Here is a 56,319-nt window from a genome sequence, read left to right as displayed (position 1 = left end):
CTCGCCGAGGCGCAGGATGCCGCTGCGCGGCGTCGACGCGGCCACGACGGCCCGCTCGACCCGGCGCAGCAGCACGTGCACGCGCGCGGCGAGCTCGCGCATCGAGAACGGCTTGGTCATGTAGTCGTCGGCGCCCACGCCGAGCCCGACCAGCATGTCGGTCTCGTCGTCACGCGCGGTCAGCATCAGCACCGGCACCGGCCGCTGGGCCTGCACACGACGGCAGACCTCCAGACCGTCGAAACCGGGCAGCATGATGTCGAGGATCAGCAGATCGGGCTGCCAGGCCTCGGCGGTGTCGACGGCCGCGGGGCCGTCGCCCGCGGTTTGCACCAGAAATCCCTCGGCGCGCAGTCGGGCCGCGATGGCGTCGACGATCGTCGGGTCGTCTTCGACCACCAGGACCCGTCGCTGGGCGCCCTGAGTCGCCGTCGCCGTGCCGCTGTGGGAGGTATGTGTCTGCTCCATCGCCCGCCCCTGAGTGTGCTTTCCGGAATCAGTGGGGTGATTCCTTGGTCTGCGCATGCTTGCGATTGACGCTTGAATGATCCGCGTCAGGCAGCAGCGTACGGGGAGTCACCACGGCTTTGCTATCCAGGGCGGACGGCGAGGTGAACCACGTCGGGAACGCCCCGGGCAACGGGGATCTCTTCGGTACGCACCTGCGTGAAACCGGCATTCCACAAGGTTCCCTCGAATTCCGGTGACGGCTGGGCCGACCACACCGCGAGCACTCCGCCGGTCTTCAACGCCCTTGCGCAGCCTGCCAGTCCGGCCGGTGAATACAGCCCCTCGTTGCCCTCCGTGACCGTCCAGCCCGGTCCGTTGTCGATGTCGAGGCACAGCGCGTCGAACGTGTCGGATGTCTCATTGACGTAGTCGATCAAGTCGGCTCGGGCGATCTCCGTGCGCGGGTCCGCGAGAGCCGCGCGGGACACCCCGGACAGGGGGCCCTGCCGGTGCCAGTCGATGACGGCGGCCTCGCGCTCCACCACCGTGATCCGGCCCCAGCGGCCGTCCGCCGCGGCGTGTGCGAGCGAGAAGCCGACGCCCAGGCCGCCGATCAGCACGGCCGGCCCGGAGCGGGTGCCGAGGGCGGCGAGTGCCGCGTCGACGAGCAGCCGCTCCGAGCGGCCGTCGGAGGTGTCCATCAGGAAGCAGCCGTTGGCGATGATCTGGAGTAACTCGCCGTGGCGGCGCAGCACGACCTCGCCGTACGGCCCCTCACGACGGTCCAGGACTTCGGGGATGTCGTACGACGTGGCCATCCGCCCATCCTGTCAGCTCGCTCCGCCCGGACCGGGCGGAACGTGAGGTCGGTCAGGGCGGCTTCCGGGGTCGGCGAAGCAGGGAGGGAAGAGAAAAGGGAGAGAAAAGGAGGAGGAAGGGAGGGGGAAGGGAGGAGGAAAGGAGGGGGATGCGGCTGCCCGCGGGCGGGGACAGCCCCGGGCGGGGGAGCGTCCCGGACGCGGGAGTCGTCTGAGACTGAGAGGTTGCTGTGAATCGGCGCCCGCGTGGCGCCGGTCATAGACACCGGCCCTGTGGGGCGCGAAGGGTGGGGCGAAACGGAAGGAGCGCCTCACGTTGGAACGGACCGCGCCCGCCGACCCCGCGACGGCTCCGGACGTCCCATCGCGGGACGTCTTCGGACTGCTGGACGGGATGCCCCGGCAGCGCACCCCGGCCCCCGCGCCCGAGCCCGCGCCGCCCTTCGAGGCGGCACGTCCCCGCCCCCGGGTCCGCCCCCGGATCCGTCCCTGGCGGCTGTTCCCCACCCCCACCGGCACGCCGTTCACCTTCGCCTTCGCGGTCGTCCTGACCCTCACCTCACTGATCACGGCCTACGCCGACCCCGCCCTGGTGCATGCCCTGCACCAGGGCTCCAGCACCGATGTGGCGCACCTCCTGCGCACCCCCGTCCTCGTCCTGTCGGCCAGCGCGCTGTGGATCGCGGGCGGCGTGGCGTCGCCGTACGCGATCGGCTTCCTGCTCGTCCTCACGGCCCTGGAGCGCAGGACGGGCGGCCTGCGCACGGCCGGTGTCTTCCTGCTCGGGCACGTGCTGGCCACCCTCGCCACCGAGGTCCCGGTCGGGCTGGCCGTGCTGGTCGGACACCTTCCCGCGAGCTCCCTGCACCGCTCCGACTACGGCATCAGCTTCGGTGTCGCCACCAGCGTCGGCGCCCTGGCGGGCCTGCTCACCCCATGGCTGCGGTGGCCGTTGCTCGCGGTGTTCGGCGGGGTGGTCGCACAGGGACTCGTCGAGCTCCCCGATCCCCTGACGAACTGGGGGCACGCGATGTCCCTGGCCATCGGCGTCGCCACCTGGCCGGCGCTGCGGCGATGGCACCGGAGCCGCACCGCCGCCCTCGAACCTGCCTGAGCCCGGTCAGGGCGCGGTCAGGGCACGGCCTGAGTCCGGTCAGGACTTCAAGCCGGGGACCACACGTACGGGGTCGTCGTGGTCACCGCCCGGAAGCCCAGTCGTCGCAGGATGGGCGCGCTGTCGTCGGAGGCGTCCACGTGCAGGTAGCGGACACCGCGGGCGGCGGCGAGCCCGGCGCGGGCGGCCACCAGGGCGCGGTAGATGCCCTTGCCGCGCCACTCGGCGAGCGTGGAGCCGCCGGTCAGCGCGCCGAACTCGGTGCCGGGGCGGAAGGCCAGCCAGGCCGCGGAGACCACCTCGCCGCCCGCCTCGGCTACCAGGACCGCGATCTCGTCCGGCGCGCGCGAGACGCGACCGATGAGGTCGTCGGCGATCGCGCTCAGATCCGTTTCCCAGATGGCCGTCTCCAGGGCGGCCACCCGGTGCATGTCGGCGTCGGCGGTGACCTGTCGCAGGGCGACTCCGTCGGGCAGTACGGGCGTTTCCACCGCCAGTTCCGCCACGGTGGCGACGAGTACGGTCTCCTGCGCCTCCGGTACGAAGCCCGCCGCGCGCAGCCGGTCCGTGAGGTCGGCCGGGGTGTCGTGCCCACGGACCTTCCACTCCACGGCCTGCCCGCGCGCGGCGAAGTGGTCCCGCTGCCGGACGATCAGCTCGTCGACCGCCGGGCCGCGCAGGCCGCCCAGGTCGCGCGGCCCGCTGACGAAGCCGCGGAAGCCGAGGTCCATGCGGAGCAGCGGACCGTCGAACTCGTGCGCGACTCCGGGGGGCGGGGTGCGGCGCAACTGGGCGTCGTAGGCGTCGAGCAAGATCTGTGTATCCGTCATGCGGAGAAGGTTCGAGCCGGGACCCAGGCGAGCGCAACGCACTTTCCCGGCCGCGCGTTCGACGCGCGGCCAAGCGAATCGGTGCCGGAGTCGGAGCCGGTGCCAGGCGCCGACGCTGTTCAGGCGGAGGCGGAGGCGATGGCGGCGGGTGTCGTGGGGCGGGTGAACCTCGCGCTCGTGAGCGGTGCCACCACCCGCCAGCCCAGCGTCTCGTACAGCGCCCGCCCCGCCGGGGTACCGGCCAGCACGCCGGTCTCCGCCCCCTGCTCGGCCGCCGCCCGCTGGAGCGTCCGCATCACCGTGCCGCCGAGCCCGCGCCGCCGGTGTGCGGGCGACGTCTCGATCTGGTCGGCGACGGCGGTCCCGCCGACCGGGGTGATCTGGCCGCGCGCGGCCAGGGAGCCGTCGGGGGCCGTGACCATCGCGCGGATCACGCCGCCGCGCGACCAGACGCGCGGCCGGTAGCCGTCCGGGAGGTCCGCCAGGCCGCCCGCCCCCGGGACCGAAGCCGACGCGGGACCCGGCCGGGGGACCGTCAGCGGGACCGTCATCAGGTAGCCCGGCTCGGGGTCCACCCACCAGCCCGCGCCCAGCAGGCCCGCGACCACGGAGGGGTCGTGGAAGACCTTGAGCCACACCCCGTCCCCCGTCACCGCGTCGGCCACCTTGCGCACCGCCGCCCCGTCGACGGCGTCCCCGACCGCGCCGAAGACGTGCCGCGTGACCTGGCGTTCCAGGCCCACGTCGATCGTGCAGCCCCAGGGCTCGATCACCGGCGGGGCCGCCCCGCGCGAGACGACCCATCCGTCGACCCAGCTCCGGACGATTCCGTCCATGACATCCCCCTGTAACAGTCGTAGGCGGTGTGTAGGCATTACCGAGAGGACCATATGCCGGGCGGCACCCTTCTCGACAGTGGTCTCTACAGGCGGCCTCTAAAAGGTGGCCCAGACAGGCGGACGATTGCCGCAGGAAAGCGCGGAGGACGGGGGCGGTGGCCGTCGGTGAGGGTAGGGGCAGTGGGTCGGTGGCCTGATCCATCCGCCGGTCTTGATCGCTGCCGAGCCCGCTGATTACGTGGCGGGCATGACCGAACTCGGATCCGTCGCCTGGCCGCCTGCCCCGATCAGGACCGAGAGGCTCGTGCTCCGCGAGCCCGAGGCCCGGGACCGTGCGGCGTTCGTCGAGCTGCTGGCGTCGCCGGAGGTGCACGCCTACCTCGGCGGTCCCCGCCCGCGTGACGAACTCGAGCGCGAACTGCCCGCGGCGCCCGAGCGGTGGCCCGGGAGTTTCGTCGTCGATCTCGACGGATCGATGATCGGCCACATCCTGCTCAGGAGGGCGACGGAGCACCGCCGTCCGGCCGCCGCGGGGAAAGCCGACCTCGGCTACCTGTTCCTGCCGCGGGCGTGGGGATCCGGGTACGCCGCCGAGGCGTGCGCGGCGGCACTCGACTGGTTCGACGGCGTCCTTCCCGGCGAGCCGGTGGTGCTCACCACCCAGTCCGCCAACGTCGGCTCGATGCGCCTCGCGGCGAAGCTCGGGTTCACCGAGGTGGAGCGGTTCCAGGCCTGGGACGCCGAGCAGTGGCTCGGCGTGCGGTCCCCGGTCACGCCCTCCGCGTGAGCTGGTGCTCGACCGTGCGGATCGGTGACTCGACAGCACCGCCGGGAGACGGCCCGTCAGGCGGGCCCCGGCGCCAAGAGGCCCACGTCGAAGGGCACGACCGACGTGATCGCTCAGAGCGAACAGACGTCGGGGAACATTCGGAGGCTCACGTGCATTGAGTCGGCATAGCTCAACTTGAGTGCCGAAGGGGAGATCATGGCTTCGACGTCCACATCGCTCACTCTGCCTGTGCTGCCGCTCGACGACGAGGTCGTGCTGCCCGGGATGGTGGTACCGCTCGACCTGAACGACGCCGACGTACGGGCCGCCGTGGAGGCCGCCCAGGCCGCCTCGCGGTCCGAGCCCGGTAAGCCCAGGGTGCTGCTGGTGCCGAGGATCGACGGTACCTACCCGGGCACCGGTGTGCTCGGCACGGTCGAGCAGGTCGGCCGGCTGGCCGACGGCGACCCGGGCGCGCTGATCCGCGGCCGGGGCCGGGTGCGCATCGGCGCCGGCACGACCGGACCGGGTGCCGCGCTGTGGGTCGAGGGGACCCGGATCGACGAGAGCGTGCCCGAGCCGCTGCCCGGTCACGTCACCGAACTGGTCAAGGAGTACAAGGCCCTCGCCACCGCCTGGCTGCGCAAGCGCGGCGCCTGGCAGGTGGTGGACCGTGTGCAGGCCATCGACGAGGTCTCCACGCTCGCCGACAACTCCGGCTACTCGCCGTTCCTGACCACCGAACAGAAGGTGGAACTGCTGGAGACCACCGATCCGGTGGCCCGTCTGAAGCTCGCCACCCAGCAGCTGCGCGACCACCTCGCCGAGCAGGACGTCGCCGAGACGATCGCGAAGGACGTCCAGGAAGGCGTCGACAAGCAGCAGCGGGAGTTCCTGCTCCGGCGCCAGCTGGAAGCGGTGCGCAAGGAACTGCGCGACCTGAACGGCGAGAAGGACGGCGAGGAGTCCGACGACTACCGCTCCCGTGTCGAGGCCGCCGACCTCCCCGAGACGGTCCGTGAGGCCGCCCTCAAGGAGGTCGACAAGCTGGAGCGGTCCAGCGACCAGTCGCCCGAGGGCTCGTGGATCCGCACCTGGCTCGACACCGTGCTGGAACTGCCGTGGAACGAGCGGACCGAGGACGTGTACGACATCCAGGGCGCCAAGGCGGTCCTGGACGCCGAGCACGCGGGTCTGGAGGACGTGAAGGAGCGGATCACCGAGTACCTGGCGGTCCGCAAGCGCCGTACCGACCGCGGCCTGGGTGTCATCGGCGGCCGGCGCGGCGGTGCCGTACTCGCCCTGGTGGGCCCGCCTGGTGTCGGAAAGACCAGCCTGGGTGAATCGGTCGCCCATGCCATGGGACGCAAGTTCGTGCGGGTCGCCCTCGGCGGCGTCCGTGACGAGGCCGAGATCCGCGGCCACCGGCGTACGTACGTCGGCGCGCTGCCCGGCCGCGTGGTCCGCGCGATCAAGGAGGCCGGGTCCATGAACCCGGTGGTCCTGCTCGACGAGATCGACAAGGTGGGCTCCGACTACCGCGGCGACCCGGCCGCGGCGCTGCTCGAAGTCCTCGACCCGGCGCAGAACCACACCTTCCGCGACCACTACCTGGAGGTCGAGCTCGACCTGTCCGACGTGGTGTTCCTCGCCACCGCCAACGTGCTCGAGGCGATCCCGGAGGCCCTGCTCGACCGTATGGAGCTGGTCCGCCTGGACGGTTACACCGAGGACGAGAAGGTCGTCATCGCCCGTGACCACCTGCTGCCGCGCCAGCTGGAGCGGGCGGGGCTCGGCGACGACGAGGTGGTCCTGGACGAGAGCGCGCTGCGCAGGCTCGCCGGCGAGTACACGCGCGAGGCGGGTGTCCGCACCCTGGAGCGGTCCCTCGCGCGGCTGCTGCGCAAGGTGGCGGCCCAGCACGAACTGGGCGAGCGCGAGCTGCCGTTCACCATCACGGACGGTGACCTGCGCGCGCTGATCGGCCGGCCGCACCACGTGCCCGAGTCGGCCCAGGACCCGGCCGAGCGCCGTACGGCCGTCCCCGGTGTGGCCACCGGGCTCGCGGTCACCGGCGCGGGCGGCGACGTCCTGTTCGTCGAGGCGTCGCTGGCCGACCCGGAGACGGGCGCGGCGGGCCTGACCCTCACCGGTCAGCTGGGCGACGTGATGAAGGAGTCGGCGCAGATCGCGCTCAGCTTCCTGCGGTCGCACGGCGCCGAACTGGAACTGCCGGTCGCCGATCTGAAGGACCGGGGTGTGCACATCCACTTCCCGGCGGGCGCGGTCCCCAAGGACGGTCCGAGCGCCGGCATCACGATGACGACGGCCCTCGCGTCGCTGCTGTCGGGCCGGCTGGTCCGTACGGACGTGGCGATGACCGGCGAGGTCTCGCTGACCGGGCGGGTGCTGCCGATCGGCGGGGTGAAGCAGAAGCTGCTCGCCGCGCACCGGGCGGGGGTCACCACCGTGATCATCCCCAAGCGCAACGAGCCCGACCTGGACGACGTCCCGGCGGAGGTGCTGGACAAGCTCGACGTCCACGCCGTCACGGACGTCCGCCAGGTCCTGGAACTGGCGCTGGCACCGGCCACGAACAGCGCGGCGCCGGAGGTTCCGGTGGCGGCGTGACGGACGCCATCGGATGAGGAAGGCCCGGGCCCTCGTGAGGGAGGTCCGGGCCTTCGTCGTGCCGGGTGGTCGGGTGCGCGGGCAGGCGCGCGGGTGTTCGGCGCCGGTCGGTGCGCGCGGGGCGGGCGTGCGGCGCCGCCCGGTGCGCGCGGGGGTCAGCCGTTGGCGAGTGCCACCACCCGGTCGAGCGCCCCGTTGAACTTGTCGTGGTCGCCGACCGTGGGGCCGGACGACGTGTACTGCCACATCGTGTAGTACGACCAGCCGGCCGGCAGGGTCCCCGGGCCGGTCGCGTACCGCGCGATCCACAGCGGGTTGGCGGCCGCGAAGCCGCCGTAATTGCCGGTGCACTGGGTCCACCAGGAGGTGGCCGTGTAGATCACCGCGTCGCGGCCGGTGCGGGCCCTGTAGGTGTTCAGGAAGTCCGCGATCCAGCCGACCATCGCGCCGGCCGTCTTGCCGTAGCAGGCGGCGCCGTACGGGTTCCACTCGATGTCGAGGGCGCCCGGCAGCGTCCTGCCGTCCCTGGACCAGCCGCCGCCGTGGTCGACGAAGTAGTTGGCCTGGGCGGCGCCGCCGGTGGTGTCGGGGGTGGCGAAGTGGTAAGCGCCGCGGATCATGCCGACGTTGTAGGAGCCGTTGTACTGCTGGGCGAAGTACGGATTCGTGTAGTACGTGCCTTCCGTGCCTTTGGCGTACGCCCACTTGACCCCGCTGCTCCACAGGGTCGACCAGGCGACGTCGCCCTGGTGGCCGGAGACGTCGACACCCTCCGTCTGTGTGGCGTCACCCGTGGTGGGGGTTCCGCCCTGGCCGTCGTGGGCCACCACGCCCATGCCCATCTCGGCGGTGCCGCGGGCCGGGACGCCGGCCGCCCGGGCGGTGGCGGGGAAGGTGAGGGAGAAGGCGGCGAGCAGGAGCGCGACGGCGGCGGTGGCGGCGCGCGTGAGCATGGAGCCGGACCTGTGCACGGGCATGACGTGCCTCCGAGGCTTGGAGGTGGGGGGAAGGGGTCGGATCACCCACGCTTGTGGCGTGGGCATGCCATGCGTTGCCTGGTAAAGAAGCTACGCACGTGGACGAGGCCGTGGGAAGGGGGTCCGGGGGCTGCCGTTGGTCTGAGCCTGCGAAATACTGGCGGAGCTGCGGCGATGACGGATTGTGGCGAGAACTTTCAGGATCGGGCAACCGGATCAGGAGTGCTGACGTGCACGAGGGTGGAAACGGCGACGCACAGCGAGACGAGGTGCGGGCGCTGCGCGGTGGCGCGGACCAGGAATTCCTCTCCCTGGAGCGCGAGTTGACGGTGCTCCTGCGACGCGCGCGGGCCAGCCAGGGCGAGATGGCCCGTGAGGTCCACCCGGACCTGGAGTCCGCCGCGTACGGGTTGCTCGTGCGGCTGGAGGAGTGCGGCCGGCAGCGTGCCACCGAGCTCGCCGGCTACATCGGCGTCGGCAAGGCCACCATGTCCCGGCAGCTGCGCGCCCTGGAGGAACTCGGCCTGGTCACCCGCGAACCGGATCCCGCGGACGGCCGGGCCTGGCTGGTGGACCTCACGCCGGAAGGCCGCGGCCGGGTCGGCAAGGTGCGCGAGGCCCGCCGGGGGCGGTACGTGAACCAGCTCGCGCACTGGGACCGCGGCGAGGTCGCGGAACTGGCCCGGTTGCTGCAGCAGTTGAACCGGCAGACGGAGAAGTAGCAGCGAGCGGCGGTGCCGTCCTCGGGGCGGGCGCCGGATCCCGCCCCGCGGTTCTCCCCGCGCCTCACCATTCCACGTAGACGGCCGTCGCGTCGTCGTGCGTCTTGCTCCGCCCCAGGTACCGGCGTTCGGTATCGGCGAGTTCCAGCTCCCTGACCCGGTCCACCAGGGCCCGTGGCCCTTCCTTCCGTACGAGGGTGAAGCAGGCCGCCCAGTCGCCCTCCCGGAACTTCTCCACCCAGCGCGTCGCCCCGTCCGTGAGCGCGGCCAGGGCGTCGACCCCGGCGCGCGGCACGGTGCCGGTCACGGCACGGGCGGCCACCGCCGGATCGGCCGCCGCGGTGAAGAAGCCGCCCTCCTTGTTGCGGACGGTGGCGTCCACGACGGCGTCGGTGGCGAGGGAGGAGCGGGGCAGCCGGGCGATGCGGTCGTCCAGGACCGGGGTGACCGTGCCGTCCGGGGACCGGAGCAGCAGAGCCGAGTCGGAGAGCACCAGGTACTCCACGGTTTCCCGGGACCAGCGGGCGAGGACGACGGTTGCCTGTGGAGTGCGCGGGTGAGAAAGGTCACAGGTGTCCGCGTGGGCCTCCGCGGTGCGGGAGATGGCACGGCTGAGCGCCTCGGCCAGGGGGACATCCGGGCGGGAAACGGTCAGTTCGGTCAGGGCGCCGCCCAGGCGCGCGGTGTACCAGGGGACCGTATGAAGACAGCCGGTGGCGCCTTGCGGTGGCGTCACGCCGTCCAGGACGACGAGTGAACCACCCTGTCCGGAAGCGGGTAGTCCGACACTGGCGAAGTCCTCGTTGGGGTGGTCCCGGCGGCCGGGCTCCGACACAAGTTCGGTACGCATTCGGCCAGTCTGCACGACCCCTTCACAAGGTGCGCGAAAGGCTGCCATCCGTCGCCGCATCCCTGTACCGGCGCAGGTCAGACGCCTGGTTTGCGGGGAATGGGACGCTCCGGGAAGGTGTGGCGGCGAATACTGCCAAAGCCCGTCGCCCACGTCCAACCGGCCCGCCGGACAGGGCCGTGACCCGCGCCTCGGGAACTTGCCCACCAACTCCCCTCCGATGTTCACTCCTTCGGGTGGCGGGTCAGATGATGCGGGACCGCTGCCCACTGGCACTGGAAGGGTCGAGGGCCGGTGGGGGTGCCCCCTGCTCGGGCGAAGCCGAGAGCTCCGGGGAGGCCGTACGAGCCCATTGACGGAACGTCATCCGGGCCCATGGGTACACGAATCAGGAATGCGAGCACCGGTGCAGAAGACGCGGCCTCGGCGCACAGGAAAGAAGTCGGCCTCCGAAGGGGACGCGCAGAGCACCTCCGTCGGCAGGGGCCGTCCCACCCACGTACGCAACCGGCTCATCGTCGCCGTGGCCGTGGTGGCCGCGGCCGTCGCCGGCGCGGGAGCCCCTTCGTTGCTGACCGCCTCCGGGCAGGTCGGTGACTCCCAGAATCTGGTGACACTCGCCGGGCAGACCCAGGACGCGCTGGTGCTGGCCCACTCGCTCGCCGACGAGCGGGACGAGGTCACCTCCTACGTCGCGGCGGGCCGGCCCAAGTCCAAGGCGCCCGCGGAGCAGCGCAGCGCCCGGGTCGACCGGCTGGCGGAGGACCTGCGCGCCGACCCCGACGCGCCGGCCTCGCTGCGGGCCGACCTCGACGAGGTCGCGGCCGTGCGCAGAGCGGCGCTCACCGGCAAGAGCAGTGCTCTGGAAACACACCGGGCCTACTCCGCCGCCATCACCGAACTCCACCGGCTCGCGGAGCGGCTGGCCGAACAGATGCCGGTCCGCGCGGGCTCCGGCGCGTACGCCCTCGCCGAGCTCGACTCCGCCGTCCAGCAGGCCGCCGCCGCCCGTGGGCTGCTGCTGGCCGCGCTCAGCGTGCCGACGGAGACCGAGACGGTCCTCAGCCCCACCACCGGCCTGCCGGTCACGGTCCAGGTCTCCTCCGACGCCGACACCGAGCAGCGCGACGCCCTCACGGCCGCCGCCCAGCAGGCCCGGCTGCGCTCCGACGCGGCTCTCCTCGACTTCCGCGACTCCGCGCCCAAGTCGGCCATCTCCTCCTACGACTCCACGGTCACCGGCCCCGAGGTCGACACCGCGGACCGGTACCTCGCCCGGCTCACCGACCAGCCGGAGCTGTCCGACGGCGAACTCGCCACCAGCGCCAAGAAGCTCGACGCGGCCCTCACCGCCCGCGTCGAGCTGATGCGCGGCGCGGAGTCCTCGCTCTACGAGCACCGCGCCAAGGACCTCGCCACGCTGCGCGACGACGACGTCACCGCGCTGGAGATCCGTGTCGCCGCCCTGGGCGCGCTGCTGCTGCTCACTCTCGGCATCGCCACCGCCATGGCCCGCTCCCTCACCCGGCCGCTCTCCGTGCTGCGGCGCGGTTCGGCCCGGCTGGCGGACGCCGAGCACCCCGCCGCCGAGGAACCCGTCAAGTTCACCGGCCGCAACGACGAGTTCGCCCAGGTCGTCCGCTCGGTCAACGCCCTGCACGCGCACGCCGCCGCCCTCCACGAGCGCATCGCCACCCTGGAGGCCGACCGCAAGCACCTCGTCGGCCAGCGCCAGAAGATGGCCGACGCCCGCGAGGAGCTGCGCGCCGATCTCACCGATTCCGCCGCCCAGCTGGAGCGGCTGCGCACCAGCATCGGCGGCACCTTCGTCAACCTCGCGCTGCGCACCCTCGGCCTGGTCGAGCGGCAACTCGCGGTGATCGAGGGCCTGGAGGACCGCGAGCAGGACCCGGACCGCCTGGCCACCCTCTTCAAGCTGGACCACTTCGCCACGGTCATGCGCCGGCACAGCGAGAACCTCCTCGTGCTGGCCGGCACCGAGCACGTCCAGCAGCACGCCGGCCCCGTCCCGCTCGTCGACGTGGTCCGGGCGGCGGTCAGTGAGATCGAGCGCTACGACCGGGTGCGCATCGCCGCGCTGCCGCCGCACGCGCACATCGCCGGGTTCGCCGCCGACGACCTCTCGCACCTGCTGGCCGAACTCATGGAGAACGCCACCTCGTTCTCCCCGCCCGACGTGCCCGTCGAGGTCTCCGCCTGGCTCCTGGAGAACGGCGAGGTCATGCTCTCCGTCCAGGACGAGGGCATCGGCACGACGGACGAGCGGCTGACCCGGCTCAACGCCCGCCTCGCCGACTTCGACCCCGAGTCCCCTTACGACCAGGAGGGCGCGGAGGGTCTCGGGCTCGGCCTGTACGTGGTGGCCCGGCTGGCCCACCGGCACGGTGTGCGGGTGCAGTTGCGGGAGCAGAAGCAGGGCGGCATCGCGGCCGTCGTCGTCCTCCCGCGGAACCTGCTCGCGGCGGCCCCGCCGTCCGCCGTCCCGTCGGCCGAACCGGCGGCCGGCGGCCCGCAGGCCTACAGCCTGCCGGGCGCCGACGCGGAGGCCAACTCCAACGTCCTGCGGGGCCGTTCGGCCGGGGACGACCCGCTGGTCGCCCTCGCGGAGAAGGCGGTACGGGACTCCTCGGACACCGATCCGGACGTAGCGCGGCCGGACGTGCCGCACGCGGACGTACCCCGGCCGGACGTGACCGGCGTGGGCACACCGGAGACGGACGCACCGCAGACGGACGCACAGCAGCCCGACGTACGACAGGCACCGCTGTCCGTGCCGCCGCAGGGCGGGTCGGTCGTCCCTCCCGAGACGCCCGCCGAGACCACCATGGTGCTGACGCCGGTACCCGCGGCCGAGACGGCCCCGGCACCCGAGCGGTCCACACCCGAGGCGCCCGAGGTGCCCGAGACGCCGGTGGAGCCGTACGCGCCCGCCGCGCGGCCCCGCCCCGTCGCCGACCCCTACGTGATCGGCCCCGACGCCCACGAGCGCACCCCCGACGAGGTCGAGGACCCGGTCACCAGCAAGGGGCTGCCCAAGCGCACCCCGAAGATCTCCGCGCCCGCCCAGGCACCACGGCAGCGCACCGGCTCCGTCGATGCCGAGGCACTGCGCCGCCGACTCGGTGGTTTCCGCCGGGGGGCGGAGGCCGGACACCGTGACGTGGCGGAGGAGATCGCCGAGGAGACGGCCCAGAACCACGTTCCGGCCACCGGAACCGCACGACCCGCACAAGGCCAGGAAGCCACGGGGGGCACCGTCGAGGAGGCAAGCAGTTGACCGCGCCCAGTACCTTCGGCCTGAGCAGCGAAGCTCGTAACCTGCACTGGCTGCTGAGCAACCTCGTGGAGGAGGTGCCAGGCATCCAGTCGGTCGCGGTGGTCTCGTCGGACGGGCTGCTCCTGCTGTCCTCCGACCCCGGCCGCACCGCCGAGGCCCGCGCCGCCCACGACGACAAGCCCGCCGGCCCACGCGGTTCCTCCGCCGACCTCGCCACCATCGTCTCCGGCATCGGCAGCCTCACCGTCGGCGCCGCCAAGCTGATGACGTTCGGCGGGGTCAGGCACACCATGGTCGCCATGGAGGAGGGCAGCCTGTTCGTGATGTCGATCAGCGACGGCTCGCTGCTCGGCGTCCACGGCGCCGCGGACTGCGACATGAGCGTCGTGGCGTACCACATGGCGCTGTTCGTCGGCCGCGCCGGCCACGTCCTGACCCCGGAACTCCGCAACGAACTGCGGAAGTCCCTGGAGAGCGAGCCGACGGAGAGCGCCCGATGAGCACCGCGCCCGGAAACTCCAGGCCGCACCTTCCGGTGCGCGGCGGCGACCGCAAGCCCGCCCGCGTCCGCCCCTACTCCCTCACGGGCGGCCGTACGCGCTTCGGGCACGTCCTCCTCGTCGAGACGTTCGTGGCCGCCACCGCCGCGATCGAGGCGGCGGAGGAGCGCAAGGAACTGACGAATGGTTCCCTCAGCACCCGGGTCATGCCGGAGATGCGGGCCATCGTCGAACTGTGCCGCCGTATGCGCACGGTGGCCGAGATCGCCGCGCTGCTGAAGATGCCGCTCGGTGTGGTCCGCGTGCTGCTGAGCGACCTGGCGGACCAGGGAAAGATCCGTGTGTACGGAACCGGTACCGGCCACGGCGTGGGCCGTCCGGACCGCGCACTGCTGGAAAGGGTGCTGAGTGGACTCCGTCGTCTCTGACGCCGCCGCTGCGGGCGTCTCCCCGCCGGTCGAACCCGACGGGCCGTTGCAGCCGTGGCAGACGGACCGCACCCGCGCTCCGATCGCGACGAAGATCGTGGTCGCGGGCGGGTTCGGCGTGGGCAAGACCACGCTGGTCACGGCGGTCTCGGAGATCACGCCCCTCCAGACGGAGGCGCTGATGACCGAGGCGAGCGAGGAGACCGACGACCTCACCGCCACGCCCGGCAAGCTGACCACCACCGTGGCCATGGACTTCGGCCGCATCACGCTCGACGACGACCTGGTGCTCTACCTGTTCGGCACGCCGGGCCAGCAGCGGTTCTGGTTCATGTGGGACGACCTGGTGCGCGGGGCGATCGGCGCGGTCGTGCTGGCCGACACCCGCCGCCTGAAGGACTGCTTCCCGGCGCTGGACTACTTCGAGAGCTGCGGGCTGCCGTACGTCGTCGCGGTCAACCACTTCGACGAGAGCGAGCGGTTCGAGCCGGAGGACGTGAGGGAGGCGCTGACGATCCCCGCGCACATACCTGTAATGATCATGGATGCGCGCCGCCGGATCTCGGTGATCGAGACCCTCCTGTCCCTCGTGGGCCACGCGCTCGACGAAACCCCTGAGTAGTCGCGATCTAGGAGCCAACACCCGCATGCGGAAGATACTCGTCGTCGGAGCCGGCCAGTCCGGTCTCCAGCTCGCCCTCGGCCTCCAGTCGCACGGGTACGAGGTCACACTGATGTCGAACCGGACGGCGGACGAGATCCGCTCCGGCCGCGTCATGTCGACCCAGTGCATGTTCGACACGGCACTCCAGCACGAGCGCGATCTCCAGCTGAACTTCTGGGAGTCCCAGGCACCGAAGATCGAGGGGGTCGGCGTCTCGGTCGCGGCCCCCGGCTCCTTCGACCCGGGTCCCTCGCAGCGCGCGATCGACTGGGTGGGCAGGCTCGACGGGTACGCGCAGTCGGTCGACCAGCGGGTGAAGATGGCCGGCTGGATGGAGACGTTCGCCCAGCGCGGCGGCCAACTGGTCATCCACGGCGCGGCGGTCGGCGACCTCGACTACTTCTCCCGTACGTACGACCTGGTCCTCGTCTCGGCCGGCAAGGGCGAGCTGGTGTCGATGTTCGGCCGGGACGCCTCCCGTTCCCCGTACAGCGAGCCGCAGCGCGCCCTGGCCGTGGCGTACGTCCACGGCCTGGCTCCGCGCCCCGAGCACCCGGAGTTCGACGCGGTCCGCTGCAACCTGGTCCCGGGCGTCGGCGAGCTGTTCGTCATGCCGACGCTGACCACCTCCGGCCGCGCGGACATCCTGTTCTGGGAGGGCGTTCCCGGCGGCCCGCTCGACGCGTTCGGCGGGATCAAGGACCCGGCCGAGCACCTGGCCCTGACCCTGCGGCTCATGGAGACGTTCACGCCCTGGGAGCACGCGCGCACCAGCGGTGTCGAGCTCACGGACGCGGGCGGCACGCTCTCCGGCCGGTACGCCCCGACCGTCCGCAACCCCATCGGCCGTCTCCCCGGCGGCGGACTGGTGCTGGGCGTCGCCGACGTGGTCGTCGCCAACGACCCGATCACCGGCCAGGGATCCAACTCGGCGTCCAAGTGCGCGGCCGCGTACCTCGCGGCGATCCTCGAACACGAGGAGAAGCCGTTCGACGAGAGCTGGATGCGGTCCACCTTCGACCGCTACTGGAACACCGCCCAGCACGCCACCAAGTGGACCAACGCCATGCTGGCCCCGCCGCCGGAGCACGTCCTGAACCTCATCGGCGCGGCCGGCCAGCTCCCGCCGGTGGCGGACCGTTTCGCCAACGCCTTCAACGACCCCTCCGACCTGGAGGACTACTTCTACGAGCCGGAGAAGACAGCCGCCTACCTGGCCGAGGTCGGCGGCGCCTGACCGGCGTCCGGCCCGCGGTCCGCCTGTCGTCCCCCCTCGTCGGGGGTCGCCGGTCGGCCTGCTGACGGCCCGTTGACGGCCCCGGATGTACCGGGGCCGTCGCTCACCTCACCCTGCTACGTGTGCTCCCCGGCCGCCTCCGCCCGGAGTTTCTCCGCGCGTTCCCGCGGGTCGTAGCCGGGACCGACGCCCTCGACCAGGACGAGGTCCCCCTCGATGTGGTCGGCCCGCAGCCGCAGGATCCGCTGATACGCGGGGGACTCGTACCACGCGCGAGCCTCGGCCATGCCGGGGAACTCGATCAGCACCATGCTGCCCGGCCAGCTCCCCTCCACCACCACGGCCGGCGGGCCGTGCACCAGGAAGCGGCCATGGAAGGGATCGAGGGTCCCCTGGACACGTGTGAGGTACTCCAGGACGTCCGGGTGGTGGCGACGGTCCCGTAAGTGCGCGAACCCGTATGCGGGCACGTCCGGCTCCTTCGTTCGTTCCCGTAGGACAACGTGAATAGGGCGATGCGACTCGGACGACGCGAACCTAGCCAGCGCCGGCCGGACACCACAATTACCTCGGAGGTAAGCGCCCGGGCGTCGTGGCGGCCGGGTCTCGCCGGCCGTGGGGCCCGCGCCTACAGGACGGACGTCGGTGGCGGCGCCGCGGGCGCGTAGCCCTCGTCCGCGCCGTCCAGGGCGTGGACGGGCAGTCTCGGTGGCGTGTAGCGCGGCAGCGGTCGGCCGTCGGGGTCGGGGCGTACGGCGCCGAGGACCGGGTTGGCCGCGAGGGGGGAGACCTTCACCCTTGCGCCGGGCCGGGGCGCCTGGACCACCATCCCGTCGCCGAGGTACATCGCCACATGCGTGGCCTCGGGGAAGTACACGACGAGATCACCGGGGCGCAGTTCGGCGAGCGGGATGCGGGGGAGCCGCGCCCACTGCTCCTGGCTGGTGCGGGGGATGGCCTTGCCGGCGTCACCCCAGGCCTGGGAGGTCAGCCCCGAGCAGTCGTACGACAGCGGGCCCTCCGCGCCCCACTCGTACGGCTTCCCGAGCTGCCGCACGGCGTAGCGCACGGCCTCCTCGCCCTCCCGCGTCGGCTTCCGCTCACCGCTGAGCGTGCCGGATGTCATGAGGGTGTCCTGCGCCTTCGCGATCCCGTCACGTTCCAGCGCGGCCAGCGCGCTCAGCTGGTCGGCGTCGAGCGAGGCGAGCAGCCGCTCGACGGCCGCGAGGCGGCCGCGGACGTCGTCCCGTTCCTTCTTGCGCCGTTCGGTCAGGGCGAGTTGCCGGTCGAGGGCGGTACGGGCCCGGCCGGCCAGCTCGCGGCTTCTGCGCTCGCTCCCGGTCAGCCGGCCCACCGTCTCGGCCCGCTCCTGCGCGACCTGCCCGATCACATGCCCCTCGTCGAGCGCGTGCTGCGGATCGCGGGCGAGGAGGAGGCGGACGTAGGGCGAGATGTCGGTGCTGCCCTGGTACTGCTGGCGGGCCAGCCGGCCCGCCGCGCCCTGGCTCTCGCGCAGCGACCGCCGCGCCAGGCCCAGTTCCGTGTCGAGCCGGGCGGCCTCCGCGCGCTGCCGCTTCAGCTGCTCCTCGGTGGCGTTGTAGGTCTCGGTGGCCTGCTCGGCCAGCCGGTACAGCTGCTGAAGGTCCGTCAGCAGCTCCGCGAGGGGCCGCCCCCCGGCCTGCGCGGCGGGCTGCCCGCCGGACGGTGTGGTGGGTTGCGCGCCGGACGGCGCGGCGGGCTGCTCCCCGGCCTGGGTGGCGGGTTGCTCCGTGGGCTGCGCGACGGGCTGCTGTCCGGGCTCCGCGACGGGTAGCTCCCCGGCCGGGGCGGCGGGCTGCCTCGCGGGCTCGGGGGCGGGCTGCTCCCCGGACCGTGCGGGGGGCTGCTCCCCGGGCTCCGGGGCGGCCGCGGCCCCGGGTGCGAGGGCGAGCTGTGTGACCACCGCCGCCGTACAGACCAGACGCAGAAGCCTTCCTGACACGTCATCACCTCCGACGCGGGGCGGGCGGCCCGTCCGCTCACCTCCGCATCGCGAGCATCAGACGCGCCCGCGCGGTCCGCGCGCGGAGTGTGGGCGGACCGGCGCAAGGGGGTCACTCGTGCGTGTCCTCCGGCTTGCCGCCCGGCGTGGCGTCTGGATCGGTGCCGGGTCGGGAGCCCGGCGGCGACCGCCGGTTCAGTGCACCGGCTCGGGCCCCGGCTCGGGTTCCCGGTGAGGTCTTCCGGTCCGGCTCGCGGATCGCGCCTCCGACGCGGCCTCCGGTGGGCGCGGGTCGTCGACTCGGTTAGTGGGCCGGTGAGTTCGCGCACTGTCGGAGACGGGACGATGTCTTCGGGCACGGACGCTGGGCGGGCATGGACAGGCCCGGGCGGGCCTGGGTGGTCGGCGTCGAGGCTGCGCAGGCGGGCGACGAGCGGCAGGAGGCCGCGCGGAAGGCGCGGTGTGCGGCCGACGTTCTCACCGGGTCGGCGTTCCGGCCGCGTGAGGGGGCCGGCTGTCCCCGGTTCAACGCCCCGATCCAGCCCCCGGCCCTCCGACCCGGCCACCAGCTTCGGCCCCCGATCCGCCCCGCCCGATTAGCCTCCGGTCGGGTCAGCCGTCGGCCAGGTCATCGCCCAGCGGCGCGCCCGGTCAGGCCTCCGTCCAGGCGCGCGGTCCGCTGTCAGGCCCGGCTGTCCGTCCCGGCGTCCGGCCCAGTGCGTGGTTGTGGGTCCGGTTTGGACCAGGGCCACTTCAGGCGGCCGGACTTTTTTCCCTCGGGATCGAACTCGTACTTCCAGCCCTGCGTCACCCCGAGCCGCTTGCTCTGCCCCCGGGGCACCCGCCGGTAGATCAGCACGGTGGGGGGTCCGCCGGCCGCGTCCGGCACGGGGATGCGGTACGTCTTGGGCGGATGCCCGGTGGGCCCGAGCAGGACGGGCAGTACCCGTCCGTCCATGGGGCCACCCTCGAAGGGGGTGTCTTGGCTCTTCACGCCACCAGTGTCAGCCATCCGTCACGAGGACGGCGCGCACGAGCGCGTCGGTCTGCGGGTCCCGCCGGGCCGTGACCGCGAGGACGGCGACGAACTGCTCCACGAGCCAGTCCCGCAACTCGTCCGCAGGCGGCTCCTTCTCCTCGTCGAGCCAGATGAGTGAGGCCGCCTCCACCGCGGTGATCCACATCCGGACGGTCATCCGCAGCCGGGGCCCCGGGTCCGTGACGCCGAGGTGGCCGAGGATGTGCTCGGCGGCCGCACGGCGCACCCCGTCCACGATGGCGGTGGTGCGGGACGTCTCCACCACGCTCCCGCCCTGGAGCAGCGCGCTGAACCCGGCGTCGTGCTGGTCGACGAAGGTGAGATAGCGGTCCAGGGCGCGGGACAGCCGGGGCAGGAGCGGGCCCTGTCGGGGCTCGTCGAAGCAGAGCCGCAGCTCGTCGGCCGCGGACCCGAGGGCGGCCTCGTAGAGCTGCTGCTTGCCGCCGGGGAAGTACCGGTACACCAGCGGGCGGGAGACCCCGGCCGCCTCCGCCACGTCGTCCAGCGACACCTCCTCGGGCGCCCGGTGCGCGAAGAGCGACAGCGCGGACTCCAGCAGCTGGCCGCGACGCTCCTCGACGCTCAGGCGGCGGTAGGCGGGGGTGGGGGCGGAGGAGCTCATGACCGGCAGGGTAATCGCTCTCCGGCCGGCCCATCGGCTGTCGGGCGACGGCCGGCCGCCGACGACCGGCCGCCCGTCGCCCGCCGTCCGCTCGCCGGCTTCGGCCGCCCGTTGCCCGCCGTCCGCCCGCAGGCCGTCGGCCACCCGTCGCCTGTCCATCGCCCGCCCCGCCTGCCCGCTCGCCGCGCCCGCTCGTCGGCCGGCCCCCTACGCCAGCAGTCCCGAGGACTTCCACAGCCGGCGGCTCACGCCCCGCATCACCCCGATGTCGTCGAGGAAGTCCGTCAGCCGCTTCGCCCCCGTCTGCATGACCTCCCGCCGGTGCCCGCTGGCCTTCACCTGCGCCACCGCCTCGCGCCGGTCCAGCCCCACATTCGTGTAGACCTCGGGATTGACGAAGGCGATCGAGAACACCCGCGCGAACTCACCCGAGGTGACCCGGGTGAACTCCTGGGACCACTTCGGCGCGGTCACCATCTGCCGGCGCAGCTCCTCGCGGGCGTACCGCACGTGCCGCGCCTCCTCCACCACGTGGATCCGCGTCACGCCCCGGACCAGCGGCTGCACCCGCTCGTCCGGGAAGGTCAGCCGCTGCATCCAGTCGAGGACCTCCTCGCCGAGCAGGGTCGCCGTGAAGGAACCGGGCGTCGTGGAGATCGTCTTGAACACGCGCCCGAGCTGCTGGTGCGCCCGGCTCACCGGGTACCAGGGCGTGTCGCCCCGCTCGATCAGCCGCGCGAACATCTTCGAGTGCCGGCACTCGTCCTCGATCTCGGTCAGCGCGTACCGCACATGGGCGCTCGTCGCCGCCTTGTCGTAGATGTGCCGCACCAGCAGCTGCATGAGGATGATCTCGAACCAGATGCCGAGCGAGGCGAGCGCGGCGGCCTCGTGTCGGGAGAGCAGGATCCGCTGCTCCTCGCTCATCCGCTTCCACATCGGTGTGTCGTACAGGGACAGCAGCTCCGGCGGCCAGAACCACTTGCCGTCCTCGAAGGGTGCCTCCCAGTCCAGTTCCCGGTCCGGGTCGAAGGAGTGCTTGGCGGACGAGGCGAGCAGCCGCTCGGCCACCTGCTCGCGGTCCTTGAGCAGCCCGAGCGCGTCACGCAGTCCGTCCAGCGCGTCGGCTTCCGTCACGGTCGTCATGGCTGTTCCACCTCGTTGCCCGGGATCTCGTCCACGACACTTATGAGACTGCTTGTCAGCAAGGCAGTCAATCCCCTGCACACGACTTGTTGACTCGGCGTCTACGTGTGAGCCTGCGAGGTATGCCGACCTATGAGCTCTACGCCAAGGACCCGGGAGACCCTCTCTGGCAGGTGCCGGCCGGCGGCGCGGCCCGTTTCAGCTGGGAGTACGACGACGGCCGCGACCGCCTGCTCGCCCTCTACCAGAAGGGCAAGGACAAACAGTGGGACGGGCAGAAGCGGATCGACTGGGACTTGGAGGTGGATCCGTACGACCCGCTCGGTACCCCGGAAGAGGCGATGACCCTGTACGGCACCCCGTACTGGGCGAAGATGACCGACCGGGACAAGGGCGACCTGCGCCGGCACTTCGCGTCCTGGCAGTTCAGCCAGTTCCTGCACGGCGAGCAGGGCGCGATGGTCTGCGCCGCCCGGATCGTGGAGTCGGTCCCCGACCTGGACGCGAAGTTCTACTCCGCGACCCAGACGATGGACGAGGCCCGGCACGCCGAGATCTACGCCCGCTTCCTGCACGAGAAGCTCGGCATGGTCTACCCGATCAACGACAACCTGCGCTCACTGCTCGGGGACACGCTGCGCGACAGCCGCTGGGACATGCCCTACCTCGGCATGCAGGTCCTCATCGAGGGACTGGCGCTCGCCGCCTTCGGGATGATCCGCGACACGACGAACAAGCCCCTGCCCCGGCAGATCCTGGCGTACGTCATGCAGGACGAGGCGCGGCACGTGGCGTTCGGCCGCATGGCGCTCAGGGACTACTACCGGCAGCTGAGCGACGTCGAACTGCGCGAACGCGAGGAGTTCGTCATCGAGGGCTGCTATCTGATGCGCGACCGGCTGCGGGGCGTGGAGGTGCTGGAGAACTTCGGCATCCCGAAGGCCGAGGCGGAGGAACTGAGCGAGCGGTCCGAATTCCTGCGCCTCTTCCGCCAGTTGCTGTTCAGCCGCATCGTCCCCTGCGTCAAGGACATCGGCCTGTGGGGCAAGCGTCTGCAGCAGGCCTACCTCGACATGGGCGTCTTCGAGATGGGCGACTCCAGCCTGGACCTCCTCATGGCCCAGGACGAGGAGATCGCCGAGAAACTGGACGCGCGGCGGTTCGCCGTGGAGGAGAATGACCGGGTCGCCGAGGTACGGGAGGCGATCGACAGGGGGACGAGCGGGTGACCGTCGAGGAGAACGGCGCCGCCGCGCGCCGCAGCCTGGAGGGCCTCGCCCTCGGCGACGCGTTCGGCGAACGCTGGTTCCCGCTCTTCCGCGACCCGCGCCAGGCCTACGACGAGATCCGCGCCCGCCGCACCCCGCGGGAACCGGACTGGCACTGGACCGACGACACGGCGATGGCCCTCGGCCTGCTGCGCGTGCTCGACCAGTACGGCGAGGTCCGGCAGGCCGAGCTGGCCCTGTGCTTCGCGCTCGGCCACGCCGCCGATCCGGCCCGGGGCTACGGCCGCGGCATGCACCAGCTGCTGCCCCGCCTGCTGCACCAGCCCGACCGCTGGGCCGAGTTCACCCGGGAACTGTTCGACGGACAGGGCAGCCTCGGCAACGGCGCGGCGATGCGCGCGGCACCCCTGGGCGCCTGGTTCCGGGCCGACCTCGAACGCGTCGTCGAGCAGGCCACCCGCTCCGCCGAGGTGACCCACGCGCACCCCGAGGGCATCGCCGGCGCGGTCGCCGTGGCCGTCGCGGCCGCGCTGAGCGCACAGGGCCGGCTGACCCTCGGCGAGGTGGCCGAGCTGACCCCGGACAGCGCGGTCCGCGACGGGCTGCGCGGCGCCGCCGAGCTGCCCTTCGCGACCGAGCCCTGGAAGGCCGCCGACCTCCTCGGCAACGGGCAGCGCGTCCGGGCCGACGACACCGTGCCCTTCGCCGTCTGGTCCGCCGCCCGCCACCCCGACGACCTGGTCGCCGCCCTGTGGACCACGGCCGAGGGCTTCGGTGACGTCGACACGACCTGCGCCATCACCGGCGGCGTCGTGGCCGCCCGCACGGGCGTGGACCACGTACCGGCGGCGTGGCTGAGCCGTCGCGAACCGCTGCCCGGGGCGCCGAGACCCCTGCCCGCGACGGCCGGAACCCCGCCGGGGACACCCCAACCGCTGCCCGGGGCGCCCGGTCCGGGCTAGACCGGGCACTCCAGCCCGTCGGGGACCGCGTCCGCCGCGCCGGTGGACGGCGCAGCGTCTCCCGCCGGGAAGGTGGTCCGCAGGGTGAACGCGTACGCCGTCGGCCCGTACGCCCGCAGATGCCGTAGCCGGTCCTCCGCCTCCGCGACCGTCGGGCGGTGGCCCGCCGGCACCCACCACAGGGTCGCCATCGCCTCCCGGACCCGCTCGAACCACTCGCGTCGGCGGGCCAGCAGCTCCCGGTGCCGCCCCTGGTACATGAAGGCGGTCAGCGCGTCGGCGTCACGCCACACGGACATGTTGACGATCAGCCGGTCGTCCCCGAGGACGGCGACGTCCGTGGCGTTCCCCGAGTCGCCGACCAGCCGCCAGACGAAGCCGTCCGCCGTGTCGGCGACGGCGTTCACGGGATCGAGGGCGTCGACGAAGTCCTTCAACTCGGCGGAATCCAGCGGGAACGTGAGGCGGGCGATGTTGACCTGGGCGAGTTCGTACGCGGCGGTGCCTACGGCTTCAGTCATGAGCGGAACGTAGGACGGTCCTGGACGGCTCCGGTACCCCCGTCTCACTTGGCGAGCACCGCCTGCATCACGGCCCGGGCGATCGGCGCCGCGTCCCCGCCGCCGCTGATCTCCCCGCGGTTCGCCGACGCGTCCTCCACCACCACCGCGACCGCGACCTTCGGCTCCAGGTCCCGCTTGCCCTGCGCCCAGGACACGAACCAGGCGTACGGCGTGCCGGAGTTGCCGAGCCCGTGCTGCGCCGTGCCGGTCTTGCCGCCGACGACCGCGCCCCGGATCGCGGCGTTCTTGCCGGTGCCGTCCTTGACCACGTCGGTCATCAGCTCCCGCATCCGCACCGCGGTCGCCGGGCTCATCGCCTGCCGCGCCGGGCGCGAGCCCGCCGCCGCCACCGTGCCGCCGGCGCGGCTCGTGGTGCGCTCCACCAGGTACGGCGGCCGCACCTGACCCCCGTTGGCCACGGCCGCCGAGACCATCGCCATCTGCAACGGCGTGGCCCGCGTGTTGTACTGGCCGATCGACGACAGCGCGAGCTGCGCCCGGTCCACCGAGGTGTCGAAGGTGCTCGTCGCCGCCGAGAACGGGATCCTCAGTTCCCTGTCGTTGAAGCCGAAGGCCTCCGACGTCGCCACCATGTCGTCGTCGCCCACGTCCACCCCGAGCTTCGCGAACACCGTGTTGCACGACCACTTGAACGCCTCCCGCAGCGAGGCGCCCGCGCAGCCGTCACCCTCGTTCGTCAGCCACGTCGTCGTCCCGGGCAGGGTGTACGGGTCGGGGGAGTCGGTCGGCGCGTCGAGGTTCGTGATCACATTCGCGTCCAGCGCCGCCGCCGCGGTGACCACCTTGAACGTGGAGCCCGGCGGATACGTCTGCCGCACCGCCCGGTTGAGCATCGGCTTGTCCGGATCGCCGTTCAGCCGCGCCCAGGCCGCCTTCGTCGCGGGTCCGTTGCCCGACAGCTCCGCCGGGTCGTAGGAGGGCGCGGAGACCAGTGCCAGGATCCGCCCCGTCGACGGCTCGATCGCCGCCACCGCCCCCTTGCGTCCGGCCAGCCCCGTGTACGCTGCCCGCTGCGCCGCCGGGTCCAGGGTGGTGACGACCTTGCCGCCGGGAGGCAGCCCGCGGGTGAGGTCGCTCCACAGCGGGAACGGCGCGAGCAGCGGGTCGGTGCCCGCCAGCACCCCGTCCTCGGCGTGTTCCAGCAGGGACGTGCCGTACTGCTGGGAGGCGAAGCCGGTGACGGGCGCGTACAACGGGCCGTCGCTGTAGGTGCGTTCGTAACGGAGCTGCTCCTGGGTGTCCCGGGAGCCGGTGACCGGCCGCCCGTCGACCAGGATGTCGCCGCGCGGCTGGCCGTAACGCGCGATGGTGGCCCGCCGGTTGGCCGTGTTGCCGTCGTAGGGACCGGCCTGGAAGAGCTGCACGCGGACGGCGTTGACCAGCAGCGCCACCAGCAGCAGGGCGCAGAAGACGGCCGCGTGCCGGATGTACTTCGTCACGGCGCCACCTGACCGTCGTACTGGCTGCGGGCCGAGTCGCTCACCCGGATCAGCAGCGCCACGATCGCCCAGTTGGTGACCACCGACGAGCCGCCCTGCGCCAGGAACGGCATCGCCATGCCGGTCAGCGGGATCAGGCCGGTCACCCCGCCCGCGATCACGAACACCTGGAGCGCCACGATCGAGGCGAGACCGACGGCGAGCAGCCGGCCGAACGGTTCGCGCAGGGAGAGGCCCGCCCGGTAACCGCGCTCCACGAGAAGGCCGTAGAGGAGGAAGATCGCGGAGAGGCCCAGCAGGCCGAGTTCCTCGCCCGCCGTGGCCAGGATGAAGTCCGACTTGGCGGCGAAGCCGATGAGGATGGAGTGGCCGAGGCCCAGGCCGGTGCCGAGTATCCCGCCCGCCGCGAAGGCGAACAGGGACTGCGCCAGCTGGTTCGGGCCCAGTCCCGCGTCGATCGTCGCGAACGGGTCCAGCCAGTCCTCGACCCTGCTGTGCACATGCGGCTCCAGCCAGCCGACCGCGACCGCGCCGAACGAGGCGAGCACCAGGCCGACCGCGATCCACCCGGTGCGGCCGGTGGCCACGTAGAGCAGGACGACGAACAGGCCGAAGAAGAGGAGCGAGGTGCCCAGATCGCGTTCCAGGATCAGGACGCCGACGCTCAGCAGCCAGATGGCCAGGATCGGGCCGAGCACCCGCCCGGTGGGCAGCTGGATCCGCCGGAACCGCCACACCTGACGGCCCGCGTAGGCCAGCGCGTTGCGGTTGTCGGCCAGGTAGGCGGCGAAGAACACCGCCAGCAGCACCTTCGCGAACTCGCCCGGCTGGATGGAGAATCCGGCGATGCGGATCCAGATCCGGGCGCCGTTGACGGCCGGGAAGAAGATCGGGAGCGTGAGCAGGGCGAGCGCGGCGGCGACACAGACGTAGGCGTACCGCTGGAGCACCCGGTGATCGCGCAGGAACAGGGCGATGGCGATGAAGAGCGTCACCCCGAGGGTGGACCACACCAGTTGGGTCGTCGCCGCCTGGTCGCCGGGGGTCTCCAGGTCGAGGCGGTAGATCAGCACCAGCCCGAGCCCGTTGAGCAGCACGCCGATCGGCAGCAGCAGGGGGTCGGCGTTCGGGGCGCGCAGCCGCACCGCCCCGTGCGCGAGCAGGGCGAGCACCCCGAGCCCGGCGCCGTACCCGGCGGCGCCGGGCGGGACGGTGCCGTGCCGGGCCAGACCGACGGCGCAGTACCCGTACACGGACAGCAGTACGGCTACGACGATGAGGGCCAGTTCGATGCCACGGCGCCGGGGGAGGCCCACCGCGGGGGCGGCTGCCTTCGCTGCTACGGCGGTTCCGGTTCCGGCTGGGGTCATGTCCGGAACCTACCCACATACATAGGGATACCTGGCTTGTCTGGAATCAGCACCAGCGCGGCGCGGGTCCGATGTTGTCGATGTAGCGGGCCGCGCCCCACGCCCACGTGCCGTCCGTGAGGAGGTACCAGAGCGGATTGCCGTCCACCGTCTCGCCCCCGTACTTGCAGAAGATCGAGACGATCGCGCCCTCGGCGGCCCGCCCGATGACCTGGCCGCCGCGGTCCGGCCGGCTGCGCAGCAGCAGACCGCCGTGGGCGGTGACGACACCGGTGTAGCGGAGGGAATCGCCCTGGGCGCCGGGGTCGACCCACGGGTCGACGACCTCCGACCGGGAGACGCCGGCGTTCTGCCGGCTGAGACCCGGATCGTCACCCGCCGGGTCGCCGCCCGGGACGGCGGGCGTCATGGCGACGGCGGGCGTCACGGTGGCGAAGGCGGCGAGAAGGCCGCCGGCGGTCGCTATGGCGAGACGGGCGAGGGGGGAACGCACGGACATCGGAGGCACCTCCGGAAAAGAGCGAAGCTGACTAATCGCCACATTAGGAGCGGCGCGACACCGACGCCCGCCGTGCTGCGCCATCGGGGAGGGACGGGAAGGACGGAAGAGGCGGGAGGGCCATGAGCCGTACGAGGGGTGGTGCGGTCCGAGCGGTCTACGCGGGGCCCGCGCACCCGGGGCCGGCGTCCGTGCCCTGCGCCGAAGGGGACTGAGGAAGCGTCAGCCGGGCCACCGCCCCGCCGTCCGGCGCGTTGCTGAACTCCAGCCGGGCGCCCAGTACCTCCGACTGGCCCAGCGCGATGGTCAGGCCGAGCCCGTGGCCCCTGGCGCCGCCCTCCGTACGGAACCGCTGCGGGCCGTGTGCCACGAGGTAGTCCGGATAGCCGTCGCCGTGGTCCCGCACGGTGACCACCGGACCGTCCACGGTCAGCACCACCGGCGCCCGCCCGTGCCGGTCTCCGTTCGCGACGAGGTTGCCCAGCACCCGCTCCAGCCGTCGCCGGTCGGTCTCCACGCGCGCGTCCCGCACGACCCTGACCTCGGTGTCCGTACCGGAGCCGCGCACGACCCGTTCGGCCAGCGCGCCCAGCGCCTCGGTGTCCACCTCCTGCCGTTCCCGGCCGGTGTCCAGCCGGGAGATCTCCAGCAGATCCTCGGTGAGCGTGCGCAGCGCGGCGACCCGGTCGCGCACCAGCTCCGTCGGCCGGCCGGGCGGCAGCAGCTCGGCCGCCGCGTGCAGCCCCGTCAACGGAGTGCGCAACTCGTGCGCCACGTCCGCGGTGAACCGCTGTTCGCTCAGCAGCTTGCTCTGCAACGTCGACGCCATGGTGTCCAGCGCCACGGCCACCGCGGCCACCTCGTCCTGCGGCCGTGTCGGGTCCTTCGTCCGGGGATCGTCCACGCGCGCGTCCAGGTCGCCCGCGCTGATCCGCCGGGCCACCCGCGCCGTGGCGTGCAGCCGCCGGGCCACCCGTGTCACCGCGAACGCCCCCACCAGCACGGTCGCCCCGATCGCCAGCCCCGACGACCACAGGATCGCCCGGTCCAGGCCCGCGATGGTCCGCGCCTGCTGCGCGTAGTCGACCTCGACGGCCAGCGCCCGCCCGCCGTCGGCGGGCCCCGCCGCCCACATCGAGGGGCGGCCGGCGTGGTCGGCGACCATCGTGCCGCGTCTGCCGCCCACCGCCAGCGCCCGCAGCGACGCGGGCAGTCCCGCGGGGTCGACCCCGGCGCCCGGCATCAGCGTGTCCCCGGCCTCGTAGGCCTGGGTCGCGTCCGTCAGCCGGGCCAGCGCGAGGTCGCGCGCCTGGCCGACGGTCTGGTCGGTCACCTGGACGTGCACGAGGATGCTGAGCAGCGCGGCGAGCGCGCAGCACATCACGATGATGAACAGCGCCGCCTTCACCGCCAGGGTCCCGGCCCACCGCGGCAGCCGCAGCGCGCTCGCCAGGCTCATCGCGCGCTCGCCGAGGGGGAGGCGGAGGGCGAGGCCGCGGAGGGTGACGAGGACAGGGGCGAGGGCCGGGTCTTTCCGCCGCCGGTGCGGAGCATCTCGTCGTGCGTCAGCAGCATCGCGTTCTGCTCCGCGTCCCAGGTCCACTGGAGGCGGTACTCGTACCCCGCGACCTCCGAGGGGGAGCGGACGATCACGGACCGCCCGGCCAGCTCGACCCCGCTCAGGGCGTCCTCGTAGGACATGACCTGCACCAGGCGGTGCTTCTCCACGGTGTAGACGCGGACGGCGGTCAGCTCGCCGGGCAGCAGCCGGAAGCCCAGCGTCAGGTCGTCGTGCCCGTCGCCGGTCAGATCCCGGTAGTACGGCTCCAGGACGGGACACCCGGCCGAGCCGTCACCGCCGGCACCCGTGTCGCAGTCGGCGATCCGGCTCGCCGTCTGGCGGTAGCGCGCCTTGGCACCCTGGTAGTCGCTCGGATCGGCGGCGATCTCCGCCTGGACGATGGTCACCGGGTTCACCCGGCGGATGTCGTCGTCCGGTACGGACACCCCCTTCACGACCTTCGAATCCGCCTCGTCGAAATCGAACGCGGGCGACGACGCGGGGGGCAGATTCGGCCAGAGCCGCAGCGGACTGTTCGCCGTCGGGGTCGCTCCGGCGCCGCGCAGCCCGCCCACGTCGCCGCAGCCCGTGACCGTCACCGACAGGACGGCGGCGACGGCGGCGAGAGCGGTACGCGTGGGTCGACTGAGGGGCACAGGACTCCTGTGGTTCGGGACGGCGGGCCCCGTACACCTTGTTGATCCGAAAGTTCGTTTTTGCGCACTCGGTGGCGTGTTCGGAGCGTACCCGGACCGCCCCGCCCGCTACTCGGCGAGCTCCTCCAGCAGCCGGGCCGTCGACAGGCCGGCCCGCAGATATTCGACGAACAGCTCGTTGTGCAGCGCCCAAGGGGAGCGCCGGGACCGTATCAGCCGTATCGCCTCGTCGGCCGAGTGCCCCCGCCGCACCAGCGTCTGCGCGACGACGAGCCCCGAGCGGTTGTAGCCGTGGTAGCAGCGGGCCAGGACCCGGCGGCCCTCGTCCAGCGCCTCACTCGCGGCCTGCGCCAGCCGGATCACCCCCGCGAGCTGCGTCCCGTCCAGCGGACCGTCGGGAATCGGCCACACGTGGTGTTCGACCGACGCGTCAGGCCCGTGCCCCGGCAGCCGCAGCAGCGTCTGTACGAGATCGAACTCGTCCCGTACGACCGCGAACTCCAGCTGCCCGGAACGGCCCCGGAACTCGTGCCCGCCCATCCACAGCCCCGGCACGATCTCGCTCCACGGGCTCTGCGGTGCGGGTACGTCGGGTTGCTTGCTCCGGGTCCGCAACAGCGCCCTCCCCAACCGCCGGGCCAACTCCTTCCAAAGGTAGCCGGGTTCTTGCCCCTGGAGCACCCCGCCTGTTCCCATGGTCGAGGGGTGATGGTGCATGAGCGGACTGCGCGTCGTACCGACCTGGAGGCACGGCCGGGAGCGGCTGTACGTCTGCCTCCGGGACGGCCGGAACATCGCCTGGTACGACCGTGAGGCGGCCCGGGTCAATCTGCTCAGCGAGGACCGCAGAGAGGACGTGCTCGACGTCCTCGGACCCTTCCTGACCGGCCCGGTCGCGGTGGGGCCGCCCCCGGTCCCCACCCCCGCCGAGCTGGCCCGGCTCTCCCTCCACCCGGACGACGACCTCGCCCCGAACCGCCCCGGCGAGGCCCTCCTGGTGGCCCTCGACCGCGACCCGGGCCCGTCCCGTCGGCTGCGCCCCGACCCGCGCCGCCGTGCCCTGGAGGCGGAACAGACCGTCGGACAGGCCCTGGACCGCCTCGACGGCGCCGGCTGGCACACCCTGCACTCCGTCCCGCTGCCCGGCGGCGACCGGGTCCACCATCTGGTCATCGGCCCCGCTGGGCTGTTCGCGGTCCACGCGCTGTACGCCCGCAAGCAGCGGGTGCTCGTCGCCGACCCCATGGTCACGCTGGGCCGGCGCGATCCGGAGCCCCTGCTGCGCCGCGTCCGCGCCGACGCCGACCGCGCGTCCCACGCCCTGACCGCCGAGGTCCACCCGGTGCTGGCCCTGGTGGGACCGGCCGGCCTGCGCCGCACGGCCCCGCCCCGCGAGATCCGCGTCCTGACGGACACCGACCTGACGGAGCTGTCGCGCCAGGGCGGCGTACTCAAGCCGGCGGACGTGGAGGCCCTGCACGCGATGGCCCGGGACCGGCGGACTTGGGGGAGGGCGTGAGGGTGTGAGGACGGGGGCGTGAGGGGCTGAGGGGACCGGGCTGGACCGGACTGCGGTGAGCCGGACTGCGGTGAGCCGGACTGGACCGGATGGGAGTGACCGGTACGGGACAGGGGCGGACTGGACCGGAGCGCACCGGTACGGGGCCGGACCGGAGCGAACCGGACCGGGCCGGATCGGTCAGGGCAGTGGGCCGGCCCGGTCCGGATCGAGGACCGGGGCGAGCAGATCGCCGTAGTCCTGCACGCGAGGAGCGATGTCCCCCGCGAGGAACGCCAGCTGCGCGGGAGCCCCGCACTCCTCGACCTCACCCCAGGTCACGGGCGCCGACACCAGCGGCTCCGCCCGTGCCCGCAGCGTGTAGGGAGCCGCGGTCGTCTTGCGCGCCGCGTTCTGGCTCCAATCGACGAACACCTTCCCGGGCCGCAGGCTGCGCGTCATCCGGTGGACGACCAGCCGCGGTAGCGCCCGCTCCGCTTCGACGGCGAGCTCCTTGGCGTACTCCGACACCCGCTCGGACGACGCCCCGCGCACCGCCGCCAGCAGATGCAGCCCCTTCGACCCGGACGTCTTGGCGTACGCCTCGACGCCGTCGGCCGCCAGCCGCTCCCGCAGCCACAGCGCGACCTCGCAGCACTCGACGACGGTGGCCGGCGCTCCCGGATCGAGATCGAACACGATCCGGTCGGCGATCTCGGGCTCCCGTACGACCCACTGGGGCGTGTGGAACTCGGTGACGAGGTTGGCGGCCCACATCAGGGCGGCCAGATCCTGCACGAGCACCATCCGGGCGGGCCCCTCCGACCGGGGCACCTCGGCGGTGGTGACCCAGTCGGGCGTACCGGGCGGCACGTTCTTGGTGAAGAAGACCTGGCCTTCGGGCCCGTCGGGATACCGCAGGAAGGAGGCCGGCCGGTCCCGCAGATGGGGCAGGAGCACCTCGGCGGTGGTCGCGTAGTAGTGCAGTACCTCGCCCTTGGTGAAGCCGGACGCCGGATACAGCACCTTGTCGAGGTTGCTGAGCGCGACCCGTCGCCCCTCCACCTCCGTGATTGGCGTCATACGATGAGAATCCCACGAACAACGCCCTTTTCGTGACAAAAGTGTCCGAGAGCTGGAAAGGACGCGGCACGTGCGATCCATATGGAACGGCGCCATCTCGTTCGGCCTGGTCAGCATCCCCATCAAGCTCGTGAACGCCACCGAGAGCCACTCGATCTCCTTCCGCCAGATCCACACCGAGGACGGCGGCCGTATCCGCTACCGCAAGGTCTGCGAGCTGGACGAACGCGAGGTCACCTCGGCGGAGATCGGCAAGGGGTATGAGGACGCGGACGGCACGATCATCCCGATCACCGACGACGACCTGTCCCGCCTGCCGATCCCGACGGCGCGGACGATCGAGATCGTGGCCTTCGTCCCGGCGGACCGGATCGACCCGCTGCACATGGACAGCGCGTACTACCTCGCCGCGAGCGGCGTCCCGGCCGCCAAGCCGTACACCCTGCTGCGCGAGGCGTTGAAGCGCAGCCAGAAGGTGGCCATCGCCAAGTTCGCCCTGCGTGGCCGTGAGCGGCTGGGCATGCTGCGGGTCGTGGAGGACGCCATCGCGCTGCACGGCCTGCTCTGGCCCGACGAGGTGCGTGCCCCCGAAGGCGTCGCCCCCGACGCCGGGGTCACCGTCAGCGACAAGGAACTCGACCTCGCCGACGCCCTCATGGACACGCTGGGCGAGGTCGACATGGAGGATCTGCACGACGAGTACCGCGAGGCCCTCGAACAGGTCATCGCCGCGAAGGCGGCCGGCGAGGCTCCGCCGCAGAGCCCGGAACCGGCGGCGAGCGGCAAGGTCCTGGACCTGATGGCGGCACTGGAGAAGAGCGTGCGGGCGGCGCAGGCGTCGAGGGGCGGAGAGGCGGAGGAGGCAGCGGGGGCGAAAGAGGCGGCCGGGGCGGAGGTCAGGAACCTCGCGACCGCGCGCCGGCCGGCCCGGGCCGAGCCGAAGCAGACCGGGGGGAAGAAGTCGACGGCGAAGTCCTCGCAGGGCACGAAGAAGACGGCGAGCACGAAGTCCACGGCCACGAGGGCCACGGCCAAGAAGACGACGGCGAAGGAGCCGGCCAAGCCGACCGCGACCGCCAGGACAACGGCCGGCGCGACGGCCAAATCGACGGCCAAGACGGCCGCGGGGAAGACGGCCGCGAAGAAGACGGCGGCCCGCAAGCGCTCGGCGTGACGCCGACACACGGCGAGCTGAGCCGGGCCAGGTCATGCCAGTCGGGTCATGTCCCGCCCTGCTGAGCACTCCGGCCGACCGCACAGGGGCCACCGCGGCTCCCGCCGCCTCATGCCCTCAGCCCGGTGATCTGATCTCCCCTGGAGGTGGCATGTCGGACACGGTCCAGCACAGGTTCGTGAGGGTCAACGGCGTCAGGCTGCACATCGCCGAGCAGGGGGAGGGGCCCCTGGTCCTGCTGCTGCACGGATTCCCCGAGAGCTGGTACTCGTGGCGGCATCAGTTCGGCCCGCTGGCCGCGGCGGGATATCGCGTCGTCGCCCCCGACCAGCGCGGCTACGCCCGCAGCGAGCAGCCGGAAGCCGTCGAGGCGTACAGCGTGCTCCATCTCGCCGGCGACGTCATCGGCTTGGTCCACGCGCTCGGCGAGGAGAGCGTGGTCCTGGTCGGCCACGATTGGGGAGCTCCCGTCGCCTGGGTGACGGCGATGCTGCGCCCGGACGTCGTGCGCGCGGTGGCGGGCCTGAGCGTTCCGCCGGTACTGCCCGGAGGGATGACTCCGCCGTCGGTCACACGCGAGAGGTACGGCGACGGCTTCTACCAGGTCGGCTTCCAGGAACCCGGGGTCGCCGACGCGGTACTGGCCCGGGACCCGGTGACCACGTTCCGCCGGATGCTCTACGGCGCCTCGGGGGACAGCCCGTCCAGCGACCCGCCCGGCCCATGGGTGGTGCCCAGCGGGGGCACCCTCCTGGACCTGATGCCGGAGCCGACGCGACTGCCGGACTGGCTCACCCAGGACGACATCGACGTCTTCGCGCGTGACTACGCCCGCCACGGCGCCCGTGCCTTCACCGGCGGCCTCGCCTGGTACCGGAACATCGAGCGCGACTGGGAACTGCTCGCGGCCTTCCGCGGCCGCCGGATCGTGGTGCCCGCTCTGTACATCGGCGGAGACCGCGACATGGTCGTCGGCCTGCGCGGCCGCGAGGGCACGCTGAGCGCGGTGGAGGAGGCGGTACGGCACCCGTGGCGCGGCGTGATCCTGCGCGGCTGCGGCCACTGGACCCAGCAGGAACGCCCCGACGAGGTCAACCAGGAACTCCTGGACTTCCTGGCACACCTGCCCACCCCATGAGCCTGCGGCGAGGCAGTTTCCCACTAAACCGAACAAACATGCGAGGGTTGTCGCATCCGCGTACCGAAATAGGCAAAGGTGTTACGGTTATTTCATCCCATCCGTCAGGGCTGCTCGTAGGAGCCGGGTCCCCACCAGAACGGCCGGCACATGACCGACAGGACGACGCCGACGTATCCGGGCAGCGGGGACCCGGCACGGCAGCGCACGGACCACCACCCCACCCCACCCGGCCGGACACCGTCCGCCGCCGGCGGCCCCGTCTGCCGGAACCCGGTACACGCGGTATTTCGCCGCCCCGTCGGCCGACGCCGAGCGCGGCCAAAGGAGAGATCTCATGCCCATTCCCTCATCGATGCGCGCGCTCGTAGCCGAGAAGGTCGGCGAGCCGAACGACGTCCTGCGGCTGGAATCCCGGCCCGTTCCCACGCCGGGTGCCGGTCAGGCTCTGATCCGGGTGAAGGCGACTCCGGTTCACGCCAGCGATCTGCACGTGCTGCGTGGCCGCTACGGATTCTCCGCCGAGTTCCCCACGGTCGGGGGGCACATGGAGTGCGTGGGCCACATCGAGGCCCTCGGTCCGGACACCAAGGGGCTGAGGATCGGTGAGCGCGTGGTGAACGTGGCGATCCCGGCGGTACCCGGGCCGCCCGTCGCCGGCACATGGCAGGAATACCTGGTCGCCGACACCCGCAGGCTCCTGCCGGTCCCCGACCGCCTGAGCGACTCCGACGCCTGCCAACTCGGCGTCAACCCGCTGACCGCCCTGCTCCTGGTGACCCGCGAACTCGACGTACAGCCGGGCCAATGGCTGCTGCAGACGGCCGCGGGCTCCACCGTCGGCCGGCTCGTCATTCAACTGGCCAGGCACCTGGGCATCCGCACGATCAATGTGGTGCGGCGGCGCGACGCCGTCGAGGAGATCAAGGCGCTCGGCGGCGACGAGGTCATCTGCACCGAGGACGAGGACCTGTCGCAGCGGGTGGCTGAGATCGCGGGACCGGACGGCGTGTACAAGGCCATCGACTGTGTCGCGGGCCAGGTGGGCGCCCAGGTGTCCCAGGCACTGGCCCCGGGAGGAGAACTCGTGGTCTACGGCGCGCTCTCGACCCACCGGCAGACCGAACCGGCGGCCCTGACGATCCCGTTGCAGGCACGCTCGGTCATCTACGAGACCAAAGCGGTCCGTGGCTTCTGGCTGAACCGCTGGTTCGGCACCGCCTCACCCGAGGATGTGCTGGACGCGCTGGCCGAGGTGCGCACGCTCGTCACCGATGGAGTACTGACCATCCCCGAGGGCCGACCGTTCCCCCTCGAAAGCTTCGCCGAAGCCACCGCCCTCGCCGAAACAGCCGCCCGCGGCGCCAAGCCCCTCTTCGTCTTCAACGCCGACAACTAGCCCACGACATCCGCCCCCGAACCGAACCACCTCACCGGGCGGGCCGGTCAAGGGCGATCGTCCACAGCCACTGATCCTTACCCTGACCCGGTCCGACTCCGCGCGCGGTCCGTGACAGGGAAGAACACCGAGAGACACCAGGGCGAGAGCCGGCGAGGCCGACTACGGCTGTCCTCTGCCGGCACAAGCTCGACCCGCCCGCGTGAGTGTCACAGCCGTCTATGACGACCGGGCAGCCCGGACACCACCCCTCTGAGCTGACCGGGCTGTTTGTGTAGATGAGGACCATAACCGGACAGTTGGACCCCGACGACACCCCTGTTCGGAGTGGCGGTGCGGATCCGGTGAAGTGCCGTCGATTCGGTCGAGCAGAGCCTGAGCCTCGACTGTGCGGTGATGGTCGGGACCGAATGAGGCCAGGCAGGCATCGTGAGCGGCTGTGGCCTGAAGGCCGGCTTCGGTGCCGCGGTGTAGTCCCAGGAGGGCGGTGGCTACGGCCAGTTCGATGGCGCCGGTCTCTGAGCGGCTCTCTTCCGCGGTCAGGCTGCGGCGCAGTTCACGGGCGCGTTCCGCCTCGGCAAGGGCTTCCTCGTGGCGGGCTTGGCCGTTGACGCTGCGGGCCAGGCCGAGTCGCAATGTCAGACTCAGCCGGTCCGGTTCAGGATGGGCGGCCAGGGTCTCGCGGGCGCCTGCCTCGGCCTCGGGGTGGCGCTCCTGCGCGTTGAGAGCGAAGACAGCCCGTTACTGGCGGCCCTTGCTACGCTTCCCCATCCCGCCCGTCTTGGTGGCCATCCTGCGGGCGCACCCGGACGCGTTCGGCACGGCCAAGGAAGCCTGCGTCCTCGGCAACGAGCGCGGGGGAGTGGTCGGCTCATCCACCTACTGGCGGGTGTGGGAAGAAGCGCGGCAGTGCGCTCCCGCCTGAGTGTGTCGACTCGCCGCTGGCCGGCGGCCCCTACGACCTGCGACACGCCTGCATCACGCGATGGCTGAACGCCGGGGTACCGATCGCTGAGGTAGCCCGGCGGGTCGGCAACGCGCCCGAGGTGATCCACCGGCGCTATCACGGATGTATCGACGGTCACGAGGAAGCGGCCAACGCGAAGATCGCAAAGGCGCTGGAAGAGGACGGAGACAATTCATAGCGGTCCGTGTCATCGCGCTGCGAGGGCGGTCCGGGAGACTCAAACCGCCCTCTAACGCAGCCGATCGGGTCAAGGGTCACATGGCCTGTGTTCCTGCCAAGACGGCTACGGCCTAGCCTCGCGCTTTCACGAGGTGGGGTGTCCGGGTCTTGATCAAATAAGCGGAGAGTGCTCCTGACCTGCAACGATGGGACTTGTCTAGGGTCCTGTTGGCTGCACGGAAAGAAGCACTCTCCAGGTGAAGAAGCGTATCGGGTCGTACCCGCGTGTCCGCATCGAGGGCGGCGGCCGGGCGGTGGTCTCGCAGGCCGGTGGCGTGCTGCTGGTCGAGACCGTCCGCAAGGCCGGCTTGGACACCGCGATATCAGCGGCGCTGACACCGTGGCGGAAGCCGCGGGCGTTGCACGATCCGGGGAAGATCCTGCTGGACGTCGCGCTGGCGGTGGCGCTGGGCGGGGACTGCCTCGCGGATGTCGCCATGCTGCGGGCCGAGCCGGCCGTGTTCGGGCCGGTGGCCTCCGACCCGACGGTCTCCCGCCTGATCGACACCCTCGCCTCTTTTGGCGACCGAGCTCTTCAGACCATCCGTTCCGCGCGGGCCGAAGTCCGCCGACACGTCTGGCGGTTGGCCGGCCGGGAAGCGCCTGACGCGGGCGGGACGGTGACCGTCGACCTCGACGGGGTGCTGGTGATCGCGCACTCCGACAAGGAGGACGCCGCACCCACGTGGAAGCGAACCTACGGCCACCACCCGCTGATGGGGTTCGTCGACCACGGCCAGGGCGGCACCGGTGAACCGGTCGCGGCCCTGCTCAGACCGGGCAACGCGGGATCGAACACGGCGGCTGACCACATCACCGCCACCCAACTGGCCTTGGCCCAATTGCCGAAGAAGTACCGGCGCGGGCGCCGGACCCTGATCCGCACCGACTCCGCGGGCGGCACCCACGACTTCGTCGCCTGGCTCGCTCAGCGGGGGCGGTGGCTGTCCTACTCGGTCGGCATGGTGATCACCGAGCAGGTTCACCAGCATGTGCTGAGGGTTCCGGCATCGGCCTGGACGGCGGCCGTCGAGGCGGTCGGTGAGATCCGCGACGGCGCCTGGGTCGCCGAGCTCACCGGTGACGTCCTGGACGGCTGGCCCAAGGGCATGCGGCTGATCGTCAGGAAAGAACGACCGCACCCCGGGGCCCAGTTGCGGCTCACGGATGCGGACGGCATGCGACTGACCTGTTTCGCCACCAACACCCTGGGCCGGCCGATCGCCGAACTCGAGCTCCGTCACCGGCTGCGGGCCCGGGCCGAGGACCGCATCCGTGCCGCCCGGGCCACCGGCCTGCGCAACCTGCCCCTGCACCGCACGGCCCAGAACCGGATCTGGCTGGAGATCGTGCAGATCGCTCTCGACCTGCTGGCCTGGATGCCCATGCTCGCCCTGACCGGCAAGGCTCGCCTCTGGGAGCCCCGCCGCCTGCGGCTCCGCTTGTTCACCGCGGCCGGACAACTCCTGACCACCGGCCGTCGGCGAATCCTCCGCCTGGCCCGGGCCTGGCCCTGGACCGCCCTCATCACCGCAGCCCTCGACCGCCTCAACCAACTGCCCGAACCAGGCTGACCAGCGGATTCCCCGTCCCTACGACAGCACATCAACACCCGGAGCAGTGGAACCCGACGCCACCCCGAGGCGACACTCGGGCCCTCAGCCTGCACAGCCTCAGCCCACGACACAAAAACGGTCCACCGACTCCGTCGGCGGACCGTCACGAAACTTCGAGGCTAATGCCAGAGCACCGCTTTAGGAGTTCGGTCCGAGCCCGTTCCGGATGGCCGATGACTGGCATATCGGCCGCACAGGGACGCTGGTGTACGTCTCCGTCCAGCATCGTTGATGTCAGCTGTAGATGTCAGCCGTCCATCAGATCCGGGTGAGGACACGGTTCCAGCTCGGCCGTCGGACTGTCAGCCCCACTTCCACCAGACATGCCAGTTGGAGCATCCCCAGACCACACGGCAGGTGCGGCAGTCGTCGTGTGTCAATTCAATGGCCGACTGTCCCAGGATGTGGTGAGGTCACTCTGTGGCCTCGAAGACCAAGCGTCATGAAGCGCGAAAGAAGAGACAGCGCCGGGCAGTTCCAGGGACGCCGGCGTTCGACCCGCATGCTGAGGTGATGGTCGACACCTGGGCCTCGCTGGTGAAGCTGATGGTGCGGATGGGGGCGACCGACGATCCTGAGGCGGCGGCCGACGCTGCACTCGATAGCGCGGTCGCCGAGTTCGTCACGAAGGTGCAACGGTTCGACCCAATCCGTCTCATCGAAGTTGCTCGTCTGGCGTCCCTGCCGATGGCCCCTACCGGATCGGTGGCTCCGATTACCCCGGACGCATCCGCGTCAAGGCTTGAGCTGCTTGCTTTGTTGGCTCTCGCAGCTCAACAGGAAGTAGCAACCGGCGTCGCCTCTGAGCGGGCAACGGTCGGAGATCAAGAGATGAGTCAGTTCGTATCGGAAGCGCTGAGCGAGCTCGACAGGCTTCTTCACTTGGCGCAGTTGCGCTCCTTCGCGTCTGCGGATCCGACCGACAAGCTCTCCCTCGTGTCCTTGCTCATTCAGGGTGGCGAGGTATGGATGCGAAACTCGTCCTACCCGGAGATGGTCGAAGCAACTAACGGCGCGCTCCTCGACGGAGACCCGAACGTCCGAAATGCTCTCCTTGCTGAGCTCGGCTTCGACGCAACCGATGCCCTTGCGGTTCTCAACGCGTGTCACGGTCTTCAGGAAATCGCCATGAATCACCGCATAGATGCAATGCGGAGCACGATGCTGCAGGCGATGGCGGCCACGGAAGCTGGACGGACTGACAACGCCCTGATGGAACGCGCACGGTCCAGCCTCATGACGATGTTCGAACCCGAAGCCAGCGATGTCACAGTCTCGGTCGCAGACATCGCCTCGCACACCGGTATCCCGGAGGGCCGGGTCAGAGCTGTCATCGAACGGTTCCGTCTGGACCTCGCGGAAGCCACACCCGTCCAGGTCGTCGATGCGTTCAGCACCGGCAAGAACCCACTGCGTGCCCGGCCGCTCATCGTTTGCGCCAACGACCGCGTTGTCCTGCCCCACCCTGCGTTGCACGTGTCCGCAGTCCGGGAAAACCTTGAGGAGCACCTTAAGGCGTCGAAAACATGGAGTAAGTACGCGAAACACCGCGGCGATCTCCTTGAGATGCGTACCCGGACTGCACTGGGTCGCGTGCTCCCGGGCGCCCATTACCGGGACGCATTCGAGTACTACGTTCCCGCTAACGAGACCGAGGCGACGGAAGCTGACCCATCGAGGTACACCAAACGCGTCGAGGGCGATCACCTCGTGCTCCTCGACGACGTCGCGATCATCGTCGAGGACAAGGCCGTCGCACTGAGTGTTCTGTCTCGCGGCGGCAAAAAGACGCGGATCCGCACCGACCTGACCGGCATCATCACGAAGGCCGCAGAGCAGGCAGGGCGGATGCGGGACGTGATCGAGCGCGACGGAGGTCTCCGCATCGAAGGCGAAGGATGGGTTGACCTCAGCCATATTCGGGAAATTCACACCGTCGCGGTCAGCCTCGACGACCTTTCGACCGTCCTGACGGCCACCGCGGAGTTGGTGCGAGCTGGCATACTCAGCGTGGACAACATCCCATGGACGGTGTCACTGCACGACCTTGAGTTGATCACCGAGCTCGTCGCACGACCGGCCGAGTTCCTTCTCTACCTTCGGCGACGCCGTACTCCCGATGTCACCGTCATGTTCAGTGCGGCAGACGAACTGGACTTGTTTTTGTACTTCTTCGAGGCGGGCTTGTGGGTCGAACCAGATCCGGCACAAGTACGTGTCGCATTCCCGTTCCTGCCCGAACCATCCACGTCTGAACAGCGCCGCTACCGCGCACAGAGGCCAGTCATTCTGACCAGTCGCACCGACGCACTCGACCAGTGGTTTCACACCATTCGGCATTCCGACGCTAATGTCCCGCCCGCACCCAAACCTACGATGACTACTTCTCCGGTCGCACCCCTCATTGACGAACTACAGAAACGTAATGTCACCGGTTGGCTCAGCATCGGTGCGACCCTGCTTTCCGCGGACTCAGACGTCCAGCACCGATTCGCACACTTCGGCGAGCAATTTCTCAGCAATCCCATTTCGCGAGGGCAGGGTCGAAGTCTCACCATCCCGATCACGGCCTCTCTCGATCCCGCCGAAGGATGGCTCTTCGTCTGGATCACTCGCACGACCGCTGAGGCCACTGCGAGTGTCAAAAAGAGAGCTCGTGACTACCTGCGCGCGAAAAAACACCAGCTGGGCCTACCACGCGGCGTCGTCTTCTTGTACGACGAGGCGACCCAAGGTCTCCTCGATGTCCTATATGACGGACACATCGGGCCGATCGACAAAGCTCTGACAGCCGTCCTACACTCCCTGCGGCCTGCGACAGCCCTTCAGCGCACAATCCATCCGAACGCTAAGCGTCCTCCACGCATCACGAAAGGCACACCAAGGCCAAAGCGAGCGCGCTAGAAGAGCGCTCCGCCTGCCAATTAGGGTAGAGCCAAACAACCCCCAGGTTGATGACCAGAGGGTTTGCCGTGGAGTAGGTAACGGGAATCGAACTCGTGAACTCAGCTTGGAAAGCTGTGAACTTTTGAGGCTGGTTAGAGTGCTGACCTGGGCGCGAACAGCCCAAGCGCTGCTGTGCCAGCCTCGGCTGCTTTCACCGTGGTTGCCCGTTGTTCCCCGCTCGATCTGGTGCCGTTGTGGTGCGGGGAGGGCACAGCTACAGCGACTACCGTTGCGGCTCTGTCGGCCGCGGCCGTCGCCACGGAGTCCGACGCAAGCGCCTTCGAAAGGACCCAGTTGGCGCGGGGTCATAACTGGCGTCGTCCCACAGCTGGCGCAGGTGCCTGAACTCGTAGTCGCGCCCAGCCGCTGAGTCCTCACAAGTTTCGGCCCAAATGCGGTCGAACGGCGGCCGGCGCATCTGTGCAGAGATGGCGCCGCTCCAGTCCCGCCATGTGTCGTCGGAAACCCACCCCTGAGCCCGCAAGTCAGCTTCGTCCTCACTGAGACGGAAGTACAGACGGATCGCCATTTCCTCCTGCTCGGTGAGTGCGGGTGTGCCTATGCCGCGAAGCGTGCGGGGCGACAGCTTGTCAAGCAACGACCAGTAGCGAGCAACGTAGAAGTCCTCGACCTGGCGCACGCGCTGCGTCCGCACCTGCCAGATCGCGAGCCCCGAGGCAACCGACGCCGTGACGAGGGTGATCGTAAGTGAGAGCCACTCCATGATCAGACATTGTGAGGGACGCAAAACGAATAGGCCATGATGTGACCCCTCGGGGACTGGAGACCAGTGACGAACAACCGTCAGGGACTTCTGGTCGCTGCCTCAAGCGTGGACCCACGTTTGCGAAAATGGCCATCCTCAGGCCAACGAGTTCGGGCATACTCATCTGTTCGCCTGCTGGCGGGCCCTGCTGGACCAGGCCGGTCCTCGCCTTGAGAGGCCGCTGATGCCCACTACCCACGAGCCGCTGCACCGTGCTGCCGAAGACTTGGTCATGGCGGTGCTTGCCGAGCTGGCCGAGACGGCATCCGCGCCGCAGTTCGGCCTGCAACGCGACTACCGCAACTGGCGGCGCTGCCAGCAGGAAATCTTCTTGGCGGAAGAACGCGAACAGTGGTGGTGGCCGAACGAGTTCTCCTCACGGGAGTGGTGGCATCGCTTCCCGGCCTACGACGTCCTGCGCGAGGTCATTCGGGATCACGAGGTGCTTCGGAGCCGGGTAGACACCTTGGTCGGTTACCCGTCCAGCCTCGTGCTCCGGAGGCTAGACGATGTCGTGGTTCGGTATCTGCTCACTCCTGTGGTGGAGGCGGCCCGTGCCTATCGCTTCGACAGCGCCGCCTTCGAGGCTGCCTATGCAACTATGGAAGCCGGGCTGTTCGCTAAGACTGTGCGCCTGGTCGAGTACGTCCCCCTTCTCGGGTTCGACATGTCCCAGGCTGTGTCGGGTGCCCCGTTGCCTGATGGCCTTACCATACGGCCGATGACCGACGGGGAAGTGTCCGAAGCGCTGCGGGTGATGGGTATTCCCATCGCCCAGCTCAGCGGCACTAACTCACTGAACCTTTCCCGATTTCATCAGAATGCCCTCGTACTTGAACGCGATCTACCGGTACACAGCGGTCACAACCAGCACCCGGAGGCAGGGGCATCTTCGCCATTCGGGGCTGCGGTCGACCGCATGCTCATCGCCCTGCGCATCGTGTGCGGCGGCTCAGTCACCTACGGTCGCCCGATGTGCATGCAGAGTCGCGAAGATTTTGATGCTCAGCCGCATGCCTCATCCCGCCTCACCGAGGTCCACCATCCGGTTGAGGACCGACCAACTCTCCTTGTCGACGCTGCGGCCTTGGGAAGCCTGGGTGAGGTGTATGACCTGCTGGGTAAGCCGGGCGTCCAGAGCAAGAAGTTTCTACTCAATGCCCTGCGCCGCCTGATCATGGCGGGTGGCCGAGCCGTGCCTGAGGACAGGCTTATCGACTTGTGCATCACCGCGGAGTCCTTGTTCATCCAACACCGCGGCCTTTCGCGGAGTCGGGAGAAGCGTGAGCACCTCGTGGCTGGCGCGAAGGCTCTCCTGAGTGGTGACCCTCATCTGGCTGCAGAGGATCAGTATGTTGAGCAGCTGATCGAAGGTGCTTATAGACGCCGCAACGTCGAGATGCACGGTGACGTAGCGCAGACTGGAACCTCTCGCCTCCTCGATGGCACCACGACCAGTAATCTCCACGCCCTGGTCGGCGATTTCGAGCGTCTTCTACGCCGCGCAGCCCACCTTTTCCTTATCCAGACCGCCGGTGGCGACGGTGGCCGGACAGCGTCGTCACCTGACCCACGCTAATTCCCCGATACTGCTGGCCGAACACCCGCTTTAGGAGTTCGATCTAGGCTCGCCCCTGGTGTCTTCGCCGGCTGGTCAGACGGCCGTCCAAGCCTGTTGTTGTATTTCGCCGTGCGGTCTCGTTGATGTCAGCCTTAGATGTCAACGGAATATCAGTGCAGCAGCCAGTCTTCCGACGGTTCCTCCGGTCGGTCCGCTCACCGCCACAGATTGCGACAGATCTTTCGACCCTGATCGTCTCGCCTGGACAGCACGAGGCCACCAGCTACGAGGCAAGGAAGTGCTCATGGAGGCCGTCCACCTCACTGGCGCGACGTACGAGGCTCTCAAGGAGCGGCCTGAAATATTGAGATGCCTCCCTGTCGAGAACGAGGGAATCGAGATTTTTCAGCATCACCGTCATTGTGAGCTGAACGAGGCCAAGGGGCGCCTGGGGTCGAACCTCGTAGCTACTCAAGTTCGGCAAAAATTCGCCATCTTCGAAAGTCAGGTGGTTTCGGTACAAGTCGTTCCAGTCGCCATGTGTCTCAACAGAGCCCATGCGATAACCGAGGTAAACGTTGGGGCCTAGCAGTTTGATGCGTTCCTCGGCCGAGGGGTAGCCAACCTTCGCGCGACCCGGCAGTTCCGATACGTCGTCGATGCCGGCCGCCATTGCTGTGGCAGCGATCGAGCGTTTCATCCGCTCTTCGATGGGCCATACCTCATCATTTCGAGCCTTAACGTTCTTCTGGATATCCTGAAGAAGTTCGCGCTCAGCGATCAGGCTGTTCATTACGTATTGGTCGAAGCGGATGCCCGAGCCGTCGTCGCCAATCAGGTAGGCGAGCGTCGCAAGAGTCTCGATAGTGTCCCGATTTACACTCAATTGCTGAAATGTTTCCTTGCTGTGCAGCTCACGAAGCATCAGGCGCAACAGTTTGCATACACGGACCAGGAGTCCGCGTAGAATCGCGTCATTCCGTTTCAGCGGTGACGGTGGCTTCAGGCCAGCCAAAATAGTTAGCCAATGCGTCGCCTCACGGAGGAGATAAAAAGCAGCTTCCATGTAAGGTGCTTCGCTGGTTGTCTTTTCTAGTTCCTCAAAGTTTGGCTCGTAGGCAACCGGGAGCTGATCGTCGTTCATTTGTTCGTGAGTCATGGTGTGATTTCACCTATCCAGATGAGCGTTATTTTCGTGCATGGAATCAACAACCCTAGTCAGCCGCCTCTGGCGCAAGGACGTCAACCACTCAGTCAATGATCCTCCGCGCCGAACGGCCGTCTCTGGCAAGGTCAGCCCAGCCGTTGGCGATGCCGCTGCACTGAATTAGGTTCTGCGGTCCAATGTTCAGCTCTGCCGAGAACATCTCGACCATCACGCGATCGGCGTCGAGAATTCAGAAGCCGTCAGCGGGCGAGATGACGTAAGGGCGATGGTGTCGATCCTCAGCCACGTTCATCAATACTCGAATCATCTGACAGAGAGATCGTGGCTGCATCAAGCACACGCTTCAAACTGCTTATGGCAGCTGTCAGGGTATCTCGACTCAGTATCGGTGTCAGGTACTGTACTGGGATTCGGTGAAACCGATGCAGTGGGTTCATGCACCTGTCTACAACATAGTTGTCGAGCGCCGACCACTCGCCATGTACGGACGCGCTCAGAGGCTGGAATACCCGACTGTAGAGATCCTGCATTCCAACGTCTTCTGCCATTGACCGTGTGTTGACAGATCCCCCGGCGAAAGACGGATGAACGCTAACCTCCATCATCATTTCCGCTCCTTGGCCGCCTATGCGACCATCCAGGAATGACGCCAGAGCTGACAGCTTTTCATTTCCTTCCCCGTCTTTTTCACTCATCGCCTCTTCTATGTGGGCTCGCATTAGTTTTTGCTTGCCCTGTCCGTATGCGATAAACTTTTCGTAGAGCTCGGATTCATTCTTATGATCGAGCCAGGTGATGAGTATTTCCGTTTCAACTAGCGATCGAAGAATGGCGGAGCCGTGTTCTCCGCCCCACAGTAGCGGGCTTCGAGTCATCGCATATACGCCCCTAATTGCTCTAATCCCCAACGCGCACACCACTTCGTGTTGTGCAGGTCGATACAGGCTCACTCCATTTGAGAAGGCGATTTCCATGAACTCATTCCAAAGTTCATTAACCTGATCGAGTGCCGCGTCCTGTGCTGACGTAACATCGTCTTGCTCCATAGTGGCTGGAGGGCTATCGCCAGTCATGCACGGCGTGAGTTCCCAGTTCGCATTCCAGAAGCTGGCTGCCCAGCCGCTCTCGGCGCGAGGCGCGTCTTCATCGACCTCCGCGAGCCCCTTGGTGGCGCCGTACATAGAGGTAAGAATTGCCTCGGCCATTGGTCGGCTTGCCGGATCGCTCGGGTATGAGGAAAGAATCGAAATTTGGCTCTCTTGGAGGTGCAGTCTCCCGCTGAGCAAGAGCCAGCCTAGGGGCGCTGTCACCGCAAGTGCCTTTCCGTGCCGGCCAAGGCACAGCAATAGGGCGCGGACAAGCGTGTCCAGCATCTCGTCCAAGTCGCTGGCACTCGGGGCGCCAATCTCGGCAAAGGCCCATCGACCTGGCATGTCTGGGTACCACGCGGCAATCGTGTGCAGGGCCTTTGGCACCATTCGCGCTCTGTCGTGACGTGAAATCAGGTTCAGGAAATCGTTTCGCGCGGGAGCTGGCATCCTCTCCAGGGAAGACAGCCTTCCGTCTAGTTCGGATGAATATTCTGCATCGCATGTCTGCTCAAGCCACTCTTGCTGTAGTGAAGAAAAGAGGCGCGCGCCGTCGTCACCCTCTTGTTCGATAAGCAGAGCTATCCACAAAAGGTCGGGGAAATCATCTCGCACCCAATCGGTCAAGATGGCCCCGTGTTGGATCATAGGTGGAATTAGATTCTTTCCCACCCACTTGTGATCAGCCAGCCTCTTTGGCAGCGGCCTGCGACTCTTCTTCGCCACTTTCCCCCCCTGTTTCTGAAGTGCGGTAGTTCCACTCTGTAGTATCGGCAAGAGTTCGCCGTTCCGCACTCCTATTTAAAAAGTTCCCTGCGCCAGGATCTTGAAGAACCTGCTCAGCTCATCACCCGCTGCAGCTCCCGTCCCGTCCGCCGTCGACCCACACACCGTGAAGCGGGCGTGGTTCAGGGCGTCAAGGTGGAGCGCGCCACTGCACGAACGACCTTGACGCCCTGGGCCGCGCCCGCTTGGCTTTGCCTGGGTCGACGGGGGGCGGGACGGGAGCACCCTCGCGCACCCCTACGGGGCTGCAGTCGGCGACGGAGCCCCCGCCTCCCGGTGCCGGCCGATCCCCCGCCGGAGGCAACGCCTTGACCTCAACTGACTCGCCTCAGGTTCTCGGCTCATTCGCCTGTGCGCGGCACGGGCGCTGGCCGGGCTGGAGCGGGACGTAGGCAGGAGCGCAGGCCCGGCCGGAGGCCGTGCCGCGCGCGGGGAGCGGAGCGAGCCGCCTTGAACCAGTAGAGAAGGTTGTAACTCACTCGGTGGCGTGAGGTTGCTCGGCCTCGGGAGACGCTTGATGCGCTTGCGCTGCTGAAGGCAGGGTGCCGTGGTGGGCGGCTCGGAACTCGTCCAGCAGGTCGAAGAACAGGTCCATCGCGGGCACGTCGGCTGCTTCCGCGGCCCGCTCGATCTCAACTGCCCAGCCCAGGGCGCTGGGATACGCCATGCCCAACCGCTTCCACAGCCATTGGGCGAAGGGACCGGTGTGCACGAAGTCGAACTCTTCGTCCACCCCGTGGATCTCCAGGGCGACGTGGTACCCGGTCAGGATGGAGTCCAGATGTTGCAGCGAGCTGCGACGGACCCACATGCCGGGGCGCAGCCGTACCTCCTCCAGGACGTCATAGACATTGACCAGCTCGCTCAGCGGCCTGGGCGGTCTCCTGGATCTTCCTGTCGCTGCCATGCCGGTCTGTCCTGCGCGCGTGGTTTGGGCGAGTGTTCGTTGTGGGTCGGGTAGATCAGCGGCGGAAGGAGGCACTTGGTCGTTCCTCATGCAATTCGCCACAGAGGTGCTGCGTATCGCTCCGGGTTGTTGCTGATCAGCAGTCGGCGCAGATCGCCACGTTGTGACCCGCTGAGGTTCAGTACCTCAGTTAGCCGGCGGAACGTCGTATGGCTGACCCCGCGACCCAGGGCCTCGTACTCGAACTCGTCGAGCTGGGAGAGTACCGTGTCGGGATCCAGCGTGACCGCCGGCTGGTCCTTGAGCCATGCCGCTTTGTTGCGTTCGTAGTCGATCTCCGAGTAGCCGCAGATCTCTCGGCTGAGTGCCTCGGCCTCGTCCAGGGTGTTCGTTGACAGGATGGCGCGGGCCAGATCGTTTCGGCTCAGCGCGTCGTCCAGGTCGAGTTCGTGGACCGTGGGGCCCTCGTCCGTGAGCGGGATGGGGAGTCCGGCGTCCCGGACTTCGCAGGTGCCTCGGACTCCTCGCGACGTGGCGGCGAGCATCCCGGTTGCCTCGGAGGGGTGCCATTCCAGGACCGAGCTGATCGACTCCGTGTCCTGTGCGGTGAACCTGTGGACGAGGGGACCGAGCAAGCTGCGCAGGTCGTCGAGTGGGAGTTCGCCGTCCAGGCCTGGGCCGGCGACCAGCAGTCGCACGGGGGTGGACAGCTGGGAGCATGCCGCCAGTGTCAGGGCGTCTCCGAGCGGGCTTTTGAGGGTCGGCTCATCGCCTCGCGCGAGGATGTCGCCGCCGACGTCGAGAAGATCGATCGAGCTTGGGCGGAAGTGGTCCACCAGTTCGTCCAGTTGGCGTGCAATGCCCGCGGCGCCGTGGTGAGGGTCGATCAAGGCGAACGTGTGCGGGAGCTCTGCCGCCAGTCGGGGGAGCGTGGATCCCGCCGGCGGGATCGGGCGGGCTGCGGCCGGTACCGACCAGACCGCGGGTGTCACGGGTTCGAGGCCCGAGAAGTTGTCGGGCCCTCGGGGGCCCGGAACTGGGTCGATCAGTAGGCGATCCCACGCATACGTGAGGATCACCGCCCGGCCTTCCTCACCGCCGTACAGAGCGGCGTCAAGCATTGCGGCGGCGACAGCGTCGCCCCCTCCTCCTGCTGCGACGATCAACCGCGTCATGCCCCAACACTACGGGTTCGGTAATTGACCAGTCACCCTATAGTGGCCAGAGGCCATAGCCACTTGAGGAGGAGGGGACATGCCTCAGATCGAGGAAGCGCAGCCGAAGTATCTCCAGATCGCCCACTACATCCGCGATCAAATCCTTCGAGGTGACCTGCGGCCAGGGGACGAGGTCCCGTCGGAACGGCAGTTGGCTTCCACCTGGAAGGTTTCCAGGCCGACAGCCGCACGGTCCTTGGAGGCTTTGAGTCATCAAGGGCTCGTCGAGAAGCGGCAGGGGTCCGGAACGTATGTACGCAGCCTGGAAGTCAACCGGCGAGCCAGGGAGTTGTACGGCAGGGCCCGGCAGACGGGGAAGATCTACACCTCCGGCGAGTACGCGATCATCACCTCGACCGGTTGGCTGGACGCTCCGGATCACGTCGCTGAGGCGCTGGGCTTGACGAAGGATCGGCGAGCCGTGCACCGCCGGCGCGTGACCAACGATCAGAGCGGACCCATCACCTTGTCCACTTCGTGGTTCGCGCCCGACGTGGGAGAACGGGCGCCCAAGCTCCTTGAGCCCGAGCGGATCCAGGAGGGGACGCTGATGTACGTCGAGAGCATGACGGGACGGCAGGGGAGTTACGCCGAGGACCGGATGTGCGCTCGACCGGCGACGGAAGAGGAGTCGCAGGACCTCCAACTGGACTCGGGGTCCGCGGTCTTGATCGTGAACCATGTGGTGTTCGACCTCCAGGACCGGCCGTTGGAGTTCGCCGAGGCCACCTACCCGCCGCATCGGTGGGCGTTCGAGCAGGGGTACCCCCTCACCTGACAGTCGACGGTTGGTCGTTTCGGCGAACCGCTTGCGTCTCACAGGTGGCCAATGCCACTATCCAGTAAGTGGCTAAGGCCACTTACTGAAGGGGGCGCGGTGTGACGAGTCGGCGGCCGGACCAAGGCGCGCACTTACCTTGCCGGGGATGTCGCGGGCGCGGTTGGAAGCGAGTCGGCTCCCGTACGGCCCTGGCGCTCACCACCGTCAATGACCGTGTCCGTCCCACATCGAAACGGCGCTGCCTCGATTGCGACGGCAGCGGCAGGGAGTGAACGCGGATGAGTTACCTGATCGACCGCCATCCCTCTGCGGACTCGCCGCGGCTCGGTGCGATGACCTTGCACCCCGTCGCGGAGTCCGTGCCCCGGGCCCGGCGCTGGTTCCGGAAGTTCATCGCCCCGTACAACCCGGCCTGCTCGGTGGACGACTGCGTACTGATGGTCTCCGAGCTGGTGACCAACGCCATCGTCCACGGGTACTCGGACGATCCGTGGATCGTTCAGATCGAGTGGTTCCGCGAGGGGGCCTCACTCCGGGTCGATGTGCACAACCCGGGGTATCCGGCGAACGTGCGGCTGCGGCGCCCTGGGGCCGATGAGGCGCATGGACGCGGCTTGCTGCTCGTCGATTCCATTGCGGAGTCCTGGCGGTCGGGTCCCAGTCGCTTCGGTGGCACGGTCGTCTCCTTCGTGATGGCCGATGCCTGGCCCGACAGCTGAGGTGGCCGCCGCGCAGCAGTACTGCGCAACAGGATTTCTCGCTAGTCTGGTTGACCAGTTGACTTGGCCAATCTCGACAGGCGGCGTTCATGGCGTATGAAGTGGCGGCACCCAAGTACGTCCGCCTCGCCCAGACGATCCAGAGCCGCATCGAGGACGGCACGTACGCCCCGGGCACTCGGGTGCCCAGTGAGAACCAGTTGGTTCAGGCGTTCGGGATGTCGCGGCCGACCGTCGTCCGGGCTCTGGAACTGCTGAAGCGTGATGGCTGGCTGGAGTCCCGGCAGGGCTTCGGCACGATCGTGCGGGGTCGGCCGGCTGTCGTCGAGCAGAAGAGTCGGCGCGGGCGGGAAACGCTGGAGCGTGACGAGTCGCAGACTCCGGGGCGGCTGGTCGCGGTTGACCGGGTGTCCGTTCCGGCACGCGTCGCCTCGGTGCTCGGGCTGCCCAAGCGCGCCGAAGTCCTGATGCGCCGGTTCCTGGTCGAGGACGAGGGGGAGGCGGTCGAACTCGTCTCGTCGTACTTCCCCGCCGGCCTGGTCGACGGCACCGACCTCGGGAGCTCCGAGCCGTTGGGCGCCGGGATCCGGGAACACTTGGAGGGGCGGAAGAAAGTCCGCTACGACCATGTGACGGAGAGGGTCTCCGCCCGGCTGGCGGATGCCGGCGAAGCGGAGCTCCTCGGCCTGCCCGACGGCGTGCCCGTCCTCAGCGTTATGGTGGCCGCCTTCGATGCCGCGGGCCAGGCGCTACAGGTTTCCGACGTGCTGCTCCCCGCCGATCGGCAGGAGCTCGAAGACACGTACCGCTTGAACTAGCCCCAAGATGACGGCCGTTGGGGCGGAATCGCACTTGACAAGTCAACCTGGCAACTCTATCTTCGAACTTGCTAAGTCAACCTGTCAGGTGATGGGTTGATCATCCTCAGAAGGAGACTCTCTGTGCGTGTGATCCGTATCGATGCCTCGTCCGCCACGATCCTGCTCACCGAAGCGCCGGCGCCGAAGGTGCGTGACCGGCAGACCGGTGAGATCGCCAAGGACGCCGTGAGCGGCGAGACCCTGATGACCCTGGGAGTCGTCTACATCGACGACGGCGAGTCGGCCCTGATTCAGGTCACGGTCCCTGAAAGCGGCGTCACGGAAGGGCTGACTGTCGGAGCTCCGGTCGCGCTGCCGGGCCTGGTGGCCCGCCCTTGGCAGAGCGTGTTCAACGGCCAGCAGCGCCACGGCATCGCCTACCGGGCGACCGCCGTCATGCCGGGGGCCTTCTCGATGGCTGAGGCGGGCTGATCGCGTGACCGATCTGGTGACGGTGGCCGAGCTGGGCGGGGCCTTCGCCGCGATAGGCGGCACGGCCTACCTCAAGCATGCTCACCCCGCCGCGTACTGGTCCACGGTCGGGCTGCCGGTCTCGGTGGCCCGGCTGCTGGGCTCCTACTCCTCGACCATGGACGCATGTGGTCTGACCGTCGAGCCTCCCCGCTGGCGGGCCCTGGCCGTCAGGGGGACCACGCGACGTGAGGTCCGGCCGGTACCGCCCCGCCGGGGCATCATCCGACCCACCTCGACCGGTCTGCGTATGCGGCTCAGGCTCGCCCCGGGCCAGGAACCCGCGGACCTGGCGGCCTCGGCCGAGCGCCTCCGGCACGCTTGGGGCGTCCACGCCGTGTACGTACGGGACATCAAGCCCGGAGTCGTCGAACTGCGGCTGGTCGGCTTCGACGTCTTGCGGAAGGTACGGATGCCGCGCCGGGCCGGGGCCGATCTCTTACGGGTGCCAGTGGCGCTGCGGGAGGACACGACTGCGTTCGTCCGTGACTACCGGGCCGTACCGCACGAACTCGTCCTCGGCGCCACGCTGTCGGGCAAGTCCATGTACCTGCGCAACCTGATCGCCGGCCTGGCCGCGCAGCCCGTCGTCCTGGTCGGTATCGACTGCAAGCGGGGTGTCGAACTCTCTCCGTTCGCCGCCCGGCTCTCCGCTCTGGCGACCGACCCTGAGCAGGCGGCCGAACTGCTGCCGGTGCTCGTGAAGGAAATGGAGGACCGGTACGACCTGATCAAGGCCCGACAGGGCACCGCCCCGGGCACCCCCGACGAACTGATCACCTCCGACATCTGGGGTCTGCCGGAAGACGAACGCCCGTCCCCGGTCGTGCTGTTCGTCGACGAGGTCGCGGAGCTCTTCCTCGTCGCGACACGCAAGGAAGAGGAACGACGGGACGAGATGGTCACCCACCTCATCCGACTCGCCCAGCTCGGCCGCGCGGCCGGCATCTACCTGGAGGTCTGCGGGCAGCGCTTCGGCGCCGAGCTGGGCAAGGGCGCCACCATGCTCCGCGCCCAGCTCACCGGCCGCGTTTCCCACCGCGTCAACGACGAAGCCTCCGCGAAGATGGCACTCGGCGACATCGCGCCGGAGGCCGTGTCCGCCGCTTGCTCCATTCCCGCCGAGCGCCCCGGGCTCGCCGTCGCCGGTGACACCTCCGGCGGCTGGTCCCGCATCCGTACCCCGTACATCTCGCTGGCCGACGCCGCCGCCACCTGCCGCGGCACGGCTCACCTTGCCCCCGACGTACCGGCGCTCTCTCCCTTCAAGCCCTACGTCCCTCCGGCACCGACCGCGAAGCCTGCCGAGCCACTGAGCCACCCCCGGCCGGTCGTCGAGTAGGCCCAACCCGCCCCCGATTCGACGCACCCAAGCGTCAGGTCCCTACCCCGCCATGCCCGAAAGGAGGAGAGCACCCACCATGTGCCCCGACTGCGAGGACTTCGCCCGAACCGTCGTCCTGCTGGGACAACTCGCCCTGTACGCCGACAGGTCGGACGCCGACGCGACGTTCGTGGATGCCGTGGGCGTGTCTCTGGCCGCGTCCCTCCCGGAGCCGCCGCCCGGCATCTTCCCGCCCGGCTACGACCCCGACGACGGCCCGGCCTACCCCGGTGAAACGCCCCGATGACCCGGCCCGTCTTCCGCGCGGACGCGGTTCTGGTCCAAGCCGTCATCGCCGGGGCCCTGTCCTTCGCCCACCTGCACGACCTCGCCGCCGCTGCCGGACAGAGCGGATGGAAGGCCTGGGCCTATCCGGTCTCGGTCGACCTGCTTCTCGTCGCCGCCTGGCACCGACTCCGCACCGGAGGACCGAAAGCCGCGGCGTGGGTCTGGTTCCTCGTCGCTCTGACGGCCTCGCTCGGAGCCAACGTTTCGACCGCCGGCCTCCTCGACCTGGACCACGTTCCCGCCTGGCTGCGGATCCTTGTCGCCGGATGGCCCGCGGTCGCCTTCCTCGGCGGAACCCTGCTGGCCCACCGAGGCCACGTCGCGGCGCCGGAACCGGAACCGGAACCGGAACCAGGACGGGAAAGCACACCCGCCCGGATGGACGAGAACGAACCGATCGCCCCGGCTCCCGAGCCGTCCACCGCCCATTCCCCTCTCAATGCCGCCGTGCCGCCCGCCCTCGTCGCGCTGGCCCACAAGGTCGCCGACGAACACCGCACCCGGACGGGCACGGCCATCGACACCTCGACCCTGCGCGCCCGCCTCGGCGTCCCGCTGCCGCTCGCCGAAGCCATCGCCGCCCAACTCGCCTGACCCGGAGGACATCCCACCGTGCGCCCGTCCACGCTCCGCGCGCTGAACCGCGCTGCCGAGCTCACCCGACAGAACCGGCTCACCGAAGCCATGTTGATCGCCGAGCCGGTCATCCTCGCCGCCGACTTCTACGAGGGCGAGGAGATCAAGGCCTGGCTGGTCAGCCACGTCGCCGACTTCACGGGAGAGAACAGGAAGGTAACCGACTGATGCCCGCGAACCCGCGCTTCCGCCGAGTCGTCCGCATCGGCCCCGTCCAGGTGGCCACGTACTACGACTCCCGTGGCCGAGAGAAGCACGCCGCCGCCTGTACCGCACCGCGCTGCGGCTTCTCCACCGACTACGACAGCCGCGCCGCCGCCGAACTCGCCGCGCGCACCCACCGCTGCGCCGCCCGCTGAGGGAGCTCCCATGACCGTCTCGCTGCCGCTCGTCCTCGTTCTGGGGCTCATCGCCTGGGCCGCGATCAAGTTCTTGGGCGTCCGCGTCTGGATCGTCGTCGTGATCGCCCTGTTCGGCTTCCTGCTCTCCAGGACCTTCCTCGCCCCGGTCATCGACTCCGGCACCCGCTCCGGTGTCGACGTCGTCAACGGCACCCACGACTGAGAAGGAGACCCGCCGTGTTCCGCCCCAAGCTGCCCGACGTCCCGACGCTGCCCGGCTCGAACGCGCTGAGCCCTCACCACACCCACACCTCGGCACTCTCCGCCGGCCGCCCCTCCCTGAGCCCGTACGTGGGCGCGGTCGCCGCGGTGGTCGTCGTCGGGGTCGTCCTGACCGCGCTCCTCGCGGTCGTCGCCGTCACGGCCGTGTCCGTGGCCATCGCCGCCGTGGTCCTGCGCTCCCTGGTCACCGGCGCGAACAAACGCTGACCGGCCACCGGGGCGGCAACAAGCCGCCAAGCATCCCGCCGCCCCGGGGCCGTCCCTCCGAACCGCCGAAACAGCCGAAAGGAAATCTCATCATCACCCGGCAGACTCCGCCCCCGCTGGCGGAACTCTCCACGCTGTCCTCCATAGGCACCCTGCCCGAACTGGCCCGCCAGCTTTCCACCTTGGGCGGCTGCACTCGCCCAGTCCGCCTCGACGGTCACCGCACCGAGTACGCGGTCGACACCACGACCGGCGAGATCGGCCCTGCTCTACACCACCTCGACTCGACCGCCCTTCCGGCCGGCAACCTCCTCGTCCGCTGCAACAACCGACGCGAGACCCGCTGCCCGGCCTGCGCCGAGACCTACCGTCGCGACACCTTCCACCTGATCACCGCGGGGCTCCGCGGCGGCAAGGGCACCTCGGACCAGGTCGCGACACACCCACGCGTCTTCGCCACCTTCACCGCACCCGGCTTCGGCCCCGTCCACAACCGCCCCACAGGCGGGCGGGCCTGCCGCTGCGGCACCCACCACGACGACCAGGACCCGGCCCTGGGGACGCCGCTCACTCCCGACTCCTACGACTACGAAGCGGCCGTTCTCTGGAACGCACATGCGGGAGCCCTCTGGCGTCGCTTCTCGATCTACCTCCGCCGGGAGGTCGCCAAGCGCGCCGGTCTCACCCAACGGGCCCTCCGCCATCACGCCCGTGTCTCCTTCGCGAAGGTGGCCGAGTACCAGAAGCGCGGTGCGGTCCACTTCCATGCAGTCATCCGCCTGGACGGCCCCGAGGGCGGTGACACCACGCCTCCGGCCTGGGCGACTGCCGAGCTTCTGACCGACGCCATCCGGTCCGCAGCGACCGCCGCCCGCGTCGACGGACCGGAAGTCGACGGCCGTCAGCACTCCTTCGTCTTCGGCCGGCAACTCGACGTGCGCCCGATCCGCTCCGCCGACTTCGACGGCGGCCAGGAGCTCACCGAGCGGGCCGTCGCGTCGTACATCGCGAAGTACGCCACCAAGGGCGCCGAGACCACGACCGGCACCCTCGACCGCCCGCTCAGGTTCCTCGCCGAGCTGGCCCAAGCCACGCTCACCGAACATGCCCGCCGCCTGATCCGTACCGCGTGGACGCTCGGTGCCCGCAAGGACCTGGAACACCTCCGCTTACGCGCCTGGGCTCACATGCTCGGCTTCCGCGGCCACTTCTCCACCAAGTCCCGCCGCTACTCCACCACCCTCGGAGCCCTCCGCACGGCCCGCGCGGACTGGCGCCGTGCCCGAGCGGCGTCCGCACAGCCCGAACGCGAGCCCGAGACGACGTACGTCCTCGCGCACTGGGCCTACGCCGGTACCGGCCTCTCGGCCGCCGAAGCCTGGTTGTCCGCGTCGCTCGAACCCGCCCTCGGTACGGAAGGAGAACCGACGTGAACCCGCAGCGCGATGAGCTGATGACCGTGCGCCAGGTGTTGGATGAGCTGGGTGGGGTGTCCCGCCGGACGTTCTACCGTTGGCGCGAGTTGGGGTTCGGGCCGGCGGCATTCAAACTGCCCAACGGAGAGCTCCGTGTGTGGCGAAGTGATTTCACGACGTGGCTGCG

55 protein-coding genes and 1 pseudogene (2 of these 56 cut by a window edge) are annotated in these 56,319 nt (G+C 69.8%); 32 read left to right on the top strand and 24 right to left on the bottom strand.

Features of this window, described 5'->3' with window-relative positions; translation table 11 throughout:
- Positions 1 to 468, bottom strand: partial view of a response regulator transcription factor gene (locus ACWCQK_RS21360; RefSeq protein ID WP_451157066.1) — the 5' portion only. The gene continues 273 nt to the left of window position 1, outside the view; the window shows 468 of its 741 coding nt (coding positions 1-468); its start codon is at positions 466 to 468; the stop codon falls past the left edge of the window.
- 122 nt (positions 469 to 590) lie between these two features.
- A complete protein-coding gene (locus tag ACWCQK_RS21355) occupies positions 591 to 1,268 on the bottom strand; it encodes a spermidine synthase (RefSeq protein WP_451157064.1) in 678 nt (225 codons plus the stop codon).
- 316 nt (positions 1,269 to 1,584) lie between these two features.
- Between ACWCQK_RS21355 and ACWCQK_RS21350 the strand changes: the two genes are divergently transcribed.
- Positions 1,585 to 2,382, top strand: a complete 798-nt coding sequence (locus ACWCQK_RS21350; protein WP_451157062.1) for a rhomboid-like protein — start codon at positions 1,585 to 1,587, stop codon at positions 2,380 to 2,382.
- A 47-nt stretch (positions 2,383 to 2,429) separates the two neighbouring features.
- Here the strand turns inward: ACWCQK_RS21350 and ACWCQK_RS21345 are convergent, their stop codons facing one another.
- Together ACWCQK_RS21345 and ACWCQK_RS21340 are read right to left on the bottom strand one after the other, a co-directional pair.
- Positions 2,430 to 3,212, bottom strand: a complete 783-nt coding sequence (locus ACWCQK_RS21345; protein ID WP_451157060.1) for a GNAT family N-acetyltransferase — start codon at positions 3,210 to 3,212, stop codon at positions 2,430 to 2,432.
- 119 nt (positions 3,213 to 3,331) lie between these two features.
- A complete protein-coding gene (locus ACWCQK_RS21340; RefSeq protein ID WP_451157058.1) occupies positions 3,332 to 4,048 on the bottom strand; it encodes a GNAT family N-acetyltransferase in 717 nt (238 codons plus the stop codon).
- Positions 4,049 to 4,298: 250 nt separating this feature from the next.
- On the opposite strand from ACWCQK_RS21340, the gene ACWCQK_RS21335 reads away from it, so the two are divergent.
- The gene (locus tag ACWCQK_RS21335) at positions 4,299 to 4,838 is read left to right on the top strand and encodes a GNAT family N-acetyltransferase (protein WP_451157056.1); all 540 of its coding nucleotides are present in this window, start codon (positions 4,299 to 4,301) and stop codon (positions 4,836 to 4,838) included.
- Between the two features lie 198 nt (positions 4,839 to 5,036).
- Positions 5,037 to 7,451 (top strand): endopeptidase La, encoded by a 2,415-nt coding sequence (gene lon / locus ACWCQK_RS21330; RefSeq protein WP_451157054.1) that lies wholly within the window; start codon positions 5,037 to 5,039, stop codon positions 7,449 to 7,451.
- Positions 7,452 to 7,606: 155 nt separating this feature from the next.
- Here the strand turns inward: lon and ACWCQK_RS21325 are convergent, their stop codons facing one another.
- Positions 7,607 to 8,428 (bottom strand): lysozyme, encoded by an 822-nt coding sequence (locus ACWCQK_RS21325; RefSeq protein ID WP_451157052.1) that lies wholly within the window; start codon positions 8,426 to 8,428, stop codon positions 7,607 to 7,609.
- Positions 8,429 to 8,658: 230 nt separating this feature from the next.
- Here ACWCQK_RS21325 and ACWCQK_RS21320 point away from each other — a divergent pair, with 230 nt between their 5' ends.
- Positions 8,659 to 9,150, top strand: coding sequence for a MarR family winged helix-turn-helix transcriptional regulator (locus tag ACWCQK_RS21320; protein WP_451157050.1), 492 nt, complete (start codon positions 8,659 to 8,661; stop codon positions 9,148 to 9,150).
- A gap of 64 nt (positions 9,151 to 9,214) precedes the next feature.
- On the opposite strand, the gene ACWCQK_RS21315 is transcribed toward ACWCQK_RS21320, so the two are convergent.
- Positions 9,215 to 10,000 (bottom strand): protein phosphatase 2C domain-containing protein, encoded by a 786-nt coding sequence (locus tag ACWCQK_RS21315; RefSeq protein WP_451157048.1) that lies wholly within the window; start codon positions 9,998 to 10,000, stop codon positions 9,215 to 9,217.
- A 406-nt stretch (positions 10,001 to 10,406) separates the two neighbouring features.
- On the opposite strand from ACWCQK_RS21315, the gene ACWCQK_RS21310 reads away from it, so the two are divergent.
- The 5 genes from ACWCQK_RS21310 to ACWCQK_RS21290 are packed head-to-tail and all read left to right on the top strand — an operon-like array spanning position 10,407 to position 16,127.
- Positions 10,407 to 13,298 carry a nitrate- and nitrite sensing domain-containing protein gene (locus ACWCQK_RS21310; RefSeq protein ID WP_451157046.1) on the top strand — a complete coding sequence of 964 codons (2,892 nt, stop codon included), beginning with the start codon at positions 10,407 to 10,409 and terminating at the stop codon, positions 13,296 to 13,298.
- A complete protein-coding gene (locus ACWCQK_RS21305) occupies positions 13,295 to 13,798 on the top strand; it encodes a roadblock/LC7 domain-containing protein (protein ID WP_451157044.1) in 504 nt (167 codons plus the stop codon). The genes ACWCQK_RS21310 and ACWCQK_RS21305 overlap by 4 nt, the downstream gene beginning before the upstream one ends.
- On the top strand, positions 13,795 to 14,226 hold the full coding sequence (locus ACWCQK_RS21300) for a DUF742 domain-containing protein (RefSeq protein WP_451157042.1): 432 nt from the start codon (positions 13,795 to 13,797) through the stop codon (positions 14,224 to 14,226). Before ACWCQK_RS21305 ends, ACWCQK_RS21300 begins: the two co-directional genes overlap by 4 nt.
- Complete coding sequence (locus ACWCQK_RS21295) at positions 14,207 to 14,848, top strand: GTP-binding protein (protein ID WP_451157040.1); 642 nt, start codon at positions 14,207 to 14,209, stop codon at positions 14,846 to 14,848. Before ACWCQK_RS21300 ends, ACWCQK_RS21295 begins: the two co-directional genes overlap by 20 nt.
- Positions 14,849 to 14,873: 25 nt before the next feature.
- A complete protein-coding gene (locus tag ACWCQK_RS21290) occupies positions 14,874 to 16,127 on the top strand; it encodes a styrene monooxygenase/indole monooxygenase family protein (protein ID WP_451157038.1) in 1,254 nt (417 codons plus the stop codon).
- Between the two features lie 116 nt (positions 16,128 to 16,243).
- Here ACWCQK_RS21290 and ACWCQK_RS21285 read toward each other — a convergent pair whose 3' ends face one another.
- From ACWCQK_RS21285 to ACWCQK_RS21265, 5 genes are all read right to left on the bottom strand, one after another.
- Entirely contained in the window at positions 16,244 to 16,597 is a 354-nt protein-coding gene (locus tag ACWCQK_RS21285; RefSeq protein WP_451157036.1) for a DUF1330 domain-containing protein, read from the bottom strand.
- Between the two features lie 158 nt (positions 16,598 to 16,755).
- Positions 16,756 to 18,108 carry an NlpC/P60 family protein gene (locus ACWCQK_RS21280; protein WP_451157034.1) on the bottom strand — a complete coding sequence of 451 codons (1,353 nt, stop codon included), beginning with the start codon at positions 18,106 to 18,108 and terminating at the stop codon, positions 16,756 to 16,758.
- A 682-nt stretch (positions 18,109 to 18,790) separates the two neighbouring features.
- Positions 18,791 to 19,120, bottom strand: a complete 330-nt coding sequence (locus ACWCQK_RS21275; protein WP_451157032.1) for a hypothetical protein — start codon at positions 19,118 to 19,120, stop codon at positions 18,791 to 18,793.
- Positions 19,113 to 19,769 (bottom strand): TetR/AcrR family transcriptional regulator, encoded by a 657-nt coding sequence (locus ACWCQK_RS21270; RefSeq protein ID WP_451157030.1) that lies wholly within the window; start codon positions 19,767 to 19,769, stop codon positions 19,113 to 19,115. Before ACWCQK_RS21270 ends, ACWCQK_RS21275 begins: the two co-directional genes overlap by 8 nt.
- A 207-nt stretch (positions 19,770 to 19,976) precedes the next feature.
- Positions 19,977 to 20,915: an AurF N-oxygenase family protein gene (locus ACWCQK_RS21265; RefSeq protein ID WP_451157028.1), complete on the bottom strand. Its 939-nt coding sequence runs from the start codon at positions 20,913 to 20,915 to the stop codon at positions 19,977 to 19,979.
- A gap of 122 nt (positions 20,916 to 21,037) precedes the next feature.
- On the opposite strand from ACWCQK_RS21265, the gene ACWCQK_RS21260 reads away from it, so the two are divergent.
- Positions 21,038 to 22,144, top strand: a complete 1,107-nt coding sequence (locus ACWCQK_RS21260) for a ferritin-like domain-containing protein (protein ID WP_451157026.1) — start codon at positions 21,038 to 21,040, stop codon at positions 22,142 to 22,144.
- Positions 22,141 to 23,106: an ADP-ribosylglycohydrolase family protein gene (locus ACWCQK_RS21255; protein WP_451157024.1), complete on the top strand. Its 966-nt coding sequence runs from the start codon at positions 22,141 to 22,143 to the stop codon at positions 23,104 to 23,106. The genes ACWCQK_RS21260 and ACWCQK_RS21255 overlap by 4 nt, the downstream gene beginning before the upstream one ends.
- On the opposite strand, the gene ACWCQK_RS21250 is transcribed toward ACWCQK_RS21255, so the two are convergent.
- The 7 genes from ACWCQK_RS21250 to ACWCQK_RS21220 form a co-directional block, all read right to left on the bottom strand.
- Entirely contained in the window at positions 23,103 to 23,627 is a 525-nt protein-coding gene (locus ACWCQK_RS21250) for a DUF3291 domain-containing protein (protein ID WP_451157022.1), read from the bottom strand. The two genes, ACWCQK_RS21255 and ACWCQK_RS21250, sit on opposite strands and share 4 nt — an antisense overlap.
- A 44-nt stretch (positions 23,628 to 23,671) precedes the next feature.
- Positions 23,672 to 25,129: a penicillin-binding transpeptidase domain-containing protein gene (locus tag ACWCQK_RS21245; protein WP_451157020.1), complete on the bottom strand. Its 1,458-nt coding sequence runs from the start codon at positions 25,127 to 25,129 to the stop codon at positions 23,672 to 23,674.
- Positions 25,126 to 26,499, bottom strand: coding sequence for an FtsW/RodA/SpoVE family cell cycle protein (locus tag ACWCQK_RS21240; protein WP_451157018.1), 1,374 nt, complete (start codon positions 26,497 to 26,499; stop codon positions 25,126 to 25,128). The genes ACWCQK_RS21245 and ACWCQK_RS21240 overlap by 4 nt, the downstream gene beginning before the upstream one ends.
- Before the next feature lie 46 nt (positions 26,500 to 26,545).
- Positions 26,546 to 26,998 carry an SH3 domain-containing protein gene (locus tag ACWCQK_RS21235; RefSeq protein WP_451157016.1) on the bottom strand — a complete coding sequence of 151 codons (453 nt, stop codon included), beginning with the start codon at positions 26,996 to 26,998 and terminating at the stop codon, positions 26,546 to 26,548.
- 157 nt (positions 26,999 to 27,155) lie between these two features.
- On the bottom strand, positions 27,156 to 28,457 hold the full coding sequence (locus tag ACWCQK_RS21230) for an ATP-binding protein (RefSeq protein WP_451157014.1): 1,302 nt from the start codon (positions 28,455 to 28,457) through the stop codon (positions 27,156 to 27,158).
- Positions 28,454 to 29,215 carry a hypothetical protein gene (locus tag ACWCQK_RS21225; RefSeq protein ID WP_451157012.1) on the bottom strand — a complete coding sequence of 254 codons (762 nt, stop codon included), beginning with the start codon at positions 29,213 to 29,215 and terminating at the stop codon, positions 28,454 to 28,456. The genes ACWCQK_RS21230 and ACWCQK_RS21225 overlap by 4 nt, the downstream gene beginning before the upstream one ends.
- Before the next feature lie 108 nt (positions 29,216 to 29,323).
- Positions 29,324 to 29,830, bottom strand: coding sequence for a protein-tyrosine phosphatase family protein (locus ACWCQK_RS21220; protein ID WP_451157010.1), 507 nt, complete (start codon positions 29,828 to 29,830; stop codon positions 29,324 to 29,326).
- A 100-nt stretch (positions 29,831 to 29,930) separates the two neighbouring features.
- Here ACWCQK_RS21220 and ACWCQK_RS21215 point away from each other — a divergent pair, with 100 nt between their 5' ends.
- A complete protein-coding gene (locus tag ACWCQK_RS21215) occupies positions 29,931 to 30,734 on the top strand; it encodes a nuclease-related domain-containing protein (RefSeq protein WP_451157008.1) in 804 nt (267 codons plus the stop codon).
- A 180-nt stretch (positions 30,735 to 30,914) separates the two neighbouring features.
- Here ACWCQK_RS21215 and ligD read toward each other — a convergent pair whose 3' ends face one another.
- Positions 30,915 to 31,796 (bottom strand): non-homologous end-joining DNA ligase, encoded by an 882-nt coding sequence (ligD, locus tag ACWCQK_RS21210; protein ID WP_451157006.1) that lies wholly within the window; start codon positions 31,794 to 31,796, stop codon positions 30,915 to 30,917.
- Between the two features lie 70 nt (positions 31,797 to 31,866).
- Between ligD and ku the strand changes: the two genes are divergently transcribed.
- From ku to ACWCQK_RS21180, 6 genes and pseudogenes are all read left to right on the top strand, one after another.
- Complete coding sequence (ku, locus tag ACWCQK_RS21205; RefSeq protein ID WP_451157004.1) at positions 31,867 to 32,970, top strand: non-homologous end joining protein Ku; 1,104 nt, start codon at positions 31,867 to 31,869, stop codon at positions 32,968 to 32,970.
- Positions 32,971 to 33,121: 151 nt separating this feature from the next.
- Positions 33,122 to 34,108, top strand: a complete 987-nt coding sequence (locus tag ACWCQK_RS21200) for an alpha/beta fold hydrolase (RefSeq protein ID WP_451157002.1) — start codon at positions 33,122 to 33,124, stop codon at positions 34,106 to 34,108.
- Between the two features lie 337 nt (positions 34,109 to 34,445).
- On the top strand, positions 34,446 to 35,507 hold the full coding sequence (locus tag ACWCQK_RS21195) for a zinc-dependent alcohol dehydrogenase family protein (protein ID WP_451157000.1): 1,062 nt from the start codon (positions 34,446 to 34,448) through the stop codon (positions 35,505 to 35,507).
- Between the two features lie 766 nt (positions 35,508 to 36,273).
- A pseudogene (locus tag ACWCQK_RS21190) lies at positions 36,274 to 36,652 on the top strand (tyrosine-type recombinase/integrase); the annotation flags it as partial.
- Between the two features lie 238 nt (positions 36,653 to 36,890).
- Positions 36,891 to 38,267, top strand: a complete 1,377-nt coding sequence (locus ACWCQK_RS21185; RefSeq protein ID WP_451156998.1) for an IS1380 family transposase — start codon at positions 36,891 to 36,893, stop codon at positions 38,265 to 38,267.
- 462 nt (positions 38,268 to 38,729) lie between these two features.
- Positions 38,730 to 41,213 (top strand): preprotein translocase subunit SecA, encoded by a 2,484-nt coding sequence (locus ACWCQK_RS21180; protein WP_451156996.1) that lies wholly within the window; start codon positions 38,730 to 38,732, stop codon positions 41,211 to 41,213.
- A 265-nt stretch (positions 41,214 to 41,478) separates the two neighbouring features.
- Here ACWCQK_RS21180 and ACWCQK_RS21175 read toward each other — a convergent pair whose 3' ends face one another.
- Positions 41,479 to 41,979 carry a hypothetical protein gene (locus ACWCQK_RS21175; RefSeq protein ID WP_451156994.1) on the bottom strand — a complete coding sequence of 167 codons (501 nt, stop codon included), beginning with the start codon at positions 41,977 to 41,979 and terminating at the stop codon, positions 41,479 to 41,481.
- Positions 41,980 to 42,205: 226 nt separating this feature from the next.
- On the opposite strand from ACWCQK_RS21175, the gene ACWCQK_RS21170 reads away from it, so the two are divergent.
- Complete coding sequence (locus ACWCQK_RS21170; protein WP_451156992.1) at positions 42,206 to 43,600, top strand: hypothetical protein; 1,395 nt, start codon at positions 42,206 to 42,208, stop codon at positions 43,598 to 43,600.
- 265 nt (positions 43,601 to 43,865) lie between these two features.
- Here ACWCQK_RS21170 and ACWCQK_RS21165 read toward each other — a convergent pair whose 3' ends face one another.
- The 4 genes from ACWCQK_RS21165 to ACWCQK_RS21150 all read right to left on the bottom strand — a co-directional run bounded on the left by ACWCQK_RS21165 (position 43,866) and on the right by ACWCQK_RS21150 (position 48,706).
- Positions 43,866 to 44,741, bottom strand: coding sequence for a DUF5677 domain-containing protein (locus ACWCQK_RS21165; protein ID WP_451156990.1), 876 nt, complete (start codon positions 44,739 to 44,741; stop codon positions 43,866 to 43,868).
- A 287-nt stretch (positions 44,742 to 45,028) separates the two neighbouring features.
- On the bottom strand, positions 45,029 to 46,486 hold the full coding sequence (locus tag ACWCQK_RS21160) for a DUF5677 domain-containing protein (RefSeq protein WP_451156988.1): 1,458 nt from the start codon (positions 46,484 to 46,486) through the stop codon (positions 45,029 to 45,031).
- A gap of 613 nt (positions 46,487 to 47,099) precedes the next feature.
- Positions 47,100 to 47,531 (bottom strand): hypothetical protein, encoded by a 432-nt coding sequence (locus ACWCQK_RS21155; RefSeq protein ID WP_451156986.1) that lies wholly within the window; start codon positions 47,529 to 47,531, stop codon positions 47,100 to 47,102.
- A gap of 86 nt (positions 47,532 to 47,617) precedes the next feature.
- Positions 47,618 to 48,706 carry a DUF1152 domain-containing protein gene (locus ACWCQK_RS21150; protein ID WP_451156984.1) on the bottom strand — a complete coding sequence of 363 codons (1,089 nt, stop codon included), beginning with the start codon at positions 48,704 to 48,706 and terminating at the stop codon, positions 47,618 to 47,620.
- 79 nt (positions 48,707 to 48,785) lie between these two features.
- Between ACWCQK_RS21150 and ACWCQK_RS21145 the strand changes: the two genes are divergently transcribed.
- The 13 genes from ACWCQK_RS21145 to ACWCQK_RS21085 form a co-directional block, all read left to right on the top strand.
- Positions 48,786 to 49,526, top strand: coding sequence for a GntR family transcriptional regulator (locus ACWCQK_RS21145; RefSeq protein ID WP_351726424.1), 741 nt, complete (start codon positions 48,786 to 48,788; stop codon positions 49,524 to 49,526).
- A gap of 281 nt (positions 49,527 to 49,807) precedes the next feature.
- On the top strand, positions 49,808 to 50,248 hold the full coding sequence (locus ACWCQK_RS21140) for an ATP-binding protein (protein ID WP_451156982.1): 441 nt from the start codon (positions 49,808 to 49,810) through the stop codon (positions 50,246 to 50,248).
- Positions 50,249 to 50,337: 89 nt separating this feature from the next.
- Complete coding sequence (locus ACWCQK_RS21135; protein WP_451156980.1) at positions 50,338 to 51,066, top strand: GntR family transcriptional regulator; 729 nt, start codon at positions 50,338 to 50,340, stop codon at positions 51,064 to 51,066.
- Between the two features lie 123 nt (positions 51,067 to 51,189).
- Entirely contained in the window at positions 51,190 to 51,540 is a 351-nt protein-coding gene (locus ACWCQK_RS21130; RefSeq protein ID WP_153288616.1) for an SCO3933 family regulatory protein, read from the top strand.
- Positions 51,541 to 51,544: 4 nt separating this feature from the next.
- Complete coding sequence (locus tag ACWCQK_RS21125; RefSeq protein WP_451156977.1) at positions 51,545 to 52,921, top strand: FtsK/SpoIIIE domain-containing protein; 1,377 nt, start codon at positions 51,545 to 51,547, stop codon at positions 52,919 to 52,921.
- A gap of 79 nt (positions 52,922 to 53,000) precedes the next feature.
- Entirely contained in the window at positions 53,001 to 53,210 is a 210-nt protein-coding gene (locus ACWCQK_RS21120) for a hypothetical protein (RefSeq protein ID WP_266701378.1), read from the top strand.
- On the top strand, positions 53,207 to 53,845 hold the full coding sequence (locus ACWCQK_RS21115) for a DUF2637 domain-containing protein (RefSeq protein ID WP_451156974.1): 639 nt from the start codon (positions 53,207 to 53,209) through the stop codon (positions 53,843 to 53,845). The genes ACWCQK_RS21120 and ACWCQK_RS21115 overlap by 4 nt, the downstream gene beginning before the upstream one ends.
- Before the next feature lie 18 nt (positions 53,846 to 53,863).
- On the top strand, positions 53,864 to 54,055 hold the full coding sequence (locus ACWCQK_RS21110; protein ID WP_351625549.1) for a hypothetical protein: 192 nt from the start codon (positions 53,864 to 53,866) through the stop codon (positions 54,053 to 54,055).
- A complete protein-coding gene (locus tag ACWCQK_RS21105) occupies positions 54,055 to 54,246 on the top strand; it encodes a mobile element transfer protein (protein ID WP_390133413.1) in 192 nt (63 codons plus the stop codon). The genes ACWCQK_RS21110 and ACWCQK_RS21105 overlap by 1 nt, the downstream gene beginning before the upstream one ends.
- A gap of 10 nt (positions 54,247 to 54,256) precedes the next feature.
- Positions 54,257 to 54,451, top strand: a complete 195-nt coding sequence (locus ACWCQK_RS21100) for a hypothetical protein (protein ID WP_153288610.1) — start codon at positions 54,257 to 54,259, stop codon at positions 54,449 to 54,451.
- Between the two features lie 14 nt (positions 54,452 to 54,465).
- Complete coding sequence (locus ACWCQK_RS21095) at positions 54,466 to 54,717, top strand: SpdD protein (protein WP_451157358.1); 252 nt, start codon at positions 54,466 to 54,468, stop codon at positions 54,715 to 54,717.
- 116 nt (positions 54,718 to 54,833) lie between these two features.
- A complete protein-coding gene (locus ACWCQK_RS21090; RefSeq protein ID WP_451157356.1) occupies positions 54,834 to 56,150 on the top strand; it encodes a replication initiator in 1,317 nt (438 codons plus the stop codon).
- Between the two features lie 20 nt (positions 56,151 to 56,170).
- Positions 56,171 to 56,319, top strand: partial view of a helix-turn-helix transcriptional regulator gene (locus ACWCQK_RS21085; protein WP_451157354.1) — the 5' portion only. It continues 22 nt past the right edge of the window; the window shows 149 of its 171 coding nt (coding positions 1-149); it begins with the start codon at positions 56,171 to 56,173; its stop codon lies off the right edge, out of view.

The organism is Streptomyces sp. NPDC002306 (genome assembly GCF_053593435.1).
The sequence above is the reverse complement of the archived record's forward strand: the minus strand, read 5'-3'. Positions and strand labels throughout refer to the sequence as shown.

Coding starts and splice junctions, on each gene's coding strand:
- ACWCQK_RS21215 (WP_451157008.1), top strand. CDS start 29,931: ATGAGCGGACTGCGCGTCGTACCGACCTGGAGGCACGGCCGGGAGCGG.
- ACWCQK_RS21170 (WP_451156992.1), top strand. CDS start 42,206: ATGCCCACTACCCACGAGCCGCTGCACCGTGCTGCCGAAGACTTGGTC.
- ACWCQK_RS21335 (WP_451157056.1), top strand. CDS start 4,299: ATGACCGAACTCGGATCCGTCGCCTGGCCGCCTGCCCCGATCAGGACC.
- ACWCQK_RS21105 (WP_390133413.1), top strand. CDS start 54,055: ATGCCCGCGAACCCGCGCTTCCGCCGAGTCGTCCGCATCGGCCCCGTC.
- ACWCQK_RS21355 (WP_451157064.1), bottom strand. CDS start 1,268: ATGGCCACGTCGTACGACATCCCCGAAGTCCTGGACCGTCGTGAGGGG.
- ACWCQK_RS21150 (WP_451156984.1), bottom strand. CDS start 48,706: ATGACGCGGTTGATCGTCGCAGCAGGAGGAGGGGGCGACGCTGTCGCC.
- ACWCQK_RS21290 (WP_451157038.1), top strand. CDS start 14,874: ATGCGGAAGATACTCGTCGTCGGAGCCGGCCAGTCCGGTCTCCAGCTC.
- ACWCQK_RS21340 (WP_451157058.1), bottom strand. CDS start 4,048: ATGGACGGAATCGTCCGGAGCTGGGTCGACGGATGGGTCGTCTCGCGC.
- ACWCQK_RS21250 (WP_451157022.1), bottom strand. CDS start 23,627: ATGACTGAAGCCGTAGGCACCGCCGCGTACGAACTCGCCCAGGTCAAC.
- ACWCQK_RS21275 (WP_451157032.1), bottom strand. CDS start 19,120: ATGGCTGACACTGGTGGCGTGAAGAGCCAAGACACCCCCTTCGAGGGT.
- ACWCQK_RS21265 (WP_451157028.1), bottom strand. CDS start 20,915: ATGACGACCGTGACGGAAGCCGACGCGCTGGACGGACTGCGTGACGCG.
- ACWCQK_RS21230 (WP_451157014.1), bottom strand. CDS start 28,457: ATGAGCCTGGCGAGCGCGCTGCGGCTGCCGCGGTGGGCCGGGACCCTG.
- ACWCQK_RS21155 (WP_451156986.1), bottom strand. CDS start 47,531: ATGGCAGCGACAGGAAGATCCAGGAGACCGCCCAGGCCGCTGAGCGAG.
- ACWCQK_RS21175 (WP_451156994.1), bottom strand. CDS start 41,979: ATGGAGTGGCTCTCACTTACGATCACCCTCGTCACGGCGTCGGTTGCC.
- ACWCQK_RS21235 (WP_451157016.1), bottom strand. CDS start 26,998: ATGTCCGTGCGTTCCCCCCTCGCCCGTCTCGCCATAGCGACCGCCGGC.
- ACWCQK_RS21325 (WP_451157052.1), bottom strand. CDS start 8,428: ATGCCCGTGCACAGGTCCGGCTCCATGCTCACGCGCGCCGCCACCGCC.
- ACWCQK_RS21195 (WP_451157000.1), top strand. CDS start 34,446: ATGCCCATTCCCTCATCGATGCGCGCGCTCGTAGCCGAGAAGGTCGGC.
- ACWCQK_RS21260 (WP_451157026.1), top strand. CDS start 21,038: ATGCCGACCTATGAGCTCTACGCCAAGGACCCGGGAGACCCTCTCTGG.
- ACWCQK_RS21300 (WP_451157042.1), top strand. CDS start 13,795: ATGAGCACCGCGCCCGGAAACTCCAGGCCGCACCTTCCGGTGCGCGGC.
- ACWCQK_RS21120 (WP_266701378.1), top strand. CDS start 53,001: ATGTGCCCCGACTGCGAGGACTTCGCCCGAACCGTCGTCCTGCTGGGA.
- ACWCQK_RS21145 (WP_351726424.1), top strand. CDS start 48,786: ATGCCTCAGATCGAGGAAGCGCAGCCGAAGTATCTCCAGATCGCCCAC.
- lon (WP_451157054.1), top strand. CDS start 5,037: ATGGCTTCGACGTCCACATCGCTCACTCTGCCTGTGCTGCCGCTCGAC.
- ACWCQK_RS21160 (WP_451156988.1), bottom strand. CDS start 46,486: ATGATCCAACACGGGGCCATCTTGACCGATTGGGTGCGAGATGATTTC.
- ACWCQK_RS21100 (WP_153288610.1), top strand. CDS start 54,257: ATGACCGTCTCGCTGCCGCTCGTCCTCGTTCTGGGGCTCATCGCCTGG.
- ACWCQK_RS21345 (WP_451157060.1), bottom strand. CDS start 3,212: ATGACGGATACACAGATCTTGCTCGACGCCTACGACGCCCAGTTGCGC.
- ligD (WP_451157006.1), bottom strand. CDS start 31,796: ATGACGCCAATCACGGAGGTGGAGGGGCGACGGGTCGCGCTCAGCAAC.
- ACWCQK_RS21200 (WP_451157002.1), top strand. CDS start 33,122: ATGTCGGACACGGTCCAGCACAGGTTCGTGAGGGTCAACGGCGTCAGG.
- ACWCQK_RS21240 (WP_451157018.1), bottom strand. CDS start 26,499: ATGACCCCAGCCGGAACCGGAACCGCCGTAGCAGCGAAGGCAGCCGCC.
- ACWCQK_RS21140 (WP_451156982.1), top strand. CDS start 49,808: ATGAGTTACCTGATCGACCGCCATCCCTCTGCGGACTCGCCGCGGCTC.
- ACWCQK_RS21315 (WP_451157048.1), bottom strand. CDS start 10,000: ATGCGTACCGAACTTGTGTCGGAGCCCGGCCGCCGGGACCACCCCAAC.
- ACWCQK_RS21165 (WP_451156990.1), bottom strand. CDS start 44,741: ATGACTCACGAACAAATGAACGACGATCAGCTCCCGGTTGCCTACGAG.
- ACWCQK_RS21270 (WP_451157030.1), bottom strand. CDS start 19,769: ATGAGCTCCTCCGCCCCCACCCCCGCCTACCGCCGCCTGAGCGTCGAG.
- ACWCQK_RS21115 (WP_451156974.1), top strand. CDS start 53,207: ATGACCCGGCCCGTCTTCCGCGCGGACGCGGTTCTGGTCCAAGCCGTC.
- ACWCQK_RS21135 (WP_451156980.1), top strand. CDS start 50,338: ATGGCGTATGAAGTGGCGGCACCCAAGTACGTCCGCCTCGCCCAGACG.